General features: G+C 59.0%; 53 protein-coding genes and 1 pseudogene (1 of these 54 cut by a window edge). 34 read left to right on the forward strand and 20 right to left on the reverse strand.

The features are described 5' to 3' along the window. Positions 1 to 810 carry the 3' portion of a LysR substrate-binding domain-containing protein gene (locus AC1DVF_RS06560; protein ID WP_093432790.1) on the forward strand. 99 nt of this gene lie to the left of the window's left edge, so only the last 810 of its 909 coding nucleotides appear in the window; the start codon falls outside the window, past its left edge; it ends in the stop codon at positions 808 to 810. Then, on the forward strand, positions 807 to 1,166 hold the full coding sequence (locus AC1DVF_RS06565; RefSeq protein WP_460090825.1) for an MmcQ/YjbR family DNA-binding protein: 360 nt from the start codon (positions 807 to 809) through the stop codon (positions 1,164 to 1,166). The genes AC1DVF_RS06560 and AC1DVF_RS06565 overlap by 4 nt, the downstream gene beginning before the upstream one ends. A gap of 117 nt (positions 1,167 to 1,283) precedes the next feature. Here the strand turns inward: AC1DVF_RS06565 and AC1DVF_RS06570 are convergent, their stop codons facing one another. Both AC1DVF_RS06570 and AC1DVF_RS06575 read right to left on the reverse strand, forming a co-directional pair. Next, positions 1,284 to 1,715 carry a DUF1294 domain-containing protein gene (locus tag AC1DVF_RS06570; RefSeq protein ID WP_099759086.1) on the reverse strand — a complete coding sequence of 144 codons (432 nt, stop codon included), beginning with the start codon at positions 1,713 to 1,715 and terminating at the stop codon, positions 1,284 to 1,286. Further along, positions 1,712 to 2,542 (reverse strand): undecaprenyl-diphosphate phosphatase, encoded by an 831-nt coding sequence (locus AC1DVF_RS06575; protein ID WP_116256214.1) that lies wholly within the window; start codon positions 2,540 to 2,542, stop codon positions 1,712 to 1,714. The genes AC1DVF_RS06570 and AC1DVF_RS06575 overlap by 4 nt, the downstream gene beginning before the upstream one ends. Before the next feature lie 304 nt (positions 2,543 to 2,846). Here AC1DVF_RS06575 and AC1DVF_RS06580 point away from each other — a divergent pair, with 304 nt between their 5' ends. The 10 genes from AC1DVF_RS06580 (at position 2,847) to AC1DVF_RS06625 (ending at position 11,085) form a co-directional block, all read left to right on the forward strand. Further along, on the forward strand, positions 2,847 to 4,481 hold the full coding sequence (locus AC1DVF_RS06580) for a methyl-accepting chemotaxis protein (protein ID WP_116256215.1): 1,635 nt from the start codon (positions 2,847 to 2,849) through the stop codon (positions 4,479 to 4,481). Positions 4,482 to 4,648: 167 nt separating this feature from the next. Continuing rightward, positions 4,649 to 5,212, forward strand: a complete 564-nt coding sequence (gene pnuC / locus AC1DVF_RS06585; protein ID WP_099759084.1) for a nicotinamide riboside transporter PnuC — start codon at positions 4,649 to 4,651, stop codon at positions 5,210 to 5,212. Next, a complete protein-coding gene (locus AC1DVF_RS06590; protein ID WP_477782249.1) occupies positions 5,209 to 5,733 on the forward strand; it encodes an AAA family ATPase in 525 nt (174 codons plus the stop codon). Before pnuC ends, AC1DVF_RS06590 begins: the two co-directional genes overlap by 4 nt. A gap of 144 nt (positions 5,734 to 5,877) precedes the next feature. Then, positions 5,878 to 6,114 carry a hypothetical protein gene (locus AC1DVF_RS06595; protein WP_139213402.1) on the forward strand — a complete coding sequence of 79 codons (237 nt, stop codon included), beginning with the start codon at positions 5,878 to 5,880 and terminating at the stop codon, positions 6,112 to 6,114. Beyond that, positions 6,090 to 6,539, forward strand: a complete 450-nt coding sequence (locus AC1DVF_RS06600) for a hypothetical protein (RefSeq protein ID WP_093432807.1) — start codon at positions 6,090 to 6,092, stop codon at positions 6,537 to 6,539. Before AC1DVF_RS06595 ends, AC1DVF_RS06600 begins: the two co-directional genes overlap by 25 nt. A gap of 1 nt (position 6,540) precedes the next feature. After that, positions 6,541 to 7,116: an adhesin gene (locus AC1DVF_RS06605; protein ID WP_427120105.1), complete on the forward strand. Its 576-nt coding sequence runs from the start codon at positions 6,541 to 6,543 to the stop codon at positions 7,114 to 7,116. A 73-nt stretch (positions 7,117 to 7,189) separates the two neighbouring features. Further along, on the forward strand, positions 7,190 to 8,197 hold the full coding sequence (locus tag AC1DVF_RS06610) for a heme utilization protein (protein WP_093432813.1): 1,008 nt from the start codon (positions 7,190 to 7,192) through the stop codon (positions 8,195 to 8,197). Between the two features lie 63 nt (positions 8,198 to 8,260). Further along, on the forward strand, positions 8,261 to 8,941 hold the full coding sequence (locus AC1DVF_RS06615; RefSeq protein WP_093432815.1) for a C39 family peptidase: 681 nt from the start codon (positions 8,261 to 8,263) through the stop codon (positions 8,939 to 8,941). 44 nt (positions 8,942 to 8,985) lie between these two features. Next, entirely contained in the window at positions 8,986 to 9,732 is a 747-nt protein-coding gene (locus AC1DVF_RS06620) for a hypothetical protein (protein WP_093432818.1), read from the forward strand. A gap of 45 nt (positions 9,733 to 9,777) precedes the next feature. Continuing rightward, positions 9,778 to 11,085, forward strand: coding sequence for a transporter (locus tag AC1DVF_RS06625; protein ID WP_093432820.1), 1,308 nt, complete (start codon positions 9,778 to 9,780; stop codon positions 11,083 to 11,085). A gap of 99 nt (positions 11,086 to 11,184) precedes the next feature. Here the strand turns inward: AC1DVF_RS06625 and AC1DVF_RS06630 are convergent, their stop codons facing one another. Further along, entirely contained in the window at positions 11,185 to 12,510 is a 1,326-nt protein-coding gene (locus tag AC1DVF_RS06630; protein ID WP_186623310.1) for a sigma-54 dependent transcriptional regulator, read from the reverse strand. A gap of 355 nt (positions 12,511 to 12,865) precedes the next feature. On the opposite strand from AC1DVF_RS06630, the gene AC1DVF_RS06635 reads away from it, so the two are divergent. The 3 genes from AC1DVF_RS06635 (at position 12,866) to nhaB (ending at position 16,290) form a co-directional block, all read left to right on the forward strand. After that, positions 12,866 to 13,132: a hypothetical protein gene (locus AC1DVF_RS06635; protein ID WP_095048857.1), complete on the forward strand. Its 267-nt coding sequence runs from the start codon at positions 12,866 to 12,868 to the stop codon at positions 13,130 to 13,132. 280 nt (positions 13,133 to 13,412) lie between these two features. Further along, positions 13,413 to 14,714, forward strand: a complete 1,302-nt coding sequence (locus AC1DVF_RS06640; RefSeq protein ID WP_460128637.1) for an NHL repeat-containing protein — start codon at positions 13,413 to 13,415, stop codon at positions 14,712 to 14,714. A 73-nt stretch (positions 14,715 to 14,787) separates the two neighbouring features. Further along, entirely contained in the window at positions 14,788 to 16,290 is a 1,503-nt protein-coding gene (nhaB, locus tag AC1DVF_RS06645) for a sodium/proton antiporter NhaB (protein ID WP_093432826.1), read from the forward strand. A 124-nt stretch (positions 16,291 to 16,414) separates the two neighbouring features. Here nhaB and AC1DVF_RS06650 read toward each other — a convergent pair whose 3' ends face one another. The 3 genes from AC1DVF_RS06650 to gnd are packed head-to-tail and all read right to left on the reverse strand — an operon-like array spanning position 16,415 to position 19,733. After that, the gene (locus tag AC1DVF_RS06650) at positions 16,415 to 17,236 is read right to left on the reverse strand and encodes an HAD family hydrolase (protein WP_099759080.1); all 822 of its coding nucleotides are present in this window, start codon (positions 17,234 to 17,236) and stop codon (positions 16,415 to 16,417) included. Further along, complete coding sequence (gene zwf / locus AC1DVF_RS06655) at positions 17,233 to 18,756, reverse strand: glucose-6-phosphate dehydrogenase (RefSeq protein ID WP_093432830.1); 1,524 nt, start codon at positions 18,754 to 18,756, stop codon at positions 17,233 to 17,235. The genes AC1DVF_RS06650 and zwf overlap by 4 nt, the downstream gene beginning before the upstream one ends. After that, entirely contained in the window at positions 18,753 to 19,733 is a 981-nt protein-coding gene (gnd, locus tag AC1DVF_RS06660) for a phosphogluconate dehydrogenase (NAD(+)-dependent, decarboxylating) (RefSeq protein WP_093432832.1), read from the reverse strand. The genes zwf and gnd overlap by 4 nt, the downstream gene beginning before the upstream one ends. A gap of 273 nt (positions 19,734 to 20,006) precedes the next feature. On the opposite strand from gnd, the gene AC1DVF_RS06665 reads away from it, so the two are divergent. The 3 genes from AC1DVF_RS06665 (at position 20,007) to AC1DVF_RS06675 (ending at position 22,630) form a co-directional block, all read left to right on the forward strand. Beyond that, positions 20,007 to 20,189: a DUF6026 family protein gene (locus tag AC1DVF_RS06665; protein WP_007914840.1), complete on the forward strand. Its 183-nt coding sequence runs from the start codon at positions 20,007 to 20,009 to the stop codon at positions 20,187 to 20,189. A 209-nt stretch (positions 20,190 to 20,398) separates the two neighbouring features. Further along, positions 20,399 to 22,147: a phosphoethanolamine transferase CptA gene (locus tag AC1DVF_RS06670; protein ID WP_320336830.1), complete on the forward strand. Its 1,749-nt coding sequence runs from the start codon at positions 20,399 to 20,401 to the stop codon at positions 22,145 to 22,147. A 273-nt stretch (positions 22,148 to 22,420) separates the two neighbouring features. Further along, positions 22,421 to 22,630, forward strand: a complete 210-nt coding sequence (locus AC1DVF_RS06675; RefSeq protein ID WP_093432836.1) for a hypothetical protein — start codon at positions 22,421 to 22,423, stop codon at positions 22,628 to 22,630. A gap of 325 nt (positions 22,631 to 22,955) precedes the next feature. Here AC1DVF_RS06675 and AC1DVF_RS06680 read toward each other — a convergent pair whose 3' ends face one another. From AC1DVF_RS06680 to AC1DVF_RS06710, 7 genes are all read right to left on the reverse strand, one after another. Next, entirely contained in the window at positions 22,956 to 23,453 is a 498-nt protein-coding gene (locus tag AC1DVF_RS06680) for a GNAT family N-acetyltransferase (protein WP_093432839.1), read from the reverse strand. A gap of 121 nt (positions 23,454 to 23,574) precedes the next feature. Further along, positions 23,575 to 24,156 (reverse strand): DinB family protein, encoded by a 582-nt coding sequence (locus tag AC1DVF_RS06685; RefSeq protein WP_427120101.1) that lies wholly within the window; start codon positions 24,154 to 24,156, stop codon positions 23,575 to 23,577. 18 nt (positions 24,157 to 24,174) lie between these two features. Continuing rightward, on the reverse strand, positions 24,175 to 25,290 hold the full coding sequence (zapE, locus tag AC1DVF_RS06690; protein WP_460090819.1) for a cell division protein ZapE: 1,116 nt from the start codon (positions 25,288 to 25,290) through the stop codon (positions 24,175 to 24,177). Positions 25,291 to 25,312: 22 nt separating this feature from the next. Further along, complete coding sequence (locus AC1DVF_RS06695; RefSeq protein WP_477782250.1) at positions 25,313 to 25,654, reverse strand: nuclear transport factor 2 family protein; 342 nt, start codon at positions 25,652 to 25,654, stop codon at positions 25,313 to 25,315. 52 nt (positions 25,655 to 25,706) lie between these two features. Continuing rightward, positions 25,707 to 26,423: a helix-turn-helix transcriptional regulator gene (locus AC1DVF_RS06700; RefSeq protein ID WP_099759072.1), complete on the reverse strand. Its 717-nt coding sequence runs from the start codon at positions 26,421 to 26,423 to the stop codon at positions 25,707 to 25,709. A 190-nt stretch (positions 26,424 to 26,613) separates the two neighbouring features. After that, a complete protein-coding gene (speB, locus tag AC1DVF_RS06705; RefSeq protein WP_095126277.1) occupies positions 26,614 to 27,573 on the reverse strand; it encodes an agmatinase in 960 nt (319 codons plus the stop codon). A 16-nt stretch (positions 27,574 to 27,589) separates the two neighbouring features. Beyond that, positions 27,590 to 28,681 carry a polyamine ABC transporter substrate-binding protein gene (locus AC1DVF_RS06710; RefSeq protein ID WP_477782251.1) on the reverse strand — a complete coding sequence of 364 codons (1,092 nt, stop codon included), beginning with the start codon at positions 28,679 to 28,681 and terminating at the stop codon, positions 27,590 to 27,592. Positions 28,682 to 28,780: 99 nt separating this feature from the next. Here AC1DVF_RS06710 and AC1DVF_RS06715 point away from each other — a divergent pair, with 99 nt between their 5' ends. The 4 genes from AC1DVF_RS06715 to AC1DVF_RS06730 all read left to right on the forward strand — a co-directional run bounded on the left by AC1DVF_RS06715 (position 28,781) and on the right by AC1DVF_RS06730 (position 32,508). After that, positions 28,781 to 29,680: a LysR family transcriptional regulator gene (locus AC1DVF_RS06715; RefSeq protein WP_477782252.1), complete on the forward strand. Its 900-nt coding sequence runs from the start codon at positions 28,781 to 28,783 to the stop codon at positions 29,678 to 29,680. 215 nt (positions 29,681 to 29,895) lie between these two features. Beyond that, complete coding sequence (locus AC1DVF_RS06720; RefSeq protein ID WP_034156004.1) at positions 29,896 to 31,362, forward strand: nucleobase:cation symporter-2 family protein; 1,467 nt, start codon at positions 29,896 to 29,898, stop codon at positions 31,360 to 31,362. Between the two features lie 67 nt (positions 31,363 to 31,429). Then, entirely contained in the window at positions 31,430 to 31,903 is a 474-nt protein-coding gene (locus tag AC1DVF_RS06725) for an LEA/WHy family protein (protein ID WP_093432857.1), read from the forward strand. 53 nt (positions 31,904 to 31,956) lie between these two features. After that, complete coding sequence (locus AC1DVF_RS06730) at positions 31,957 to 32,508, forward strand: GNAT family N-acetyltransferase (protein ID WP_460090817.1); 552 nt, start codon at positions 31,957 to 31,959, stop codon at positions 32,506 to 32,508. Positions 32,509 to 32,634: 126 nt separating this feature from the next. Here the strand turns inward: AC1DVF_RS06730 and AC1DVF_RS06735 are convergent, their stop codons facing one another. Beyond that, complete coding sequence (locus AC1DVF_RS06735; RefSeq protein ID WP_477782253.1) at positions 32,635 to 33,558, reverse strand: carbon-nitrogen hydrolase family protein; 924 nt, start codon at positions 33,556 to 33,558, stop codon at positions 32,635 to 32,637. An 84-nt stretch (positions 33,559 to 33,642) separates the two neighbouring features. Here AC1DVF_RS06735 and AC1DVF_RS06740 point away from each other — a divergent pair, with 84 nt between their 5' ends. Next, positions 33,643 to 34,551 carry a LysR family transcriptional regulator gene (locus tag AC1DVF_RS06740; protein ID WP_477782254.1) on the forward strand — a complete coding sequence of 303 codons (909 nt, stop codon included), beginning with the start codon at positions 33,643 to 33,645 and terminating at the stop codon, positions 34,549 to 34,551. A 4-nt stretch (positions 34,552 to 34,555) separates the two neighbouring features. On the opposite strand, the gene AC1DVF_RS06745 is transcribed toward AC1DVF_RS06740, so the two are convergent. Then, positions 34,556 to 34,810, reverse strand: coding sequence for a hypothetical protein (locus AC1DVF_RS06745; RefSeq protein ID WP_007917411.1), 255 nt, complete (start codon positions 34,808 to 34,810; stop codon positions 34,556 to 34,558). 154 nt (positions 34,811 to 34,964) lie between these two features. On the opposite strand from AC1DVF_RS06745, the gene AC1DVF_RS06750 reads away from it, so the two are divergent. Then, positions 34,965 to 35,282, forward strand: coding sequence for an ElaB/YgaM/YqjD family protein (locus tag AC1DVF_RS06750; RefSeq protein ID WP_007917413.1), 318 nt, complete (start codon positions 34,965 to 34,967; stop codon positions 35,280 to 35,282). A 199-nt stretch (positions 35,283 to 35,481) separates the two neighbouring features. On the opposite strand, the gene AC1DVF_RS06755 is transcribed toward AC1DVF_RS06750, so the two are convergent. Next, on the reverse strand, positions 35,482 to 36,522 hold the full coding sequence (locus AC1DVF_RS06755) for an Ldh family oxidoreductase (RefSeq protein ID WP_186625567.1): 1,041 nt from the start codon (positions 36,520 to 36,522) through the stop codon (positions 35,482 to 35,484). 228 nt (positions 36,523 to 36,750) lie between these two features. On the opposite strand from AC1DVF_RS06755, the gene AC1DVF_RS06760 reads away from it, so the two are divergent. Beyond that, on the forward strand, positions 36,751 to 41,616 hold the full coding sequence (locus AC1DVF_RS06760; protein WP_477782255.1) for a dermonecrotic toxin domain-containing protein: 4,866 nt from the start codon (positions 36,751 to 36,753) through the stop codon (positions 41,614 to 41,616). Between the two features lie 73 nt (positions 41,617 to 41,689). Here AC1DVF_RS06760 and AC1DVF_RS06765 read toward each other — a convergent pair whose 3' ends face one another. Then, positions 41,690 to 41,959, reverse strand: coding sequence for a PepSY domain-containing protein (locus tag AC1DVF_RS06765; protein ID WP_093432877.1), 270 nt, complete (start codon positions 41,957 to 41,959; stop codon positions 41,690 to 41,692). A gap of 152 nt (positions 41,960 to 42,111) precedes the next feature. On the opposite strand from AC1DVF_RS06765, the gene AC1DVF_RS06770 reads away from it, so the two are divergent. After that, positions 42,112 to 43,113 (forward strand): FecR family protein, encoded by a 1,002-nt coding sequence (locus tag AC1DVF_RS06770; RefSeq protein WP_460090813.1) that lies wholly within the window; start codon positions 42,112 to 42,114, stop codon positions 43,111 to 43,113. Between the two features lie 56 nt (positions 43,114 to 43,169). Here AC1DVF_RS06770 and pvdQ read toward each other — a convergent pair whose 3' ends face one another. Then, positions 43,170 to 45,515 (reverse strand): bifunctional acylase PvdQ, encoded by a 2,346-nt coding sequence (gene pvdQ, locus AC1DVF_RS06775; protein WP_477782256.1) that lies wholly within the window; start codon positions 45,513 to 45,515, stop codon positions 43,170 to 43,172. 951 nt (positions 45,516 to 46,466) lie between these two features. Here pvdQ and AC1DVF_RS06780 point away from each other — a divergent pair. Beyond that, positions 46,467 to 46,844: a fe2+ zn2+ uptake regulation protein gene (locus AC1DVF_RS06780; protein WP_093432884.1), complete on the forward strand. Its 378-nt coding sequence runs from the start codon at positions 46,467 to 46,469 to the stop codon at positions 46,842 to 46,844. Between the two features lie 18 nt (positions 46,845 to 46,862). On the opposite strand, the gene AC1DVF_RS06785 is transcribed toward AC1DVF_RS06780, so the two are convergent. Next, entirely contained in the window at positions 46,863 to 47,051 is a 189-nt protein-coding gene (locus AC1DVF_RS06785; RefSeq protein WP_038363103.1) for a hypothetical protein, read from the reverse strand. A 158-nt stretch (positions 47,052 to 47,209) separates the two neighbouring features. Between AC1DVF_RS06785 and AC1DVF_RS06790 the strand changes: the two genes are divergently transcribed. From AC1DVF_RS06790 to AC1DVF_RS06815, 6 genes are all read left to right on the forward strand, one after another. Continuing rightward, the gene (locus AC1DVF_RS06790) at positions 47,210 to 47,350 is read left to right on the forward strand and encodes a hypothetical protein (protein WP_007918111.1); all 141 of its coding nucleotides are present in this window, start codon (positions 47,210 to 47,212) and stop codon (positions 47,348 to 47,350) included. Positions 47,351 to 47,624: 274 nt separating this feature from the next. Beyond that, positions 47,625 to 48,872 carry an MdfA family multidrug efflux MFS transporter gene (locus AC1DVF_RS06795; protein ID WP_116254676.1) on the forward strand — a complete coding sequence of 416 codons (1,248 nt, stop codon included), beginning with the start codon at positions 47,625 to 47,627 and terminating at the stop codon, positions 48,870 to 48,872. A gap of 11 nt (positions 48,873 to 48,883) precedes the next feature. Then, positions 48,884 to 50,014, forward strand: coding sequence for a LuxE/PaaK family acyltransferase (locus tag AC1DVF_RS06800; RefSeq protein ID WP_460128617.1), 1,131 nt, complete (start codon positions 48,884 to 48,886; stop codon positions 50,012 to 50,014). Between the two features lies 1 nt (position 50,015). Beyond that, positions 50,016 to 52,412 carry an acyl-CoA reductase gene (locus tag AC1DVF_RS06805; protein ID WP_477782257.1) on the forward strand — a complete coding sequence of 799 codons (2,397 nt, stop codon included), beginning with the start codon at positions 50,016 to 50,018 and terminating at the stop codon, positions 52,410 to 52,412. Between the two features lie 42 nt (positions 52,413 to 52,454). Then, a complete protein-coding gene (locus AC1DVF_RS06810; protein ID WP_477782258.1) occupies positions 52,455 to 53,756 on the forward strand; it encodes a phenylacetate--CoA ligase family protein in 1,302 nt (433 codons plus the stop codon). Further along, on the forward strand, positions 53,744 to 54,658 hold the full coding sequence (locus tag AC1DVF_RS06815) for a GNAT family N-acetyltransferase (protein ID WP_257354963.1): 915 nt from the start codon (positions 53,744 to 53,746) through the stop codon (positions 54,656 to 54,658). Before AC1DVF_RS06810 ends, AC1DVF_RS06815 begins: the two co-directional genes overlap by 13 nt. A gap of 70 nt (positions 54,659 to 54,728) precedes the next feature. On the opposite strand, the gene AC1DVF_RS06820 is transcribed toward AC1DVF_RS06815, so the two are convergent. Further along, the gene (locus AC1DVF_RS06820; protein WP_093432901.1) at positions 54,729 to 55,256 is read right to left on the reverse strand and encodes a hypothetical protein; all 528 of its coding nucleotides are present in this window, start codon (positions 55,254 to 55,256) and stop codon (positions 54,729 to 54,731) included. A gap of 381 nt (positions 55,257 to 55,637) precedes the next feature. On the opposite strand from AC1DVF_RS06820, the pseudogene AC1DVF_RS06825 reads away from it, so the two are divergent. Then, positions 55,638 to 56,768: pseudogene (locus AC1DVF_RS06825) on the forward strand (HAMP domain-containing protein); the annotation flags it as partial. Between the last annotated feature and the right edge of the window lie 235 nt (positions 56,769 to 57,003).

Below are 57,003 nucleotides of genomic sequence, written 5' to 3' on the forward strand. Positions count from 1 at the left end.
TCGCGGCGCATTGCCGAACTGGAAGAACGCCTTGGCGCGCGTTTACTGCAACGCACCACCCGGCAACTCAATCTCACTGCAGTTGGCGAACGTTACTTGCGCCACTGTCAGGCAATGCTCCTCGAAGCAGAAATGGCCGATGAAGCGGTGGCGAGCATGTCCAGCGAGCCGCGCGGGCGACTGCGCGTGTCCTGCCCTACAGGTCTGGCCCGGGAAATGTTGCCGTGGGTGATCAGCGATTTCCTTGGCAAATTCCCCCAGGTGCAACTGGAAGTCGTACTGCTCAATCGCCGTGTTGATCTGGTCGGTGAGGGCTTTGATGTCGCGTTGCGCGTGCGTGAGCACGGTGACGAGGATCCGCTGCTGGTGACCCGGCGCCTGCGTCAGGCGCAGATGGTCGTGGTGGCCAGCCCGGCGTTTTTACAGGGCAAGACGATCAACCATCCGCAAGACCTGAAGCATCTGCCCGTACTGGGTGCGCTGGAGGCCGATCGTATGGTGCATGTGCGCCTGCTCGATCAGCAGGGCCACAGTTTCGAACTGAACATGGAGGCTCGCCTGGGCATCGATGATTTTGTCGTACGCAAGGCCTGCGTCCTTGCCGGTCAGGGGTTTACCCTGTTGCCGATGATGTATTGCGAGGCCGAGCTGGAAAACGGCACGCTGGTGCAGATGTTGCCGGAGTGGTCACTGCCCGGCGGCTGGCTGCAAGCGGTGTATCCGCATCGACGCGGGGTGATGCCAGCGGTGCGCGCGTGGATCGATCATCTGGTCGAGTCGTTCAATGCCTGTGGGGAGCGGTTGTTATGAACAAGGGAAAGATGAACGAAGCCGACGTTGCGGCGTTCTGCCTGGCATTGCCGGGCGCTCGGGAAGATTACAAATGGGGCGGCGTGCGAGTGTTTTCGATTGCCGGCAACAAGATGTTTGCCTTGCAGGGGCTGCGTGGGGATTCGCTGGCGTTCAAGGTTGATAAAGATCTGTTTCTCGGTCATTGCGACCGTCCGGGGATTCACCCGGCGCCCTATCTGGCCCGGGCGCAGTGGATCATCATGCATCCGCCCTACCCGTTGGGCGCCGAGGAATTGCGCGGGTTGTTGCAACGTTCGCATCAGCTGGTGGTGAGCAAGTTGCCGAAAAAGACCCAAATCGGTTTGTTGCTGTAAACCCGATCCCTGTAGGAGTGAGCCTGCTCGCGATAGCGGAGTGTCAGTTGGAATTTCTTTGGCTGACACTCCGCTATCGCGAGCAGGCTCACTCCTACATAGGGAGTTGCGGTGTATTCAGAACAGCGTCAGCAGATTCGAGCCAAGAAACAGCTGGTCGATCCAGAACACCTGGTGCAGCAACACAATCACCCAGAACAGAATCTGAAACGACACCTTGCGCGTCTTGTGCCGGAACACCTGCTGGGCGATCAATGCACCCGGCCAGCCGCCCGCCAGTTCCACAGCATGAAGGATGTTCTCCGGTGTGCGCCAGGCGTCGGCGCGCGCCTTGCGCTTGTCTGCCCAGTACATGAAGAACGCCAACACGCTCACAACACCGTAAGCCGTCAGCGGCACCAACGAAATCCCGCGCAACCACATCGACACCGAGCCGAACAGCGGCAACGCGCAGACGATCAACAGAACCAGCAGTTTCAGCTTCAGATGCTGGATGTTGTTGCCGCCCGAAGGTCGCCCTTCGGGCCGGCGTGCGCGGGAATCACTCATGGCTTGGCCGCCGCCCAATCGATCCAGCCAAACTGCCACGTCGCCAGAATGACCAGACCAAAAACGATCCGATACCAGGCAAATGCCGCATAGCTATGGCTGGCAATGAACTTGAGCAAGCCGCGCACGGCGATCATGGCGAAGATGAACGCGGTGACAAAGCCGATGGCAAACACCGGGAAGTCCGCCGGGACAAACAGATGGCGGTACTTGTAGCCCGAGTAGACCGCCGCACCGACCATGGTCGGCATCGCGAGGAAGAAGGAAAACTCGGTGGCAGTCTTGCGCGACAGACCGAAGAGCAACCCGCCAATGATCGTCGAGCCGGAACGCGAAGTGCCGGGAATCATCGCCAGACACTGAGCGAAACCAACCTTCAAAGCATCTTTCCAAGTGATCTCGTCGACTGTTTCGGCGTGCACTGCATGCTGACGCTTTTCCGCCCACAACATGATGATGCCGCCCACCACCAACGCGGTCGCAACGGTAATCGGATTGAACAGGTATTCGTGGATCAGGTCGGCAAAGATCACGCCCAGCACCACGGCGGGCAGAAACGCGATCAGCAGGTTAGCGGTGAAACGACGGGCACTGGGCTGCGTCGGCAAACCGATGACCACATCGAAAATCTTGCGGCGAAACTCCCAGACCACCGCGAGGATCGCGCCGAGCTGGATGATGATATTGAATGCCATGGCCCGTTCGCCGCCGAAGTTCAGCAAGTCGGCAACGATGATCTGGTGTCCGGTACTGGAAATGGGCAAAAACTCCGTCAGCCCTTCTACAACTCCTAGTATCAGTGCCTGCAAGGCCGTCCAAAGATCCATCAATCCCCCAAAGAGCGATGCGCGTCGGCATGCCCCGATAGTATTTTTTTACGTTCACTGCGATCAGCGTAGCTGGTTATGGCTGTACCGATTCCGCACGCACAGGATCCACACGAAACGGTCAAAATTCCGTGAAATTTCAATTTGGATTCAGGTTTTCACGCGCGGGGCCGAAATCCTAACAGACAAGCCTTATTAGCGCTGCCGCGTTATACGACTTGGGTCGCGTATGCCCGCTCACGAAATCGTGGTTGGATGCTGGCGGTCGTTTATTACAAGAAAAAGAATCCGGAGTGACAGCGTTATGAACAGCTTGCGCAGTGTGTCGATCAGCCGACGCTTGTGGCTCATCTTGATTGTGGCGGTGGTCATGTTGCTGACCTTGGGCGTGTTGATGCTCAAGCAAATCCACGACGATCTCTACCACGCCAAGGCCCAGAAAACCCAGCACGTAGTACAGACCGCCAGCGGCCTGCTGACCTACTACCACGACCTCGAAACCGCCGGCACCCTGAGCAAAGAGGCGGCGCAGAAACAGGCGCTGACGGCGATTCGTGGCCTGCGCTACGACCAGAGCGATTATTTCTGGATCAACGACCTCACGCCCGTGATGGTCATGCACCCGACCAACCCGAAACTCGAAGGCCAGAACCTCTCGGCGATCCGTGACCCGGACGGCTTTGCGGTGTTCAACGAAATGGTCGCCATCGCCAGGTCCAAAGGCGCCGGCATGGTCGACTACCGTTGGCCGAAACCCGGGGCCAGTGAGCCGGTGGCCAAGACCTCCTACGTCAAACTGTTCGAACCGTGGGGCTGGGTGCTCGGCTCCGGGGTTTACGTCGACGACGTGCAGGCGGAATTCCAGGGCCAAGTGATCAAGGCTACGGTTATCGGCCTGGCGATTGCCGTGATCATGGCGCTGCTGGTGATCCTCATCGCGCGCAGCATCGTCCGTCCGCTGCAGGAAACCGTGAACGCCATGGCCAACATTGCCAGCGGTGAAAGCGACCTGACCCGCAGCCTCGATACCCATGGCAAAGATGAAGTCACTGAACTGGCGCATCACTTCAACGCCTTCACCGCCAAACTGCGGCGGGTGATCGGCGATTTGCAGGTGTCGGCCAGTGCACTGGGTCAGTCGTCCAGCGAACTGGGCAACGACGCCTCACAAGCGCAGCAACGCAGCCAGCAACAATCGCAGCAGATGGAACTGGTGGCCACCGCGATCAACGAGGTGACCTATGGCGTGCAGGACGTGGCGAAGAACGCCGAGCACGCCGCCGCCGAAATGCGCGATGCCGAAGCGCAGGCACAACAGGGCCAGATCAACATCGATGGCAGCTTGCAGCAGATCGACAAACTGTCCGGCACTATCGATCAAGCGGTGGAGGTGATCCGCACCCTCGCCGCCGAAAGTACGCAGATCGGCAGCGTGCTGGAAGTGATTCGCTCGATTGCCGAACAGACCAACCTGCTCGCGCTTAATGCCGCGATTGAAGCGGCGCGGGCCGGTGAGCAAGGTCGCGGGTTTGCCGTGGTGGCGGATGAAGTACGCTTGTTGGCACAACGTACGCAGAAGTCGACGGCGGAAATCCAGTCAATGATCGAGCGTCTGCAGAACCATTCCGAAGCCGCTGTGAAAGTGATCGGCGACAGCAGCAAGGCGTCGCAATTGACCATCGAACAAGCCGGGTTGGCCGGTGCGAGTCTGAATGCGATTGGCCAGGCACTGCGTAATCTCAATGGCCTGAACGCTTCGATTGCCAGCGCCACGTTGCAGCAGGCGCATGTGGTCGAGGACATTAATCAGAACGTCACTCAGGCGGCCGGCCTCTCGCACAGCACGGCGATCGCTGCCGAACAATCGAGTGCGGCCAGCCTGAAACTTGGCCAGTTGAGCGAACAACTCAACGCCCTCCTGCGCCAGTTCCGCGTCTGACCCAAAACCTGTGGGAGCGAGCTTGCTCGCGAAAGCGTCAGGTCAGTCAAAGAAGATTTCGACTGCACAGGCCCCTTCGCGAGCAAGCTCGCTCCCACAGGGTTCTTCAGTGTCTGGGCGAATGCAGTACAATCCGCCCCCTCCTCAATTTCCCCCAAGGAACCCCCATGTCTGGGCTTGAACTGTTTGCCGCCGCCCTCGGGGTGATCGCCGTGTGGCTGACGGTCAAACAGAATCCGTGGTGCTGGCCGATCGGTCTGGTCATGGTGCTGCTCTATAGCTGGATCTTCTTTGAAGTAAAGCTGTATTCGGACATGTTGCTGCAAGTGATCTACGCCGCGCTGCAAGTCTATGGCTGGTGGCAATGGACCCGCGCCGGGACGATGCATGACGGTCGTGAGGTCACGCGCCTCGATCAACGCTCGGTCCTGATCGGCTTGGGCGTTGGCGCGGTCGGCAGCCTGTTGCTCGGTGCGGCCATGGCTCACTGGACCGACGCCGCGCAACCGTGGCTCGATGCCGCGCTGACCGGTTTCAGCCTGGTCGCGCAACTGTGGATGGCGCAGAAACGCCTGCAATGCTGGGCGCTGTGGTTTGTGCTGGATGTGATCTTTGTCGGCTTGTTCATCTATAAGGGGCTGTACCTGACCGCTGCGCTGTACGGGCTGTTCACTCTGCTGGCGATCCAGGGCTTTCGTGAATGGCGTGCTGACCCGGCGTTGCGCACATGAAGGTTGTGGTCCTGACCGGCCCCGAATCCACCGGCAAGAGCTGGCTGGCGGCGGGCCTGCAACAACGCTTTAGCGGCTTGCGGGTGGATGAATACGTGCGTCGGTTTATCGAACTCAATCCCCGCGACACTTGTCTGGCTGATATCCCGGAAATCGCTCGGGGCCAGTTGCACTGGGAAGATGAAGCGCGGGCGCAACAGCCGTCATTGCTGATCCTCGACACGCACTTGCTGAGCAATATGCTCTGGAGTCAGACGCTGTTCGGCGATTGCCCGGCCTGGCTGGAATCCGAATTGTTGGCGCGGCATTACGACCTGCACCTTTTACTCTCGCCAGAGCAGATCGACTGGACCGATGACGGTCAGCGCTGCCAGCCGGATCTGGACGAGCGTCTGGCGTTTTACCAGGCCACGCAGAACTGGCTGGAAAACCACCATCAACGCTTTCAGGTCATCGAGGGCAATTGGGCCGAGCGCCAGTCGCAGGCGTTTGCCGCCGTCGAGCAACTGCTGGCTGAGTGACCCGGTCAAAGGGTTCCTTCCCACGCGATTTCCCCTGTTTTGGGGACAAAGTGTCCAATCCTGAAACACTCGCCCGCGTGCAAAGTGCCCGTTTCAGCACGGTTCACAACTTTGTCATGCCGGTTGTTACGTGGCTGAAACACCTTGGCGCAAACCCTTGTGCCAGAGCTTTATTCAGCCAATAGACAGGTCAACGCCACCCTGCGTGTATCAGCCATGAAACAGGCGGTGTATCAGGCCGGCGCATCTATTCCCCAAGCAATTGAAATTGAAAGATATTTCAAAAGCGGCACAGCTTTCGCTCTCTCCTTCACAACGCTGACTAGGGCCAGCCCACTGAAGAAGGAATTGCAGCCGTGGGGAATATCAAAAAAGGTTTGACCTGCCTTCTGCTGATCGGATCAGCAGCCAGTACGTTCATCAGCTTCAACGTGCAGGCAGAAGGCAATGGCGTGATTGTCCTCAACCGCGATGTTCAGCCTATTCCTATCGGTCGCAGCGGCGGTAAAGACCCCTATCCAACCACAGTCAATGCTAACCCTTCAGCCCGCATCAATCAGGCGATGAGCAGCACTGAGCTCAATGACGGTGAGTTTGCCAGCGTAGCCAGTGGCTCCTCGATCCGCGGCAACATCAGCACACCGACGGCGAATCTGCCCGGCATGAACACCCTGACCAATACCAACGGCCTGCCCGGTATGAGCAGCGGCCACGGCGGCGGCGCCGGCGGTTCCATCTCCAACACCGTCAACCGCGCAATGGGCGCAGGCCTTGCGCCGCTGACCCGCATGGCTGGAGGCCAATAAGATGAATCGCACCCTGCTCCTGCTCGCCCTCTTCGGTTGCGCCAACGCCATGGCCGCCGACCCCAGCTCAGTGAACAACGCGAACATTCAGGACACCGGCATTCAGTACCGCGGCAACTACAACGTCAACCAGGCCGCTGGCGATCAGATGCAACAGACCAACACCAAGGCCATTGCCATCGGCACCTCGGCCAGCGCCACCACAATCGTCCGCCAGCACATCGACACACCCGGTAACCCGTCGACGAATGCCAGCGCGACCATTGGCGGCAACTCATTCAGTAATGGCAACGGGATCCTCGGTGTGAACCAGGGCGCCGGTGCCAACAACCAGATGGCCAACGTCACGCGCGTCAGCATCAGTGCTGGCCCGCAGAGCGTTGACGACAGTGCCCTTTCGCAACAGAACGTGGCGCTTCTACCGAGCTCAGGAGCAACTGGTACCTCACCCGGCAGTCGCCAGGTCACGACAAGTGATCAGGCCTTCACCGGCAGCCGCGGGGTAATCCAGGTGAACCAGAGTGCTGGGGTGGGGAACCGTATGGCTAACACCCTGAGCATCCGGGTCGCTGACTGACCCAAACAACAAAAGCAGTGCAATTAGAAAGTACCAACACTTAACCAACTAATAAGCACGATGGAGAAACACCATGAAACCTACAATGGCTCTCAAACCACTGGTTTTCGCACTTGCAGCAGTGATGGCAATCGCAGCACAGGCAGGCGGTCGTGATGACGATCATGGTAACGGGCACGGCAATGGTCATGGCAACCATGAACCAAAAGGCCCTACCCTGGAACAACTTCTGCAAATCGGCGCCGGCGCTGGTGCTGCCGTACTCGACACGCAGAACAGCGATGGCAACCTGGTGGGCAACCAAGGCACCAAAAATGATGCCTCCGTTCGCGACTCCGCCAATGGCACCAACGGCAACGTCGGCATGAACAACACCGCCGGGGATGGCAACCAACAAGACAACGCCGCTGCACTGGCAACTGCCGACGAAAGCTTCATCTTCGGCAGTGCCGTGTCCGTTTCCAGCGCGACTCAGGTCAACAACAACAACGCGGTTGCCAACTACTCGACAACCAACAACGCCAACCTCAACAACGTGGGTAACGGCGGTTCCGGCAACATCGGTGTGAACAACAGTGCCGGCAACTTCAACCAACAGAAAAACAACCTGGCCATTGCTGTATCCGGTGGTCGTGTAGCTAACGCCGCTGCCGCTGCCAACCAAAGCTCCACTGGGTTGACTGTGTCCAACAACGGCACTCAAACCTACAAAACCGATACTCTGAGAGGCACCTTCACCGCTGCCGGCGCATTCGTGGCAGCTGGCAAAGCGACCATCGAAGGCGACAAAGGCCATGGTGGTGGCGGTTATGGCGACAACGACCGTGGTCATGGCGGCAACGGCGGCAGCAAAGATCAGAAAGCGACCTTTGAAGCTGTCGGCATCTTCGGTCTCGCCGGTGTAACCACGCAACAAGTGCTGACCCCTGATGGCTGGAAAAACCCTGTGACCAACAACGCAAGCATCTCCAACGTTGGCAACAACTTCTCCGGCAACGCTGGTTACAACAACGCCGCTGGTGTTGGTAACCAACAAAGCAACTCGCTGTCCATCGCTGCAGGTTGCAAAGCCTGCCTGTAATCGCGATCGAAACGAAAGCCCCGGAAACGGGGCTTTTCCTCAGTCCGCAAAGGCGTATCGATCATGCGTAAGACTGCCCTTTTCGCTCTGCTTTGCCTGTCCGGCCTGACCCAGGCTGCCCAGATGCCAGTCGCTGCCCTCCCAGGCGGCGTACTCGTCTACAAGAACGTGCAAAGCATTCGTGAGCGCAAGTTTTCCGACATTGTCGAACAGAAAACCGATTTCAGCTGCGGCGCTGCTGCACTGGCTACGGTGTTACGCCAGGCCTATTGGCTCGACGTCGATGAGGAGCACATCATCAAAGGCATGCTGGTCAACGCTGACCAGGACCTTGTTCGTACTCAAGGGTTTTCCATGCTGGACATGAAGCGCTACATAGAAAGCATCGGCATGCGCGCCAGGGGTTACAAGATTCCGCCGGAAAAACTCGATGCTGTAACCATCCCGGTGGTGGTACTGATGGAAATTCGCGGCTACAAGCATTTCGTGGTTCTGCAGCGTTCGGACAAGGATTGGGTTTACATCGGAGACCCGGTTTTAGGCCACAAGCGCTACAAACATGATGACTTTGTCAAAGGTTGGAACGGCATTGTCTTCGCCATCGTCGGCCCCGGTTATGACAAAACCAATGCATTGCGCAGCCCGCCGACACCGCTGACGGCGAAGAACAAGCTGGATAACTTCAACCCTGTCAGAGATGCTGAATTGATGGACTTCGGGTTCATACAGAGCGACTTCTTTTAATCGCCGATTATAAAGAATGGGGCTGGATGTCCCGGGAGCAGCAAATGAAAACCTCATACTGGCTGGCCGCCGCCTGCCTGGCAGCGAGTGCGTCAGGCTATGCCAATGCAGGATTCAAACCTATAGAAATACAAGACAAGGAGTTGTCCGAACTACGTGGTCGTTATGTCATGCCGGGGCGGATTATCAGCTTCGGCATTGTCATGAGCAGTACCTGGCGCAACGCCAGTGGCGATTTGATCGGGGCTTCGACCTCGATGCAACTTCAGGCAGCAACGGTAAAACCTGAATTCTATGTTCAAACCATCAAGGAACACGGCAACGGCAGCACCCTTTCTACGGGTACCGGCACAATCACCGGTGGCGCCGGCCTCGACAGCAGCCAGGGCGTAACACAGAGCGTACGCGCTGCGGGTGACAGCAATACCGCCTATAACAACGTTGCCATCAACGTTAAAGAAGCCAGTCAGGCGCCAGCACTGGTGCCCACCCAAGGGCAGGCGCTGATGGCCGGGCAAACCATCGGCGGCAGCAATGCCGCAGGCAGCGTGGCGGTTTCGGCCAACGGTGGCGGCGTACAAATGGCCATTCAGGCCTCCGGCAATCAAGGTACGGCCCTGCAACAGGTCGCCCAAGGCGGCTTGCTGCAGAACACCCGTTTGCTCGGCAGTGCCAACGTGGTCAATAACATGACTCAACTCAACGTCGTCCTGAACAATAACGGCATGAGTGCCGGCGCACTGGATTGCAACCTGACTCAGCTCAGGGCACTACGAAATATTGGATATTGAACTACGCTGAGTCTCGATCATTGGGCTTAAAGGGACGGCTTATTCATGTATCGATCAGTATCACTGCGTGCCGCTGTTTGCTTGAGCACCCTTCTACCTGCAGCGATGCTGCAAGCGGCACCGGACGCCGACGTAGAAGTCCTGAAACAAGAGCTTCTGGAGCTGAAACAACGTTACGAAGTACAACAAAAGGCCCTGGCGGTACTCGAACAACGGGTTCGCCAGGTCGAAGATCAACCGGCGGCGCCACCACCCAAAAGGTTGGCCAAGTCGCCGTCGGATATGAAAGGCAATCCAAAAGTGGCCACCGGTACCGGGGCCGCAGCAGCGTCGGGGGGCGCAGCCGGAGGCAGTGGGGCTTCTTACGGGCAATCGCTGGCAGATGATTCGCAACCGGCACAGAGTGTGTCCAACCTGTATGACGAGGCCAGTGGCTTCTTCGGCGGAGGCAAATTCAGCTTCGAAACCGGTATCACCTACTCGCGCTATGACACCCGCCAGTTGATCCTCAACGGCTTTCTGGCCCTCGACTCGATCTTTCTCGGCAACATCAACCTCGACCGGATCAAGGCCGACACCTGGACCCTTGACCTCACGGGCCGCTACAACTTCGACAATCGCTGGCAGTTCGACCTGAACGTGCCCGTGGTTTACCGCGATTCGACTTATCAATCCGGCGGCGGTAACGGCGGAGCGTCCAACGTCACGACCGAGCAGGACGTGACACGCGATCCAACCATTGGCGACGTCAACTTCGGCATCGCCTACAAGTTCCTCGATGAGTCAGCCAACACGCCGGATGCGGTCGTCACCTTGCGCGTCAAGGCGCCAACCGGCAAGGATCCGTTCGGGATCAAGCTGCGCCAGACCGACGCCAACTCCAACCTGTTCGTGCCTGACACCCTGCCCACGGGCAACGGCGTCTGGTCGGTCACGCCGGGGATCTCGCTGGTCAAAACGTTCGACCCGGCGGTGCTGTTCGGCAGCTTGTCCTACACCCACAACCTGGAGGAGTCGTTTGACGACATCAGTTCGACGGTCAACCAGAAAAACCCGGGCAAGGTCAAGATCGGCGACAGCTTCCAGATCGGCGCCGGTATTGCGTTTGCGCTGAACGAGAAGATGAGTATGTCGTTCTCGATGTCTGACCTGGTGCAGCGTAAAAGCAAGCTGAAGCAGGATGGCGGCGATTGGCAATCGGTGGTATCCAGTGACGCCAACGCCGGTTATTTCAACGTCGGCATGACCATTGCGGCCACCGACAACCTGACCATTGTTCCGAACTTGTCGATCGGTTTGACCGACGATGCACCGGACTTTTCCTTCAGCCTGAAATTCCCTTACTACTTCTAGGAAAAAGCAAAAGATCGCAGCCTGCGGCAGCTCCTACAGGGATTACACAAACCCAATGTAGGAACTGCCGCAGGCTGCGATCTTTTGATCTTCAGGTATCTAGCGAATCTGGTGTTTATGCAGCAGGCGATAAAACGTCGGCCGAGACACCCCGAGCACTTTGGCCGCCACACTGAGATTATCGCTGTGCCGGTTCAACACATCACACAACGCCTGGCGTTCGGCGCGGGTCTTGTAATCTTCCAGCGTGCCCATCGGTGTGGCGATCGAGTGCTGACTGATCAAGCCCAGATCCCGGGCCTCGATCTGCCGCCCTTCAGCCAACACCAAACCTCGTCGCACACGGTTGGCCAGTTCACGGACGTTACCCGGCCAGTCATGTTTGCCCATGGCAATCAGCGCGTCTTCGCTGAAGCTACGCGGGCGGCGACCGGTTTCATGGCTGTAGAAGTGGGAAAAGTGGTTGGCCAGCATCGAGAGATCACCATGGCGTTCACGCAACGGCGCGGTGACCACTTGCAGCACGTTGAGCCGGTAATACAGGTCTTCGCGAAAACGTTTCTTCTCGATGGCCGCCTCAAGATCGACGTGAGTCGCCGCCAGCACACGCACATCCACCGGGATCGGCTGGCTGCCGCCGACGCGTTCGATGTGTTTTTCCTGCAAGAACCGCAGCAGATTGGCCTGCAGTTCAAGGGGCAAATCACCGATCTCATCGAGAAACAGCGTGCCGCCATTGGCTGCCTCAATGCGCCCGACCTTGCGCTGATGCGCACCGGTAAACGCGCCTTTCTCGTGGCCGAACAGCTCGGACTGAATCAAATGTTCGGGAATCGCCCCGCAATTGATCGCCACAAATGGTTTGCTGTGACGTTGGGATTGCCGATGCAGCGTGCGCGCGACCAGTTCTTTGCCGGTACCGCTTTCACCGCGGATCAGCACCGGCGATTCGGTCGGTGCCAGTTTGCTGAGTAACTTGCGCAATTCGCGGATCGGCCTGCTGTCACCGAGCAGTTCATGTTCGGGCTGATCGACATGAATCGTGCCCTGCCCACGCAAGCGCGCCATGCCGAATGCCCGGCCAAGGGTGACCTGCACCCGCGACACGTCGAACGGCAAGGTGTGGAAATCGAAAAACCATTCACAGACGAAGTCACCGACGTTCTGTAAACGCAGGACTTCCTGATTGAGCACGGCGATCCATTCAGTGCCGCTGCGACTGATCAGCTCCTTGACCGCCTCGGGGCGTTCGAGATGAAACGGCTGTAATCGCAACAAGCCGACATCACAACTGCGGTCGGCGGCATTTTCCAGGGTGCAACTGTCAACATCCCAACCTACGGCGCGTAATCCGGGCAATAAGCGGTGGCAGTCGTCGCACGGATCGACTACCAATAAACGTCGTAACGCTGGCGCTTCGCTCATGACTGTTCCTTGGCGCCAAATTATTAGAAATGATTGTAAAAACAGTCATTTGGCAGACCCGACTGTAACATTAGCAAGATTTTGACAGCGCCTTGTATCGATTGCTTATAGGTGTACAAGCAAACGCGTTATAAGAAACCAGGTTGTTAGTTAGCTATCGACTAAATTGCTGTTTCAACCTTTCAGTGAGCTTTCAAAAACCTGGCAACAATGCAACACCCTGAAAGAAAGTTGAAATTTCTTTGTTTCATGTGTGACCTGCCTACCGGTTCGGTGCATCAGTACAAGTACCAGCCGAACGGTAAGCCCAACCGACGGCACATCATTTGATTGGGCACGACAGAGAGAAAACCCCATGACCGCCCCGCTCCGTATCAACGAAGCTCTTTTGATTGCCAACCACGCGTTCAAACCGTTCCAGTGCGTGGCCTGGGCGCCACAAGACGGCAATGGCGAGCTCAGCCTGACCGTGATCGACCGGACCAACTCGCACATCGGTCGCAAACAGATCCCGAGCAGCGCCTACTCCGATCCAGCGCAACTCGAGCAACTGTTGGAGCAGGCTCGCGCTGAACTCAGCGAAGAAGGTTACAGCTTGCAATCCTGGTCGATGCCACACTAACAGCCGGGCGATGCGGATGACGCTCAGGTCATCCGCCCTACTCGGTTAGTTCCAATCTTTTTAACGCTCCGTACTTTTGCACAACTATTTGCAACTTGTTCAGGCGTAACTGCTTGGCCGGCTTGCTATTGGTTCAAAAAGACACTGTTCTGGCACAGTGCGACCGTCCATCTGTTAGTTCTTACAGTTGTACTTCTCCCGGTTCAGGGATTGAATGTTTCGCTCATGCAGTTACCCGCCCGGTTCCCGGTACCAGGTCAACTCGCAAGGAGATGCGTGCATGTCCACTCTGAACACTTTCGCGCTGCCGGTGGCATCAACTTCTTTATTGAGCCGAGCCGGTCAACTCGACAGAACATTTGCCGCTAACGGCGTTGCTCAAGTGTATTTCGCTGGCAGTGTGTCCAGCCTGACCGAGGACATCGCCCTCGATGTGCAGGGACGGGTGCTGGTCGCAGCAAAGGTCGGCCTCGCCACCGGTAGCCGATTCGGCCTGGCACGGATGCTTGCCGATGGCTCGGCCGATCTGACCTTTGGCGATCAAGGCAGCGTGATCGAAACCTTTGCCCCGGGCTTTGAAGCCACGGCCGGTAAAGTCCGGGTACTCCCCGACGGACGCATCCTGCTCGCCGGCCTGCATTATGAAAACGCTCATCGCACCTTGCCGGCTCTGGCCATGTTTGACGCACAGGGCAAGCCGGATCTGCGCTTCGGTGACAACGGTCGTCAGGTAGTGCGCCTGCCCGGCGACTTGTCCATGGGCAGCCGTGATGCCTGGCTACCGCCGGGCGTCCCGGGTGCTGAAGCCTGCGACTTTGTAGTCCAGGACGACGGCCATATTCTGCTGATCGCCAATCACCATTTCGAACTCGCCGACCATGCCGGCATGCTGATTCGCCTCAAGCCCGACGGCAGCCTCGATGAAACCTTCAACGGCCGCGGCTTCGTGATGATTCGCCACTTACTGCTCAACACCTGGCTCAGCAGCCTGCTGTTGCAAAAGGATGGGCGAATTGTAGTGGCCGGCTCCATCGACTTTCCGCAGGAAGGTTTGTTGGCGCGCTACCTGCCCGACGGTCGCCTCGACGAACGTTTTGCCGTGGACGGCTTCATGGCGTTCAAGGCTCACGGGCAAAGCGCCCAGGTCAGTCAGGTCCTGGAATCGGCCGATGCACTGCATTGTTTCGGCAGCAGTCGCGACCCGATTCGGTGCATGGCGTACAGCCTGCACACCAACGGTCGACCGAACCTGCACCATCACGGCGTGCAACCACAGTTGCTGGAAATCGGCCCGAGCGGCTGCCAATGGAGCGCCGCCCAGCGCATGGCGGACGGCCGCATCATCGCGGTCGGTGCAACCATTGGCGGATTCGAAGCGGATTTTATTGTTGCCCGTTACCAGAGGGACGGCGGCCTGGATCACAGCTTCGGTGACGGCAAAGGCTGGCTGCGCACGCGTCTGGGGCGCAGTCTCGACACCGCCAACTCGCTGGCCGTGCAAGCGGACAATGCCATCCTCGTCGGCGGTTATTCATTGGATGGCAACTACCGAGCCATGGTGGCGCGTTACCTGAACCATTGAAAAACACGCACTGTACTTGATCTTCCGCAACGCATCCGGCAACTTGCGCGCTTCTAAAGACAAGGAGCAGCCGATGTCCGGTTCAATGGCCCAGGCGTTCGCGCAAAATTTTCTCGGGCACTCGCCACGTTGGTACAAGGCGACCATCGTCGGTTTCCTCATCCTCAACGCCGTCGTGCTGTTCAGCGTCGGCCCGGTCGCGGCCGGCTGGTTGCTGGTGATCGAATTCATCTTCACCCTGGCGATGGCGCTCAAGTGCTATCCGCTGATGCCCGGCGGTTTGTTGTTGATCGAAGCACTGCTGCTGAAGATGACCACCCCCCAAGCGCTTTACGATGAGCTGGTGCACAACTTCCCGGTGATCCTGCTGCTGATGTTCATGGTGGCCGGTATCTACTTCATGAAAGATCTGTTGCTGTTTCTATTCTCGCGCCTGCTATTGGGCGTGCGTTCAAAAGCGATACTGGCCTTGCTGTTCTGCTTTCTTTCCGCGTTCCTGTCGGCATTTCTCGATGCATTGACGGTGACTGCGGTAATCATCAGTGCGGCGGTCGGGTTCTATTCCGTTTATCACCGTGTCGCGTCGGGCAACGACCCGCGCCAGGACAGTGAGTTTGCTGACGACCGGAACCTGCCGAAACTTCACCATGACGATCTGGAACAATTCCGTGCGTTCCTGCGTAGTCTGTTGATGCACGGCGCGGTCGGTACGGCGCTGGGCGGTGTCTGCACACTGGTGGGCGAACCACAAAACCTGCTGATCGGCCACGAAATGGGTTGGCACTTCGCGGAGTTCTTCCTGAAAGTCGCGCCGGTATCGATACCGGTGCTGGCAGCGGGTCTGGTCACCTGCGTGTTGCTGGAGAAGCTGCGCTGGTTCGGCTACGGCACACTGCTGCCGGACAATGTTCGCGCCGTGCTGGCCAACTACGCCGCCGAAGACAATGCCGAGCGCACAGCGCGCCAACGCGCAGCCCTGCTGGTGCAAGGCGCGGCGGCACTGATCCTGATCGGCTGCCTGGCCTTTCACATCGCCGAAGTCGGTTTGATCGGGTTGATGGTGATTGTGTTGATCACCGCGTTTACCGGCATCACCGACGAACATCGTCTGGGCAGCGCATTCAAGGACGCCATGCCGTTCACGGCGTTGCTGGTGGTGTTTTTTGCGGTGGTCGCGGTGATTCACGATCAACAGCTGTTTGCGCCGTTGATCGAGTGGGTGCTGGCCCTGCCGGTCGAGCAACAGCCGGGCATGCTGTTTATTGCCAACGGCCTGCTGTCGGCGATCAGTGACAACGTGTTTGTCGCCACGATCTACATCACCGAAGTGAAACAGGCGTTCCTCGCCGGCCACATGAGCCGCGAGCATTTCGAGACGCTGGCGATCGCGATCAACACCGGCACCAACCTGCCAAGCGTGGCGACACCGAATGGCCAAGCCGCATTCCTGTTCCTGTTGACCTCGGCGATTGCACCGCTGGTGCGTTTGTCGTATGGGCGGATGGTGTGGATGGCGTTGCCGTACACGTTCGTCATGGGCCTGCTGGGCTGGTACGCGGTGAGCTATTGGCTCTGATCAACACCGCGTAAAAACTGTAGGAGTGAGCCTGCTCGCGATAGCGGTGTGTCAGCCCAGGAAATGGTGACTGATACATTGCTATCGCGAGCAGGCTCACTCCTACATTTGGTTTTGCGTGCTTTCAGCGAGGGAGGATGTATTTCTCGATCGCTTGCGCCACGCCGTCTTCAGTGTTCGGCGCGGTGACCACGTCGGCTTGGCGCTTTACGGCGTCCTCCGCCTGGGCCATGGCTATCGAAAAGCCTGCACAATGGAACATCGCCGGGTCGTTGCCGCCATCGCCGATGGCCGCTGTCTGCGCCAATGGAATACCGAGATGTTCGGCCAGCGTCGCCAGCGCGGTGCCTTTGTTGGCTTCCAGCGCCGTGACGTCGAGATACACCGGTTGCGAACGCGACACTTGTGCCATGCCATTGACCTTGGGCAACAGGCGCGCCTCCAGTTCGATCAACAGCTCAGTGTTGTTACTGGTCGCGACGATCTTGTCGATGCGCTCAAGATACGGCTCGAAACTCTCCACCACCACCGGCGGATAACCGAGGCCATGCTGCTCGCGCGGCACCATTGGCCCGTGCGGATCCTTGAGCAGCCAGTCGCCGCCGCTGAACACCCAGATCTCGACTTCCGGCTGATCAGCAAACGTGGCCAGCGCAATCAGCGCGGTGCTGGCCGGCAGGTAATGCGCGACCAAAAGACTGCCGTCAGGATTGACGATAGTGCCGCCATTGAACGCCGCCGTCGGCAGATCAACACCCAAGGCTTCGATCTGCTGCAACATGGCTTTCGGCGGTCGACCGGTGGCGAGGCTGAACAACACGCCCGCCTCACGCAGCGAACGCACTGCTTCGATGGTGCGCTGGCTCAGCGTGTGATCGGGCAGCAGCAGCGTGCCGTCCATGTCACTGAGCAGAAAACGGATAGGTTGTTGCGGAAAGTCACTCATCCGAGGCCATGCCAGACGCGACCATCGCGAGTCAGCAGGTCTTCAGCAGCCTGCGGGCCGTCCTCACCAGCGGCATAAGTCTGCACGCTCGCATCCTGCTGCCAGGCGTCGAGGAACGGCTGCACGGCACGCCAGCCGTTTTCGATGTTGTCGGCGCGCTGGAATAACGTCTGATCGCCGGTCAGGCAGTCATAGATCAGGGTTTCGTACCCGGTCGACGGCTGCATCTCGAAAAAGTCTTTGTAGGCAAAACCCAGCTCGATGTTGGCCATGTTCAACGCCGGCCCCGGCCGTTTGGCCAGCAGGTCGAACCACATGCCTTCGTTGGGCTGGATCTGGATGCGCAGGTAAGTCGGCTGCAATTCGTCGACTTCGGTATCACGGAACTGCGCGTACGGCGCCGGTTTGAAGCAGATGACGATCTCGGTGTCGCGCACGCTCATGCGCTTGCCGGTGCGCAGGTAGAACGGCACGCCGACCCAGCGCCAGTTGTCGATCATCACCTTCAGCGCCACGTAGGTTTCGGTGTTGCTGTCAGGCGAGACGTTGGGCTCCTGGCGATAACCGCTCAGCGGCTTGCCGTCGACCTCACCGGCGCTGTACTGACCGCGCACCGAGTTGGCCCGCGCCTCTTCAGTGGTCCACGGACGAATTGCCCCCACAACCTTGGCTTTCTCGCCGCGCACCGCGTCGGCGCCAAACGCGGCCGGCGGTTCCATGGCGACCATGGCCAGCAACTGGAACAGGTGATTGGGCACCATGTCACGCAGGGCGCCGGTGTGTTCGTAAAAACTGCCACGGGTTTCGACGCCGACGGTTTCAGCGGCAGTGATCTGCACGTGGTCGATGTAGTGATTGTTCCAGAAGGCTTCGAACAGGCTATTGGAGAACCGGCTGACCAGAATGTTCTGCACGGTTTCCTTGCCCAGATAATGGTCGATCCGATAGATCTGCTTCTCGGACATCACCTTGAGCAAACAGGCGTTCAACGCTTCGGCGGTTTGCAGATCGGAGCCGAACGGCTTCTCGATCACCACCCTTCTGAACGCTTCGGGAGTTTCCTCCAGTAATTTGGCAGCGCCCAGTCGGCGCACCACTTCACTGAAGAAACGCGGCGCGGTGGCCAGGTAGAACACCGCATTGCCGGTGCCGCTGTCGGCGATTTTCGCCGCCAGCGCGGAATAAGTGCTGTCGTCCAGGAAGTCGCCCTGGACGTAGCTGATACCTTTGGCGAGCTTGGCCCACAAGGCCGGATCAAGCATCTGATCGCCCTTGCCGACCTTCGCCGCCACTTCGGTGCGGATGAAATCTTCGAGCTTCTGCGCGAAGGCTTCATCGGTAATGGCGTTGTGGTCAACGCCGACGATCCGCAGATTGTCGTCAAGCAAGCCGTCGCGACTGAGGTTGTACAGCGCCGGCATCAGCAAGCGCTTGACCAGGTCGCCGTGGGCACCGAACAAAAACAGCGTGGTCGGTGGTGCGGGTTCTGCCTTGGATTTTCTGCGGATCGTATGGGTCATTTCTTCGGTGTCTCCACGTGGCCGCCGAAGCCGAAGCGCTGGGCCGAAAGAATCTTGTCGCCAAAGGTGCCCTGACCGCGCGAGCGGTAGCGCGAGAACAGCGAGTTCGACAGCACCGGTACCGGCACTGCTTGTTCCATGGCCGCTTCGATGGTCCATTGACCTTCACCGCTGTCGGCAACCGAACCGGAGAAACCGTCGAGCTTCGGATCGCTGGCCAGTGCATCGGCAGTCAGGTCGAGCAACCACGACGACACCACGCTGCCACGGCGCCACACTTCAGCGATGTCGGCCACGTTGAGGTCGAAACGCTGATCTTCCGGCAGGCGCTCACTGGACTTGGTCTTGAGGATGTCGAAGCCCTCGGCGAACGCGGCCATCATGCCGTACTCGATACCGTTGTGAATCATCTTCACGAAGTGCCCGGCACCGGCGGGACCGGCGTGGATGTAGCCGTGTTCGGCGCGGTGGTCGTCGGACTGGCGATCCTTGGTGCGCGGGATATCACCCATGCCCGGCGCCAGAGCAGCGAACAGCGGGTCGAGGCGCTGCACGGTTTCGGCGTCACCGCCGATCATCATGCAATAGCCACGTTCCAGGCCCCAGACGCCGCCGGAGGTACCGACGTCGATGTAGTGCAGGCCTTTCTCGGCCAGAGTTTTGGCCCGGCGGATGTCATCCTTATAGTTGGTGTTGCCGCCGTCGATGATGGTATCGCCGGCTTCGAGCAAAGTGCTCAGGGTGTTGATGGTGTCTTCGGTCGGCGCGCCGGCCGGCAACATGACCCAGACCGCACGCGGTTTGGCCAGGCCGGCAACCATTGCCGGCAAGTCGGCGACGCCGGTGGAGCCCTCGGCGACCAGGTTCTCGATGAAAGCGGTATTGCGGTCGTAAACAACGGTGGTGTGACCGTTGAGCATCAGACGTCGCGCAATATTGCCGCCCATGCGGCCCAGTCCAATAATCCCGAGTTGCATGTGCTGATGCTCCTTACTACAAATAAATGTGTGTCATTGGTTATAGCCCAACGCGACTGATGGAGGTTAGTCCAGAGCGTTGCGATGAAGTTTCCGGGCATTGTGCCCGATCCAGACTGATAACGCCCCGAATCCTGCCGAAGACACACCGACCATGAAAAATAAAAAAGTTCCATTCACAGGCAAAAGAAATCAAAATCGGCGCCGATAGTAAGTCAGTACCCCAAAGCGGGGACGACCTACAGTTGATGCACGCCATTTGCGAGGTGAGCAATGGGCACAGTACACACAGCAATGCCGCCACAAACCCTGTACGTGACAATCCGTCGCGATGAATTGCGCCAGTTGAAAGACGAACGCGACCAGTTGAAACAGGAGCTGGCGCAGCTGCGCCTGTTGACCCAAGGTGTGCAGCCGCAACCTTTGCCGGTCGTTCAGCGTCACCCCCACGCCTGATCCCCGCCTGTTTCGGGAACGGCCACCGCTGTTCCCGACATGATCCATCGCTGCCCGCCTCTCTATAGAGCAAAGCGGCAACTCACAAACTTTTCACATTCTCTTCGTAATACTCCGCCCCATTCTGGCCGTACCTGCGCGTACGGCCTCCGTTCGTCGGCTTCATGGATGTTCCGGCGGTGGTTGTAACGAGTGAGCTGGAGCGCCGAATGGCATTGTTCAAACGCAGCAAAACGACTGCGACAGGTTTCGACTGGGCCGGTTTTATCTGGCTGTTTGTATTCTTCTGGTACTTCTCGGGTATCACCCAACTGCTGATCCAGCTGACCGGCACCTCCGGCTTCAGCGGATTCCGTCAGGCGTTCTTCATGAGCGCGCTGTGGCTGGCGCCCATGCTGCTCTTCCCCAAACGCACCAAACTGCTCGCTGCCGTGATCGGCGTGGTGTTGTGGGCCTGCTCGATGGCCAGTCTTGGCTATTTCTTCATTTATCAGCAGGAATTCTCGCAAAGCGTCATCTTCATCATGTTCGAGTCGAACATCTCTGAAGCCGGCGAGTACATGACCCAGTACTTTGCCTGGTGGATGGTGGTGGCGTTCCTTGCCCATACCGCATTCGCGTATTTCCTGTGGACCCGCCTGCGCCCGGTGTACATGCCCCGTGGCCGTGCGCTGGTCGCGGCGACGGCGATCGTGATCGCGGTGGTCGGCTACCCACTGGTCAAGCAAACCCTGCGCATGGGCACCTTCGCCCAAGGCTTCGAGAAATTCGAAACCCGTATCGAACCGGCGGTGCCATGGCAGATGGCCGTGGCCTACCACCGTTATCTGGATACCCTTGCCGACATGCAGGGCATGTTGCATAACGTGAGCAAGATCCCGCCGCTGAAAAACCTCAAGGATGCCTCGGCCGACCAGCCGAAGACCCTGGTGCTGGTGATCGGTGAATCGACCAACCGTCAGCGCATGAGCCTTTATGGCTATCAGCGCAACACCACGCCGGAACTGGACAAGCTCAAGGATCAACTGGCGATCTTCGATAACGTCGTCACCCCGCGTCCGTATACCATCGAAGCGTTGCAGCAAGTGCTGACCTTCGCTGACGAAGAGCATCCGGATCTGTACCTGTCGACGCCGTCGCTGGTCAGCATGATGAAACAGGCTGGCTACAAGACCTTCTGGATCACCAATCAGCAGACCATGACCAAGCGCAACACCATGCTCACCACGTTCTCCGAACAGGCCGACGAGCAGGTGTACCTGAACAACAACCGCAACCAGAACGCCGCGCAGTACGATGGTGATGTGATCGAGCCGTTCAACAAGGCGTTGGCTGACGCCGCGCCACGCAAGCTGATCGTTGTGCATTTGCTCGGCACGCACATGAGCTATCAGTACCGCTATCCGCCGACGTTCGACAAGTTCCAGGACCGCACCGGCGTACCAGCCGGCGTGCGTGACGACCAGGTCCCGACCTACAACAGCTACGACAATGCCGTGCTGTACAACGACTTCGTGGTGTCGAGCCTGATCAAGGATTACGCCAAATCCGATCCGAACGGCTTCCTGCTGTACCTCTCGGACCACGGTGAAGACGTGTTCGACTCAGTGGGCCACAAGACTCTGGGCCGCAACGAAAACAAACCGACCGCGCCGATGTACACCATCCCGTTCATGGCCTGGGCGTCGCCGAAGTGGAAAGCCAACCACGACTGGAACTTCGCCGCCGACCTCGATCGTCCGTACAGCAGCTCGCATCTGATCCACACCTGGGCTGACCTGGCCGGTTTGAGCTTCGATGAACTCGACCACAGCAAGAGCCTGGTCAGCGACAGCTTCAAGGCTCGCCCCCTGCTGATCGGCGACCCGTACCAGACCGAGCAGCGTGCGCTGATCGACTTCAGCTTGATGAAGCCGAAGAAACCCGACGCCGCGCCGGCGGATGTCGCGCAGAAGTAACACCAGAAGGGGCCGAAACCGGCCCCTTTTTCATGTCCGCAGAAAACTCATCCAGCCGGCCTCGAATTTCGATTGTTACCTCTGCCCCATCCAATGCGTCGCCACGGTCAGCTCTGACAGGTGCCCCCCGTTCCCGACTATCAAATGTTCTGCAACATGCTGCAAAAACTCCACTGAACGGGCGTTAACCCCGAGTTAATTCAGGCCTCCCAGACTCTCTTTCGAGATCTGCTTCATGGACGAACGGCTCCCACTTGTTCAGTAGGAGGCACCATGAAAATCACTACCGCAATCCTTGCCGGGCTATTTGCCTTGGGTTCTGCCAGCGTTTTTGCCGAGGGCGGCGCTGAGCGTATGCGTTATTACTACGACAATTTCCCGGTTCACCAGGCCCAGAGCGAGCAGAAGAGCGACGCCAACGCGAAGGAAATTCGCGTTCCCGCCGATCAGACGGCGCAAGTGACCGAGTCGTATCGCGACTGAGATTGACCGAGCAACCGATGGACCTTCCGTGGCTCCGCTCTGGCCTGGAAGAAGACAGTTTGGCGCCCTGATTGGGGCGCCTTTTTTTGGGGTTCATTCAGTCGATTAGTCAGGATTGGATGTCCGGCTTTTGATTTGTGGTGAATTCGCCCCTCACCCCAGCCCTCTCCCGAGGGAGAGGGAGCAGTTTTGTGGGCTGTTCAGAACCTGAGTTCGGCTCGATGTTTCAGGTCGGCGTACGTTGCCCAAACACCTCGGTCAGTCCCCTCTCCCTCTGGGCGGTCCGACGTTTCGGGAGGGTTAGGGTGAGGGGCATTTCAGGCTTTCAGGCCTGCAGATTCTTGATCCAGAACAGCATACGCCCGTGATCCGGGTCGAACATGCCCGGCGCAAAGCCGAATTTGCTGTAGGCATTCTGCGCCACGGCGTTGCCTTCCAGCACTTCGAGGGTGATTTTGCAGCAACCGCGCTGGCGAGAAATTTCCTCGACTTTCTGCAGCATCTTCTGGCTCAGGCCGAGACCGCGAAAGCGGCCCACCACCGCCACGTCATGGACGTTGACCAGCGGCTTGCAGGCAAACGTGGAAAACCCTTCAAAGCAGTTCACCAGCCCCGCCGGTTCACCACCGACAAAGGCCAGCACACTGAACGCATGCGGGCGCCGGGCCAGTTCTTCGGGCAGCCGACGCAGCAGCTCAGGGTCGAGCGAATGACCGCCGCCCATTGGGTCTTCTGCATAGTGGTTGAGCACGATACCGATGGCCTCGGCGTGCGTTGGATTGCTGTAGCTGGCCTGAAGTACAAGAATTTCTGCGGAATCCATTTCCATCCCCGAACACAAAAGCCCCGGCGCGCAAAGTGCGTACTGAAAGGCTGCCTGACATTAGCGCGGGGGTGATCGGGCGGGCAACCGACAAATGCAAAAGACTTTTGCTGTTTACCCGTCAGTGCCCCCAGATCAACTCTTCGGTCCAGCCCAGTTCGGCAAAGTCCTCGGCGCGTAGACTGCTCTCGCCGACGCAGAAAAACTCATCCAGTTGCGGCGGTTTCACCACGGTATCGCTGAGCATCGCATGCACCTGCCCCCGGTGATGAAGCTGATGCTCGAACAGGTGCGAAAGCATGCGCAAGCGGCTGTCGTGCTGCGGCGTATCACGGGCGATAGTGACGATGCGGGTAAGATCGGCATCGCGCAATTGTTCGCAATAGGCGATCAGCCGCCGATCAACATGAGCCTGCTCTTCGCGCAGTTGCGGGCCGTCGGCAAACGGCTCGTCCACGTTGAAAAACACGTAGCAATCGGGGTGCGGTTCAGCTCCGCGCAGCTCGCGCTCCAATGCATCGACGTAGAACCAGTCGCAGGTGAGGATGTGATTGAGGGTCAGACGAATGCTCGGAAAAAAACTCACCCGAGGCGCCGCCAGATCCGTCGCACTCAACTGCGTCCAGGCCTTGGCCAGACGATGATTGGCCCAGGCATTCTGGTATGCCATGGTCAGCAAATGATGGGATAACGCTTGGCTCATGTCGGCGCCCTCTTCCATTCAAGCTTCGGCAAAACGCTGCAGCTGCATCTCCTGCAAGCGACTGAGGGTGCGGCGGAACGGAAATTCCAGATAACCCTCGGTGTACAGCGCATCCATGGGTACTTGCGCTTCGATGTACAGCGGCACCTTACGGTCGTAGCACTCGTCGACCAGCGCAATGAAACGCCGCACGCCGTCGTCGTGAACCGACAATTGCGGTAACTCACGGTCGCCCGCAACTACCCGCTGCGCGGCGTCTTCAGTGCCGCGCGCGATTCGCCCTTCGCGTTTCTGCGCACTGAGATTGGGTACTTCGCTCAACAGAATAGCCGTGTAGCGGTCGCACAACGCGATGAAATCCATGGCGGCGAACGGCTGCTCGCAGAGATCGGCGTAGCGGCACCACAACACCGTTTCACTGGCCTGGACTACGTTCAACTGGCGATGACCGACCGCCACCGGTTCGGCGCTGGCTGCTTGGCCGGCGGTCAATGCCTGAAAGACTTCCTCTAGCGCACTCACCGCAGACGTGGCGACAAAGTAGCGTTGCAGACCTGCCCCCGGATGCAAGCGATGATCCTCGGCGCCATTCACCGCAACCACCTGCATATGCGCCTTGATCGCGGCAATCGCCGGCACAAACCGGTCGCGATTGAAGCCATCGGCGTAAAGATCATCCGGCGGCAGATTGGACGTACAGACGATCACCACGCCTTCGTCGAACATCACTTGAAACAACCGACCAAGAATGATCGCGTCACCGATGTCGTTGACGAACAACTCATCGAAACACAGCACCCGCACCTCGGCCGCCAGCTCCCTGGCCAGCGCACGCAACGGATCGGCAATCCCGGTCAACTGGAATGAACGCTGATGGACCCAGCCCATGAAGTGATGAAAGTGTTGGCGTCGCGCCGGCACCCGCAGGCTCTGATAGAACTGATCCATCAGCCAGGTCTTGCCGCGCCCGACCGGCCCCCACAAATAAACGCCGCTGACCGAGGCGGCCCCGGCGTGCAGCGCTTCATGGCATTTTTGCAGTGCCCAGACCGCGTGTTCCTGGGCTTCATCCTGGATGAAACCCTTGTGTTGAACGGCGTGTTGCCAGGCGCTGAGAGGAGAGTCGAAAGTCATGCGCGGCAGTATGCCACGATGGTTACAGGGAAATATCCAGTCGGGCGATTTTCCCCTGCTCGTTCAAGCGAAACGTGTAGCGCAGCTGCGCCGGGCTGCCGGGGAAAGTTCCGGAAATCAGCCCGTTTACCAGCACTTTGCCGGTGCGCTGCTGCACGTCCAGCACTTCGACCCGTGGCTGATAGCGCTGCCCGGTGTCGTGCATCCATTGCGCGATGGCTTGCGGGCCGAACTGATGTTGGCCCTCGTCGAACACGTTGGCATCCTCGGCAAAAAAACTGGCGACCCTGGAAGTATCGCGTGCGTTGGCCGCATCGATATACGCAGCAATCGCCGGGGCCAGTGCAGAGACGGGATGAGACATGGTTGCAGCTCCTTTTTGTTTGGTTCTGCGACCATCCTAAAACAGCGTTGCGTCAGTTTTTGTCAGGAGTGAAACGTCCGCTTTCATCCAGTTGCATCTGCTCGCGCCATGTGCGCAACAGATCGCTGCGCCGTCCCGGATAACCCTCGCCCTGGCGGCTGGCTGCGCTGATGCGGTCGGTACGAAACGTACGATAGGCGCTGCGCAACTCGCACCACGCAACGATGATTCGCACCTCATTGAGGAAGCCCAGCGCCAAGGGCCAGATCAACCGCTGGCTGGCCACCTGTTGCGCGTCGGCGTAATCGATGTGCAGTTTGGCCTGGTCGCGGATGGCATGGCGAAACACGTTCAACGGCACGGCGTTTTGCGGAAAACCATAACCCGGCGGGCCCGCCATCACGGTGGGATTGCGCAGCGCTTCCTGGGCCTGCGGATCGAGCACGGCAGCAATTTTCGCCAGCGCATCCGCTGCGGCTTTGCCGAGGACTTCGTCACCGCGCTGATCGACGTAACGCAAACCGAGGACGATGGCTTCGGTTTCGTCGGCATTGAGCATCAGCGGCGGCAGAAACAAGCCGCTGCGCAACACATAACCGATCCCCGCTTCGCCATGGATCGGCGCGCCGAGGGCGGTCAGTTCCGCGATATCGCGATAAAGCGTGCGCTCGGACACTTCCAGCTCGGCAGCCAGGGTCGCCGCCGTCACCGGGCGCTTCTTGCCGCGCAGCACTTGCAGCAAAGTCAAAAGACGAGTGGTACGCGACACGTTGGGGCAGGCTCTGGAGGGCAAAGATGTTCGAGCTTAGCAGAGGCTGGTGTCAGAAACTGGCAGGAGCCTTGGCTGAAAATGTGGGAGCGAGCCTGCTCGCGAAAGCGGCGGGTCAGTCAACAAAGATGTTGGTTGAGCTGACGCCTTCGCGAGCAGGCTCGCTCCCACAGGGGTTATCGTGTGCGGGTTAAATATCAACCTTGTGGCGGGCGGCGTAGAGGCAGAGCATTTCCATCGCCAGTGTGGCAGCGGCCAGTGAGGTGACGTCGGCGTGATCGTAAGCCGGGGCGACTTCCACCACGTCCATCCCGACCAGATTGATGCCGCGTAAACCGCCAAGAATCTCCAGCGCTTGCGCGGTGCTCAAGCCGCCGCACACCGGCGTGCCGGTGCCAGGTGCAAACGCCGGATCGAGGCAATCAATATCGAACGTCAGGTACACCGGGTTATCGCCAACCCGCGCGCGGATCGCTTCGACAATGGCGTCGCAACCACGTCGATGCACCTGCCGGGCATCGAGTACCTGAAACCCCATGTGATCGTCATTGGTCGTGCGCAAGCCGATCTGCACCGAGCTTGCCGGATCCACCAGCCCTTCCCGAGCGGCGTGCCAGAACATCGTGCCATGATCGACCCGCTTGCCCTCTTCGTCCGGCCAGGTGTCGCTGTGCGCATCGAAGTGAATCAGCGACAACGTCCCATGTTTGCGCGCGTGAGCCTTGAGCAGCGGGTAGCTGATGAAGTGGTCACCGCCAAACGTCAGCATCGCGCTGCCAGCGGTCAGAATGTGCTCGGCGTGAGCTTCGATGCTTTGCGGAATGCTGTGTGGCGCGCCGAAATCGAAATCGCAGTCGCCATAATCGATGACCGCCAGATGATCGAACGGGTCAAACGTCCACGGCCAGTGGCGTTCCCAGGCAATTCCGGTGGAAGCGGCGCGAATCCCGCGTGGTCCGAAGCGGGCGCCGGGACGGTTGCTGGTGGCGGTGTCGAACGGCACGCCGCTGACCGCGACATCGACGCCGCGCAAGTCACGGCTGTAGCGCCGACGCATGAAACTGGTAATGCCGGCGTAAGTACTTTCGGCGGCGGTGCCATAGAGGCTGTCGCGGGTCATGGCCTGGTCGTTTTGCATAGGCACATCCATCGTGGGGCTCCTGTTGTTATTGATGACTACGGAAAGTGGTCCACAAGCGCGTGCGCTGGCGCATGTCCTTGAGGCTCATGCTGCGATCGGCATACAGCCGCGCGCGAACTTCGCTCGGCGGATAGATGTCGGGATCGTTACGCACGGCCTCATCCACCAACGGCGTGGCGGCCTGGTTGGCGGTGGCAAAAAACAGTGTGTTGGTCAGTTCGGCCACGGAATCGGGGCGCAGCATGAACTCGATGAACGCCCGCGCGGCTTCGGGGTGCGGCGCGTCTTTGGGAATGGCCAGATTGTCCTGCCACACCAGCGTGCCTTCCTTGGGAATGCGGTAGGCCACTTCGTACGGTTTATTGGCCTTGTGCGCCTGATCAGCGGCCATGCTCGCGTCGCCGTTGTAGGTCAGCGCGAGACACACGTTACCGCTGGCCAGGTCATTGATCTGCCGGCCGCTGGCGACATAGAGCACCGACGGCTGGAGTTTCTGCAACAACGCCTCGGCGGCGGCCAGGTCGTTTTTGTCGGTGCTGTAGGGATCCWTGCCCAAGTAATGCAGGGCCAGACCGATGACCTCCTGCGGCGAATCGAGGATCGCGATACCGCAGTCCTTGAGCTTGCTGGCGTTCTCCGGTTTGAACAGCAGATCGAGGCTGTTCAGCGGCACATCAGGCAGCCGCTGCTTCACGGCCTCGACGTTCATGCCCAGACCCAGCGTGCCCCAGGTGTACGGCACGCCATAGCGATTGCCGGGGTCGACAGCGGCCATTTTCTCCAGCAAATCCGGATCAAGATTGGCGTAGCCCTTGAGGCCCTCATGAGGGATTTCTTTCAAGGCGCCGGCCGCGAGTCCCCGCGCCAGAACGCTGGACGACGGCACCACCACGTCGTAACCACTGCCGCCGGTGAGCAACTTGGTTTCCAGCACCTCGGAAGTATCGAAGGTGTCGTAACGCACATGAATACCGGTTTCCTGCTCGAACCGTTGCAGGGTTTGCGGTGGCACGTAATCGGCCCAGCTGTAGAGATTGAGTGTCTTGTCCTCGGCCTGAGCCTGAACAGCCACCGACAACAAAAGCGCGGGGAAACACAGCTTGAACACGGGAGCCATGACGAACACCTGACCAGAGGAAGTGGTTGCAGGATGCGCCGTCGGATACATTAGAAAAATTTTCTAATAATTATCCTGACTTTATCCAGGAGTAATGTGATGTTGGGTCAACTCCACGACGTGGACTTGCAACTGTTGCGCCTGTTTGTGCGGGTGGTCGAGTGCGGTGGCTTCAGCGCAGCCCAGGGTGATCTGGGCCTGAGCCAGTCGAGCATCAGCCAGCAAATGGCTAAACTCGAAACTCGCCTCGGCTATCGTCTGTGCAGCCGTGGCAAGGGCGGTTTCAGTGTCACGCCCAAGGGCGAGCAGTTACTGATCGCGGTGCGCACGCTGTTTGAATCGATTGAAACGTTCCGCCATCAATCCAACGGCGTCGCCGRGCGCTTGATCGGTGAAGTGCGCCTGGGGATTTCCGAGTCGGTGGATCAATCGGTGCTGCAGCGGGTGGCGGCGGCGATCCGGCGTTTTCGCGAGCGTGATGAGTCGGTGCGCATCGAACTGATCAGCGCCATGCCTGGCGAGATGGAGCGGCTGCTGTTGCAACAGCGGTTGGACTTGGCGATCGGCTATTTTTCGCAGGTGCAAAGTGCCTTCGACTATCGCCAGTTGTTCAGCGAAACCCAGCATTTGTACTGCGCTGCCGGCCATCCCTTGTTCACTGATGACGCACCCAGCGATGCCGCGTTGCAGGCCTGCGACCGGGTCGATCACCCCTATCGGTTTTTTCGCAGTGACGAGCCGTTTCAGGGCAAGGTCTGCTCGGCGCGCTCGGAGCAGGTTGAAGGCACGCTGACCTTCATTTTGTCGGGTAAACACGTGGGGTATCTTCCGGATCACTATGCGCGGAGCTGGCAAGCGAAGGGCCTACTGAAGCCGATCCGTGAGGGCGAGTTGAGTTTCGAAGTCGACTTTCATCTGGCCCGGCATCGGGCGCAGGTGCCGGGGGATGCGCAAAAAGCTTTTGAACAGGATTTACTGGGCGCATTCAATCTCGTGTAGGAGCTGCCGCAGGCTCGGGCCGCGATCGGACGATCTTTTGATCTTAAAAGATCGCAGCCTCGTTTCACTCGACAGCTCCTACACGGGCGTTTGCCGTAGCGACCCATAAAACCTGACCTTTCAGGCAGTTATTGCTCGTTGCCCTTACCGCCCTCTTCCGGCATTCTGCGCCTCCATTTTCTGACCCGGCCCCGCCTCGCGGCGCGCAAAACACCATGACCGCCTCTGAAAAAGCCCCGCGCAACAACGACCTGATTTACGGCCTCAACGATCGTCCGCACCTGACCGCCACAGTGTTTGCCGCGCTGCAACACGTGCTGGCCAGCTTCGTCGGCATCATCACCCCGACCCTGATCATGGGCGGCGCCCTCGGTCTGCAAAGTGAAATTCCCTACCTGATCAGCATGGCGCTGTTCGTTTCCGGGCTTGGCACCTTTGTGCAAGCCAAGCGTTTCGGCCCGGTCGGTTCGGGGTTGTTGTGTCTGCAAGGCACCAGTTTTTCCTTTATCAGCGTGATTCTCAGCGCCGGGTTCATGGTCAAGGCGCGCGGTGGCGGCACCGATGAAATCCTCTCGACGATCTTCGGCGTGTGCTTTTTTGCCGCGTTCATTGAGGTGGTGCTGAGCCAGTTCATCGGCAAACTGCGCATGCTGATTACCCCGGTGGTCACCGGCACCATCATCACGCTGATGGGGCTGTCGTTGATCAAAGTGGCGATGACCGACATTGCCGGCGGTTTCGGCGCGCCGGATCTGGGCGCAGCCAGCCATGTGTTTCTGGCGGCGCTGGTGATAGGCACCATCGTTGTGTTGAACCGCGTCGACGTGCCGTTTCTGCGCTTGGGCGCGATCGTTATCGGCCTGACCCTTGGCTACGTAGTCGCATGGCTGATGGGTACCGTGGATTTCGCCTCGATGCCAGAGGTGCCGCTGGTCAGCGTGCCAGTGCCGTTCAAGTACGGTTTCAACTTCGACTGGGTGGCGTTCGTGCCAGTGGCGGTGATTTTCCTCGTGTCGCCGCTGGAGGCCGCGGGTGACCTGACCGCCAACTCGATGATTTCCCGGCAACCGGTCAAAGGCCCGCTGTACATCCGGCGGATCAAGTCCGGCCTGCTCGCCGACGGCCTCAACTCGGCCATGGCCGCCGTGTTCAACAGCATGCCAATGGTGACCTTCGCGCAGAACAACGGCGTGATTCAGCTCACCGGCGTGGCCAGCCGTTACGTGGCCTTCTTCATTGCCGGTTTGCTGGTGCTGCTGGGACTGTTCCCGATGATCGGCGCGGTGTTGCAACTGATGCCGAAACCGGTACTCGGCGGCGCCGAACTGGTGATGTTTGGCACTGTGGCGGTGGCCGGGATCAAGATCCTCGCCGAAGCCGGTCTGCATCGACGCAACATGCTGATCGTGGCGATTTCGCTGGGCATGGGCCTCGGTATCGCGGCGGTGCCGGAAGTGTTGCGCGAACTGCCGCAAGCGCTGCGCAACATCTTCGAATCACCGATCACTGTCGGCGCGTTGTGCGCTATCGTGCTGAACATCTTCCTGCCGGAAGAATTCATTGAGCTGGAAGAAGACGATTTCGACCCGGAAGCTTCTATTCTTCAGGTCATGGAAAATCCGGATATGCCGGCCAAAGGTGAACCTGCCCCAGCGGCGGCTGTCGCACAGTTGAACCGCTAACGTCTGGCCTTCAATAGAAAGGGCTGAGCCGGCGACGGTTCAGCCCTTTTTTGTTGAGAGACCGTTTATGCGCCGTTTTCAAGCCGTCATTCTGTCACTGCTTCTGCTGTCCCTCAGCGCCTGTGCGCTATTCCCCAACCGTGATCCGGTGAACATCAACGTAGTCGGCCTCGAACCGTTGCCGAGCCAGGATCTGGAAGTGCGCTTCGCCATCAAGATTCGCGTACAGAACCCCAATGAGACGGCCATCGACTACAACGGCATCGCGCTGGATCTGGAGGTCAACGGTCATTCACTGGCCTCGGGTGTCAGCGATCAGAGCGGTTCGATCCCACGCTTCTCCGAAACCATTGTCAGCGTGCCGGTCAGCATCTCGGCGTTCTCGGTACTGCGCCAGACCTTGGGCCTGAGCCAGACGCAAACCCTCGACAATCTGCCCTATGTGCTGCGCGGCAAGCTTGCCGGCGGCCTGTTTGGCACCATGCGTTTTGTCGACAGCGGCAAGCTCAGCCTGCCCAAGGCCACTGCCGCGACCTGGTAAAAATGCGTTAGCCTGCTTCTTTCCCCAAAGACATTCAGGGAGGCTGCAGGTTTATGGAAGACACACCGACGCTGTACACCGAACGACTGATCCTGCACCCGTTGCAACTGGCCGATGCCGACGCCGTGCAGCAACTGTTTCCCCACTGGGATGTGGTGCGTTATCTGAACGCGGCGGTGCCATGGCCGTATCCCGAAGACGGCGCCCTCACCTATTTGCGCGATGTTGCCTTGCCGGCCGTGGCGGCGGGCAACGAATGGCACTGGTCGATTCGCCGCAAGTCCGCGCCCGAACAGTTGATCGGCAACATCAGCCTGATGGATCAAACTGACAACCACCGTGGATTCTGGCTGACACCGGCGTGGCAAGGTCAGGGCTTTATGACCGAAGCGAGCGCAGCGGTGACCGATTACTGGTTCAACGTACTTCAACGCCCGCTGATGCGCGTGCCGAAAGCGGCGCCGAATACCGGCTCGCGCAAACTCTCGGAGCGCGCCGGGATGCGCTTGATCCGGACCGATGAAGATGATTTCGTCGGTGGGCGTTTTCCACGAGAAATCTGGGAAATTTCCCGGGAAGAATGGCTGCAACAACACAAAACTTAAGCTTGTAACTAACTCCTGTGGGAGCGAGCTTGCTCGCGAAAGCGGAATATCCGTCAACCAAAATGTTGAATGTGATGACGCATTCGCGAGCAAGCTCGCTCCCACAGGTTCTCAATAAGACTGGGGTTATGTGTTGAATCGCACACCCGGTTTGGCGCGCTCATCCACACTCAACTCAAACACATCCGGCCGCGCGTAGTGCCCGACCACATCGTAGTCATACCGCGCCCGCACCAGTTCATCGGTGTCAATTTGCGCCGTGAGCAACCCCGCCTCGCCCCGCAACGGCCCGGCCAGCACGTCGCCCATCGGCCCGACAATCACGCTCCCCCCGGCAATCAACGGGCGATCCGCCGGCCAGTTGGCAATCTCCATGCCCAGTTCATTCGGTGACGCCTGCACCTGACAGGCGCTGACCACAAAGCAACGGCCTTCATGAGCGATGTGGCGCATGCTGACCTGCCACATCTCGCGCTCGTCGACGGTCGGCGCGCACCAGACTTCGATGCCTTTGGCGTACATCGCCGTGCGTAGCAGAGGCATCATGTTTTCCCAGCACACCACCGCGCCGAGCTTGCCAACCTGACTGTCGAACACGGGCAAGGTCGAGCCGTCGCCCTTGCCCCAGATCAGCCGCTCGGTGCCGGTGGGCATCAGTTTGCGGTGTTTGCCGACAAGTCCGGCCTGCGGGTCGAAATACAGCGCCGTGCAATACAACGTGCTGCCAGCCCGTTCAATCACGCCGATCACCAGGTTGGCCCCGGTGCGCGCCGACAGACCGGCCAGCGCTTGCGTTTCGGCACCCGGCACATCGATCGCATTGGCAAAATATCGGGCATAGGCTTCGCGCCCCTCGGGCAGGCGATAACCCAATTGCGTGCCGAAGCCCTCGCCTTTCGGATAACCACCCAACAGCGCTTCCGGCATCACCACCAATGCCGCGCCAGCCTCGATGATCGCGCCCTCCCAACTCAGAATCTGTTCCAGGGTCGCGCTTTTGCCTTCGGGCAAAGCGCCGATTTGCAGCGCAGCAACAATTGATTTGGCCATCGCGATAACTCCATGAGGTTCAGTGGTTGCCGATTCTGCGGCGCCACGCGATCATGAATAAAGCCCCATTCACTGCTGAATGATATGAGCCAAATGAATATCGCCACGGTCGACCTCAACCTGCTGAAAGTCTTGGAAGCCCTGCATGAAGAGTCAAGCGCCAGCCGCGCAGCATTGCGACTGGGGGTGACACAATCGGCGGTCAGTGCGGCGCTGCGCCGCTTGCGCGAGGTCTACGGCGATCAATTGTTCGTGCGTACCGGGCGCGGCCTGGCACCAACGCTCAAGGCCAATCAATTGAAACCGGTGGTCAGCGAAGCGCTGAACAAGTGCCGGCAAAGCCTGGCGATGGTCGACCCGGCGGCCAACCAGTACGACGGTCGCTCGGTCACCGTAGGACTGTCGGATGATTTCGAAATTGCCTACGGTCGCCGCCTGATCGAGGAAATTGCCCGCAGCGCTCCGAAGTTGCGCCTGATCTTTCGTCAGACCCATAGCCAGATCGTCGCCCGCGCGCTGATGGAGCGCAGCATCGATCTGGCGATTACCGCCGGAGGCTTTGCCAAGCGCTTGCTCAGCCGTCAGGTGTTGGGCGAAGGCGGTTATGCATGTCTGGTCGATCCGGCGAGCCTTGCGCCCGGTCAGCAGCAGATCGATCTTGAGGAGTTTGTCGACCGCCAGCACATTCTGGTGTCGTCCGGCGGCTTTATCGGGATCACCGATGAGGGTTTGGCGGCGCTGGGCCTGAGTCGACGGGTGTGCGCGTCGACCACGCATTTCGCCGCGCTGCCGTATTTGCTCAAGGGCAGTCGGGCGGTGGCGACGATTCCGACGCATGCCGCCGAAAGTATTGCTGAGCTCAGCGGCCTGGCGCTGCTGCCCTGCCCGCTGAAACTGCCGCGTTATCCGATCGAACTGGGCTGGCGTACCACCACGCAGATCGATCCGGTGGTGGTCAAAGTCCGCGAAGCGATTGCCGCGACGTTCACCTGAAGCGTTACTTGTTCGCGGCCATCAAGCGATTGACTTCACTGCGCACCATGTTGGCGAACTCCGGCGGCGACATGCCGTCCAGTTCCGCGCGGACCCACTCGGCCCATTTGCCTTTGCGCTTGCCGCGCTCGCCAAACAAACGCGCGGCTTCGCCTTTGGCTTTGCCCAGATTGTTTTGCCAGAGTTCGAACAGACGGGATTTCTCATCTTCCAGCGCAGCGCGCTCTGCGAGTGATTTGTCGGCCAGATTGAAACTCATGGGGAATTATCCTGCTGCGTAAAATGGCGACATCTTACACGCTCGACGGAAATCTCCCGCGCAGGTTTTTATTTCTGACCTAAATTCAGTGCAACTTTTCAGCAAGCGCCACACTCCATTGATCACTGTCCATTCAACTGCAAGGAGTCACCCAATGGCCCGCAAATCCGCCGTGCAAGCCGCCGAAGATCAAATCAAGGATCAGGCCTTCAGCGAACTTCAGGCTCTGATCCAAGAGTCCGACAAACTGCTCAAGAGCAGTGCCTCACTGGTCGGCGAAGAAGCGGAAACGCTGCGCGGACAAATCGCCCTGAAACTGCAACAGGCGCTGGATTCGGTGTCGAGCGTACGTGATCGCACCAAACCGGCGGTTGATGCCACCGAAAGCTACATCGGCGGTCATCCGTGGCAGACCGTGGCGATCTCCGCCGGTTTCGGTCTGGTGGTTGGCTTGCTGCTCGGCCGTCGCTGAGTCAAGGCACACAAAAAAGGCGAACCCACTGGGTTCGCCTTTTTTATGCCTGCGTGTTTTTACCGGCTTTGAACCAGTTCCGGGCTTTCAGAACCTGAGCTCAACTCGATCTTTCACGTCGGCGCACATCCGCCATTCACCGCGGTCAGTCCCCTATCCCCCGGGGAGAGGGCTAGGGTGAGGGGCTTTTGATCTTTGATCACGCCCCCGCCAGCTCACGCAACTGCGCCAGCGTCTGCGCATCCAGCACAATGCCCTCAGCCAGCGACTTGCTGCGCTGCCAATGCCTGCGATCGCCCGGCAACCGCTTGAGGCCGACACTGTGCATCTGCCGCACCAGCTCACCACTGCGCTCGGCAAAACTCTGCCCGGCGGCTTTGCTCGGGTCGATGACGATCAACAATTGCCCGGTCCACGGCGTCTTCGCCCCGGGATGATTGGCCCAATCGAACTCGAAAGAAAAATTCCCTCCGGTTAATGCGGCCGCCAGCAGCTCAACCATCATCGACAGCGCCGAACCTTTATGCCCACCAAACGGCAGCAACGCCCCGCCCTCGAGAATCGCCTTGGGATCCTGAGTCGGCTGACCGAGGCTGTCCACGCCCATTCCGGCGGGCAACCGCTCGCCTTTGCGCGCAGCGATCTGCACGTCGCCATGGGCGATTGCGCTGGTGGCCAGGTCGAAGACAATTGGCGCGGCGCCGGCCCGTGGCGCGGCGAACGCAATCGGATTGGTGCCGAACAGCGGCCGGTCGGCGCCGTGCGGCACCACGCAGGTCATGCTGTTGACCACGCTCAGTGCTACCAGCCCCTCGTCGGCAAATGGCTCGACGTCCGGCCACAGCGCGGCGAAGTGATGCGAGTTGCGAATCGCCAACACGGCAATCCCGGCACTACGCGCCTTCTCCACCAGCAACGACCGGGCGGCGGCCAGTGCCGGTTGGGCGAAACCGTTGCCGGCATCGACACGCACAAAACCGGAAGCGACATCTTCGACTTGCGGCACCGCGTGGCCGTTGACCCAGCCGCTGTTCAGGGTCGAGACATACCCGGGTATGCGGAACACGCCATGGCTGTGGGCACCATCGCGCTCGGCGCCGGCGCAGTTGGCGGCCAGCACTCGGGCGACTTCGGCGGAGGTGCCGTGGCGCAGAAAAATCGTTTCAAGCAGTTGCGTCAGCGCTTCAAGAGACAACGAGGACGAGACAGCAGAGGACACATGATCGTGTGGCGCAGACATCTGAAGCTCCAGAATGATTATTGGAGGGAACAACAGCGTACGGACGACTTGCCCGCCGATTAACCATGCCACAGCTGTCGGCTGTCAACCCTTGGATTGGCGATGACGGGCGTTGGCTCATGGCACATTTCAACTCGACGTGTGCGGTAACTATGTACCGCCTGCACAGCGACCTGCGTACCTACTCTTGAACTCCCCGCCCAAGGCGCCCCGTTCAGAGTTCCAATGATGTCCAGCCTCCTGCTATTCCCCGAGATACTCAAATCCCCGGGCCGGCATGCCAGCCTGGGTCCGACCCACGGCCTCAACAGCAAAGATTTCAGCTGGCTCGCGCATGTGCAACTGGCGACCCACACCCTGCGCAGCGAACAAACCCCACCCATGCTGGCCGAACGCATTCTGCTAAACGCCGACAAGCAACTCGCCATCCCCCTGCCCGGCAGTTTTATTCTCGGCACCGGGCCGGATGACCATGGCGTGTTTTTGTACACACCTTACGACGGTCTGAAAAAATACAGCGATTACCAGACGCTGATGGACGCGCTGCAAACACGCCTCGATAACGCTGAAGAAACCGATGATCTGTTGGCCTTTCTCAGTGTCTTGCTGCGCAAGGAACTGGTAGAGAAACGCGGCATCACCCTCACCCGCGAAACCATCGAAGGTGATGTGTTTGACGATCAAAAAACGGCGATCAGCCAGTCTCAGGACACCTGCGCCCGCGATGTGCTGGATGAGCTGAAACGTCTGCCGTCGTTCGCCACCTTGCTGGAGAACATTCTCGACGAACTACTCGAGCCGCATTTTGCCGATTTACCGCAGTCGCGCACCCGCGTCGGTTTTTACCTCGACAGCGCCCCGATGTCCGCGGAGATGAGACAATGGGTCAGTTCGCTGTCATTGAGTGAAGCACTGCTGCTGCACTTTCGCCGTCAGGGCTGGCCGCGCGGCCAGACAGCGGAATTCTCCCACCCGGCCCGCGCAAGCCAGGCGGCTGACCAGACCGCCTGGGGCGATGCGATCAAGTCCGCATCGGGACGACTGACCATGCTGCTGTTTCGACAGCTGGAGGCCTACTGGAATGCCGCTGCATTCGATGGCTCGCCCAGGCGCACGTACTTCAGCCAGTCGTTAAAGGATCAAATGCGTGCAGATCTGATGCTCAAGCGCGAAGCGGAAATCCTGTCTGCCACTGAATTCGACGCCCTGCACAGCGTGATCCGCGAACCGAATGTAGCGTCCCGGCGGCCCCACTTCGAAACCGTGTGCTTGCGTGAGGACACCGCCTACATCGAACTGGCCGGGTCGCTGATGATCAACCATGACAAGGCTTATCTCTACACCCCTACCCAAGGCTTGCAAGTCCTCACCAACTACGCCGATCTCAAACAGACGCTGACCGCCAAACTCAATGCCGCCGGCCATGAAGACGAGCTGTACGGACTGATGAACCTGGAGGAGCGCAATCGCTATCTGGGATTTGCCCACGCGCAAGTGTCCGGGGAAAACATCGGCGGCGACATCATCAGCACGCTGTTTGAAGCGATCCTCACCAAACAACGGCAAAACATTGAATTCGTCTTGCAGCTCTTCCGCCAGAGTGAACGCACAACCGACATCCATGCGCTTTTCGACAAAGCGCTGGATATCCGTTCGATGATTCATGAGCGTCTGCTCAAGCTCGACGTCAACGAGCGCTGGAGTACCCGACCGTTGTTTTCCAGTGCACCGCTGTCGTCACGGGTGCAGACCGACAAGGCCAGGCAACTGGCGATACAGCTTGAACGCGCCGAGGAGAATCTTGGCAGTCACTTCAAGGATCAGCCGACCACCAGCAACGCCGAACAACGCGTGTTTCTCGAAGGTATTCGATGGAAACTGGCACAGGCCTTTGAGGATGGCGTGCGCGCTGAGGCACACATAAGGAATCTCAGCGGTTCCTGGCTGACGGCCGAACGAAAGATTGTCGACGCCGTGTTCGATGCAAAACACGCCAAACGCAGGGATCGTCAGTCGCTCAATGGCTTCCGGCCGGATGCCTGGTCGCTCAGCGTTACCTGCGCAGGCAAAGCCGATGCACTGTCGCTTGCGCATTGCGTACTGTTGACCGAGCGCGGAGGCATGGACGTCGAGCATTCCGGGCGTGCGATCCTGTGGACGCCGGCCATGGGTCTGGAATCGTTCGACGACATCGCCATCGCGCAGAAGCAACTGCAACAGCGCCTGGACGACAATAACCAGTCTCAGACACTGCTGGAAAATCTGTCAACGGCGCACTATCAACTGGACCAACAATACACACTGGGCCCGTTCCAGTTGATTGAAGGCAACGTGTTGAACGATCGCATGCAATCGGCCATTGAACACTTCCTGGCCCATTGTGAGGCGTTACGCGTTTGCATCACGGACAAGGATGTACTCGCCAGTTTCCTTACTCGAATAACAAACACCGCCATCGATACCAACTTGCGCCGGGCCATCGACCTGGCCCAGGCTTTCGTCCGCCAGCAGGATTTCCCTGACTGGTTACGCATGGCGCCGGTAACGGAACAACGCACACAACTGGCACTGCTGGATGAAGTGCGGCGCAGCGTTATCGATGGCAAGGATTTTCTCCACGACGTCCCCGCGTTAGCCAGCCATGTGGAGCAGACGCTGAAAACACTGCTCGACGCCCGATTCCCTGGCACCGATCTCAAACCAAAGCAGATCCAGATCACCCCGAATCTCACGCTGGCAGGCCCGCCCTGCAACCTGCTCGATTTTGCCTTGCATCACTACAACATCGTGCAGGACACCGGGTTCAAGGTCGCCTCGACCATCGCCAGCGCTTTGCCAGCAACGCTCAATCAGTCTGCGGTTCAGCAACTGCTGCAATCCCTCGACATCACTACCGCCTACACCCGGAAAGTCACCGAGGCGCTCTCATCCGACACTGAGCCGGCACGCACCAGCAAAGCACGGTTCCTTCGTCAGTTGCCCTGGCAGTTGATGCAGCACGCGCACGCCTTGAAGTTGCAACAACAGTTGTCGCAAAGCGGTTTCGACTACGTTTGCCAGGTTCTGGACATGCCCGACGGGGTAGCGCGCGCCACCGTAGAGGGTGCTCACGCCAGTGCTTGCCCGCTGTCATTGATCAAGACCCCCGGTAGCGATTTCGTCGACGCCCTCGGACTTTATGTCATTGGCCCCGGGGCGGAACATACAGGGCCACGCGTGCTCTACGCACCCTACTCGCGGTTCGTGTTTCGCGAATTCGAGGACGAAGCGCAATTGATCGAGGCCTTGAATACACCGGGGCATTTTCAGGACCTGATCATCCGGCGCCTGCCTTCCGGGCAACAAGCCGTCTTCAAGAATCTGCTGAACACGACGATTGGCAAGACCAGTGAAATCAAACTTCACCGCACGCCCATCACCGGCAATCTGCTGGAGCATTTGCACAAGGACACGCTCAGCCTTCTACCGCAACTGCTCGCGTGCCAGCCGCAGATCAACGCACAAGCCGATTGGGAAACCGCGAAGTCTCTGTTCAGTCACGGTGTGCGCCTGGTTCCCCATCTCTTGTCGGGGAAAATCGCCTCGTTGTTTTTTCTCTGGAAAAGCTACAACGACTTCAAGGAGTCCGCCGAAGACCTTCAGGATCATCATTGGGCCAACGCTCTGAAAGGCTTTATCGCCGGGGCGTTATCCCTGTTTAGTCTGGGTCGGCTGTCCTGGGAAACAGAGGCAGAGGCGCAAACAGCTGAATTTTCCTCCGAGGCGCAGGCCACTGGAGCAAAGGTTGCCGAAACCGGCGCGAACACCACGGAAAAAACCGCCGCTCGCTGGTCAAAAGTCCCACCGGTTAGCACCTCGCGCGCGAACTTGCAGTCTTATGAAACGACCACCGCACTCGACAGCCTCACACTTGATAGCAATAAACTGGTTTACGGGGATTCATCCAGCAAGCACAAATATGCAGCGATTGCCGGCAAGGTATATCCGGTGGTCCAGGCCGAAAAAGCCTGGTACTTGCGCAAAAAAAACGGGAGCCGTGGGCCGGCGCTTGAACAGAAAAACTCACGACTGGTGCTTGCCCGCGCCAGTCAGGCCGTGCATCGCTGTCGATCGAGGAGGCCCCTGGCTCTGCAAACCAAAGTGGAGCAGCACTGTTCAATTCTGATGCTGATCCAGGCGCGAGGGATGGCAGAGATCAACCGCCGATACCCCGCCAGAGCCTTCGTGATTCAGCAAGCGGTTACCCGGGCAAGAAACTACGCGTTGTATTGCCTGTATAACTTCGTCGAACATCGCGACAACCTCGGGGGCACTCGTGTGGAAACGGTCCTCAGGGATTTTTTCGACGTGCGACAGATCACGCCGATGCTGCTGAAGAAAATCGAGAAGGTGATCCTGCCGATTTGCCGCGAACTGACGGACCCAAAGGATGACTTGCTCTACACAGAGCGCTTTTTCGCTGGCCTCAATGCGCGCTACGACGATGACACGGTTGCCTTTGTCTTCAAGGAAGACCGGCGAAAAGTCGTGCACTTCACCGAGCATTTTTTCAATCCGAAACTGGATGTCTACACCGCCTTTTTGCCACCCAGGTTCAATGTTGATTCCCATGCTCGCGCGATCACGCTGCTGCACGAACTTTCGCACCTGATCAACGATAGCGAAGATTTCGTCTCCGTAGAGGCGATGAGTCCCTACCCCGACCTTATCGATACCACCACCGCGGACGGGCAACAGCTCAAAACGGGTCTGGAACGTTATCGTAAATCCTTGTCACGCTCCGCTGCGCCCGAACAGTTATTCGCGACCAGGAATGAGCAAGGGCTGTGGGTAGATCTGGATAAGTTGCCGGAGCAGGCCGATGTCTACAAAAAAGTCCTCAGTCTGACCAAAACCAGAAACCTTGCAGAGGCACGTAAAGCCTTTCGCAATCCGCTCGCTGATGAAGCGCGCATCGAAGTGCTGATGGCCAACGCCGACTCGATCGCCTTACTCATCAGCGAAATGGGCAGACAACTGGATCCGCCAACGACGCCGATACCGTTGCCGGCGCCGACTTCAAGCCAGGCGGATTCCGTGCAAGCGTCACCGTGACCACGGGACAAAAAAATGCGCCGGTCTGAGGCCGGCGCATTTTTCAGGAACACACTGAGTATTTACCGGGTGATCAATCCTTCTGGTCGCGCAAGATATTGCCCGATGCGCCGTCGATGCGGAACTCGTAAACCACGCCGTCAGCCTTGCGTCCTTCACCTTTCCAGTAGCCGTCGTTGTCGGCTTCGATCTCATAGACTTCGACGTAACCGGCCTTGGTCTTGACGATCTCGATGGCTTTTTCGATGGTGACCCAGCCAGCGCCGGGGCGATCGGCCAACGCTGCGCCAGCACTGAGCAAACCGGCCGTGGCGATCAACGCTGCGAATGTCTTCTTGATCATTTGTTTTCTCCATTTGTGGATAGTGGTCTTGGTCGTCCTGCTTTTTGGGTGTCTGAGGGAAAAATAAGTTCCACTTTGATGGGTAAATGCCATGACGGTTGTTCTCGGTCACTTCCCGACAAGGTTAGAATGGGCGAAATCAGGACGAGTCAATGACCCAAGACACTCTCTCGGAAGCCGAATACGATGCGATCACCGATGCCGCCGCGCATTGGTGCATGCGGGTGCACGCCGATGACTGCACGGACGAAGAACGTCGCGCATTCAAGCAATGGCACGACGCTCATCCCCTGCATGCATTCGAGTACGAGGCCATGCTGGAAGTCTGGGAGGTGGCCGAACATTTGCCACGCCCGCAATCCGTTCCGGTCATGCCGGCCCGTCAGGCACCGCGCTCGTGGCGTCAACTCGTCGTAGCGGCCGGCGTCTGTGCGCTCGCCCTGCCGCTGGCGGCTTACACCGGCTGGAATCTGGGCTGGCTGCCCAACAGCTATCAGCATTTCGCCGCTACCGATACTGTCCGCCAGGTCACGCTGAGTGACGGCAGCCAACTCGAACTGAACCTGAACACTGATCTGACCTTCAGCAATTACAAGGACGAACGCCGCGTCACCCTGAAAAAAGGTGAAGCGTTCTTTACGGTCAGCCACGACATGGCCCACCCGTTTGTCGTCCGCGCAGGCGAAGGCAAGATTCGCGTCACCGGGACGCGTTTCAATGTCTGGATGTATCAGGACCAAGTGCGTGTGAACCTGATCGAAGGTTCGGTGCTGGTCACCAGCAATCGCTCGTTGCCGGGCGATGGTTTGCGCCTCGGCCCGTCGATGCAGGCGCGCTACAAACAGGGCGATTACATGCCCCAGATCAGCCAGACTTACCCTGGTGACACCTCGCTGGCCTGGCGCAATGGCAAACTGGTGCTGGATAACCTCGCGTTGAGCGAAGCGCTGCCACTGATCAACCGCTATCTGAGCAATCCATTGGAGCTGGCGGACAACAGCACCGGTACGATTCGCGTGGGTGGCATCTACAACATCAAAGAGCTGAACAATCTCGCCAACAGCCTGCCCAAGGCGCTGCCGGTCTACCTCACCCGTAACAAGGAAGGTAACCCGGTGATCAACTCGATACCGCAACAACCGCCAAAAAACTGAAGGCCGCACCCCTTGCAGGATGCGGCCCTCTGGCTCAACGCAATTGACGCTCGGGATTACTGAGCGGCGACCTTCCCCGCTTTGTCCAGTGTCTGGCGCACAGTCTGCACCTGATACTGCGGGTCAGCCTGAATCTGCTGTTCGGTAAACGGCAGGACACTCCACTGTTTCTTCGAGAACGCCTCGGTCTGATCCCGCGAATACTTCGACGCCGGATCGCTCGACAGCGAGAACGCCAGCAGCCCTTGGGCGTGCGGGCCCTTTTCGTCGAAGGTCACGACTTGCAGGTAGCTGGTGCCGCTGACCACTTCGAGTTTGCCGTCTTCACGCGGCACGCTCTGGATAGCGTTGTAGATGCCCAGCGTGCCCGGCCCACCGTGAATTGGCGTCTGTTGCCCGCCGCTGCTGACGACCTGGATATCCCCCCAGCGGGTCTGCGGCTTGAGGCCCATTTTTGTGCTCGACTCGACCGATGCCAACATGGCCTCACGCAGTGCCTTGGCCACGATTGGCTGCTCTACCGCCAGACCGCGCGGCGTGTGTTGCGCATCTTTGGGATCGAACGCGACACGCCATACACCCGGCGAAGCCTGCAAGGTCTGCATGATGTTGTGGAAATGCATCAGGCCCATACCCGAATCAAGGTTGGCGCGGCCATCCCATGCCTTGAGACTGGTGCAAACCGGCTTCAGCGCTGGCGCATCGACACCGAGGTCAGAAGCACAGAACTTCAACAGATCCGGCACCACCTGAGTCGCCAGGTACACCTGATCGTCCATCACCATTTGCTGCAGATCCTTCACTGCCAGCGGGCCTTTTTTACTCAGCGTGCTCAAGCGATCCAAAGCAAACCGGGAGCGCAAGCCCAGTGGTTGGCCATCCTGACTGATCAGCGGCGAGAAACCGGTCAGCGGTTGCGCCGGGTTGACCAGCCACGCCGAGTCGTTGGAGTGCTGAACGAAGTCCTTGCGCAGCAGTTGCGGCAATTGGCTGGAAGCATAAATACCCTGCTGCGCCGCTTGCGGATCAATGTCCCATGCGCACGCGCTGTTGGAGCCATCCAGCACGATCATCTGCGTGCCGATACGCGGATCACTGCACTTGGCCAGTTTCTCGGCATTGACGTTCGGCACCACTGACAGGTTCATGTACAGCGTCTGGCCTTTGTCATCCACGGCCAGGGTGTTGACCCACGGAATGCCCTGAATCTTATGTACCGAATTCTGCAGTTCCTGAAGCGTGGACGCCTGATTCATCGCGTACCACTGGTTCAGCACGCGATCATTGTCGATATTGGCATCGCGCAGGCTGTAGGCGAACTGATTATCCCAGTCGAGCTTGCCCGGCCACTGCACGATCGGGCCAAACTGCGAGCTGTAGACATCACGCGAAACCGGCACCACCTGGCCGTCGGCCTGTTTGACCTGCACGGTCACGGTCTGCTTGTTCAGCGGCAAGGATTGGCCATCGAGCATATAGCGTGTGGAATCCTTTGGATCGAGTTGCAGACGATACAAGGTGAAGTGTTTCGACGAATCGACCGTGTGCGTCCACGCCAGATGCTGATTGAAGCCGATATTGATCATCGGCAAGCCTGGCAAGGCAGCGCCCATGACGTCGAGCTTGCCGGGGATGGTCAGATGCATTTGATAGAAGCGCATGCCACCGACCCACGGGAAATGCGGGTTGGCGAGCAGCATCCCACGCCCGTTGAACGAGCGCTCGCTACCCACCGCGACAGCGTTACTGCCACGGTCCAGAGCGAAGCGTTGCTGACGCGCATCGGCCAACTGATAGGCCTGCACATCGTGTTCGATCACCGCGCTCGCCTGCGGCGGCGTAGCCCCGGCCAGCGCCTCGGCGAACTGCCCGACGCCACCCTCGACCAGCAGACGGCGGGTCAGCTTCACCAGATCTTGCGGTGCAATTTCACGCACCCACTCGCCCTGACACTGTGGCGACAAGCCTTGCTGACGGCGCTCGCCCAGATAGCGGTTATAGCCCGCAGCATAGCCTTCGACCAGATCACGCACCTGCGCAGGTTGCGCCTGCCAGAACGCCTTGACCGCTTCCGGCGTGTTGAGCCAGGTAAAGAACACATCGCTGACACGGTTTTCACGCTGCTCGACGGTGAACTGGTCCGGGCCGAAGTAGCGTGAACGCTGACCATTGACCGTCACGATCTCATTGGCCAGCAGACAGAGGTTGTCCTGCGCATAGGCATACCCGATGCCGAAACCAAGCCCGCGCTCGTCCTGCGCACGAATATGCGGCACACCAAAGGCGGTACGGCGAATATCGGCGCTGACATCCGTGGTCGGACTGAACGCATAGGCCGAACAACTCAGCCCGAAAGCCACGCCGGCCAAGGTCAGTCCCGTTAACTGTCTGGAAATTATCACGCTCGCTCCTGATCGACATGCCAAAGAGCGAACCCGGCGCTGGCACGGATCCGCTCTGGAAACACCCACGCGTCCACGCGCAATGAGCCTGTCCAAGAAACGAAGTCAGAGGAAAAAATTTAGGCTCTCCACGCAATCCCCGAAGCAGAATCAAAAGCCCCTCACCCTAGCCCTCTCCCGGAGGGAGAGGGAACTGATCGAGGTGACTGCCAGAGTCACGCCGACGTGAAATACCGAGCCGAACGCAAATTCAGAGCAGATCAAAAGCCCCTCACCCTGGCCCTCTCCCGGAGGGAGAGGGAACTGATCGAGGTGATTGCCAGAGCTACGCCGACGTGTAATACCGAGCCGAACGCAAATCCAGAAGCAGATCAAAAACCCCTCACTGGCCCTCTCCCGGAAGGAGAGGGAACTGATCGAGGTGACCAAACCCAACCCCCCCGCCCCTCACCACTCCACAGGATGAGCGTTAGCTCGGCTGCAGCTCTTGATCTTGCCGTGCCGGCCCCTTCGGCAGGCTGAGTGAAGGGATTGATCCGGGTGTGGGAGCGCAGCGACCGTTTGGCGAAGCCAAACACAGCGAGAGGAGGTGCAGCGAAGCAAACCGTAGGCGCTGCGCCCGGATCGATCCCGGAGCGAAGGAACCCCGAGCCCCAGCGAGCGGGCCGAACGCCGGGGCCCAGCCTTTTGCTTACTTTTCGGCGTCTGGAAAAGTGAGTCGCTGTAAGAGCGAAACCGCCAGCCGCAACCCCAAAAAAACGGATATACACCCAAAACCCAAAGAACCTGGTCGGCCCAAAGGCCGCCAAGGCCACCCCCCAATCACAAGGAAAAGACAAATCCCCGACAAAATTTCTACATTTTTTCTTTCATGATTTGTCGTGCTGATACGTCTTGTTCTAGAGAGCGCAAAAAAACCACCCCGATCAGACTCTGAAAAGGAGTAATCGCATGTACAACTCGCAACTACCAACGGACGGTAGCCAGGCACCCAAAGGAGTTTCCATGAGCCCTCACGCGAGCGATTTCGGGCAACGCGTCGAGCGTCACGGTAACGAACGCATCCGCTTGCTGCTGAAAAGTTTCGGGCTGCGCACCAGCCTGATTCGTCTGAAAGTCATCGACGCCTTACTGGTCGCCGCACAAAGCGAACGGCGCCTGGGCGTTCGCGGTGTCCACAGCCAATTGCTCGACCTGGATATTCCGCTGTCCTTCCTCAGTGTGCGTGAGGTGCTCAAGCGCCTGTGCGCCGAAGGTGTGATCACCTTCAATGACGACAAGAGCTACAGCCTGCATCCACAGGCTGCAGCTGTCCTCAACCACGATTGAAGCGTGCAGCCATCGCCGTCAAGGCTTGACCTTGCGGCGCATCACGCCGTTGATCACCACCACGATCACCGCCACACCGATGGCGACGAACTGAAACGTCTTCTCCGAAATCATGCCGGCATTTTGCAGCCAGGACAGGCCGAGCATGATGGCCAGGACCGACACGGCGATCAGAATCGAATAAATCAAGCGTTGCTTGTGGGTCATTGCGGCTTCCTGAAACTTTGAAATGTATCCGGTTTGTATCCGTTTGCATGCCATGCACTTACCGTTCTACGGGGATGCGCCGCTGCAATCGGGGTCTCATGTTACAGCCGATGAAGAGTTTTGGCTTCATGACGGCGTAACCATGAGGAATTTTCAAAATGCTGCGTCGAATCACCTGGCTGATTCCCGTTCTTGCCCTGCTGACCCTGAGTGGCTGCATCATCTTCCCCCACGGCGGCTGGCATGACGATCACCACCGTTACTACCAGGGTGGCCCTGGTTATTACCAACATCGCTAGAACAGGATTGTTCGCCCTGCCCGCTTGCCAATGAACAGACCGTGGCAGGAAATCAACAAGTCCGATCAACTTCAAACAAAGCCCGCCCCGTTGCGGGCTTTTCTGTTTTTGCCAAATGCTTCCATAAATCGCTCTAACTCGTGCTCTGCGCAAAACCCGATCACTAAATAAGTTGCAAGCATTTGAAATCTAATGTCGCAGCAAAACAATAGGCCGGGCGCACCTCTGCAACTAGTCTCTGGCAACTTCCTTTCACTCACTAACAGGAACGTTTATGCAGAGAACTCTTATACAGATCCAGCCGCAAAAAGCGCTCGGATTTTGTTTGGTGATCAGCGCGTTTGAACTTCTGACGTATATGGCCAGCGACTTGATCATGCCTGCGATGTTAAGCGTTACCACCGAACTTGATGCCGATGTGCGGCATGTACCGAACGCTTTCAATCTTTATCTGCTTGGCGGTGTCTGCCTGCAATGGCTGATTGGCCCGCTGTCCGATCAATGGGGTCGAAGGCGGGTATTGTTGATCGGCTGCGCGTTATTTGCGGCCGCCTGCGCGGGCGCCTACAGCACCGAAAGCATTGAAGCCTTCAATCTACTGCGACTGCTGCAGGGCATGGGCCTGGGTTTTGTTGTGGCGGTCAGTTATCCGGCCCTCCAGGAAGTGTTCTGTGAAGCGGATGCGGTGCGTTTGATGGCGCTGCTCGGCAATATCGCCCTGCTTTCCCCCTTGATGGGGCCGCTGCTGGGCATTCTGCTGTTGCAATGGCTGTCGTGGCGCGAAGTGTTTCTGGGCTTGGGCCTTGCCGCGTCTATGGTCTGGCTGGGGCTATTCGCATGGATGCCGGAAACGGTTGGCGTCGCCCGTCGAGACGGACAGATGCAACCTGCCGTGCGCTTTTCCTGGGAGCAAACCTGCCGACGTTACCGCGCCCTGTTGGGTAATTGCCGATTCCTCGCCGCCAGCCTGGCGCTGGGGCTGATGAGCCTGCCGCTGATCGCCTGGATCGGCCTGGCGCCGTTGCTGCTGATCGAGTTGCTCGGGCTGACGCCGCTTGAATATGGCGTCTGGCAAATCCCGATTTTCTCTGCGGTGATTGTCGGCAATCTGATCCTTGACCGGTTGCTGATCACGCACGCCTTGCCGCAACTGATCCGCTTGGCGCTCTGGCCGTTTTGCCTGGGGCTTCTGGCCCTGATCGTCTGCGCACTGGCTGGCGCCGGACTCGGGCCGGTGGTCGCCAGTCTGGCGTTGTACGCAGTCGGATTGGGCATGAGCAATGCCGCGCTGTATCGATTGGCGCTGTTTGCCAGTGATGACAGTAAAGGTCTGGTATCGGCATTGGTCGGGATGATTTCGATTGCCGTGATGGGCCTCGGCGGCTTGCTGATTGCTGCCATCGGCGGTGGCGCAAGGCTCGAGCTTTTCGCGCTTTGCGCCGCTTTCAGCGGTTTGATGTGTCTCCCTCTGTTGCAGGGTTTGTTGCAACGCACCCCTCCCGACTCCGCCTCTGCTCAGTAAAGGAATATTGAATGCATCACTTCCCCGCCAGCGATGCGCTTTGCGCGTTGCCACACCCCTATTGCCCGGATTCCGTGCCGGTGGGCCTGTTCGATCAGGCCATGACCGAGATCAGTCGGTTTCATTGCCGGCATACCCCCGGCTACGCCCATTGGCTGAACGCCAACGGCCTCGACGAACAGGACCTGGACAGTCTTGATGACTGGGCCCGTCTGCCGCCGATTCTGGCGAACTTCTTCAAACAGCAATTGCTGCTCAGTCCGACCGGAGCGCGCGCCCTGGAACTGACATCGTCCGGCACCAGCGGCCAGAAAAGCCGTATGCGCTATGACCCGCGCAGCCTCGCGGGCGCTCAGTTCATGGTCGAGCGGATCTTCAGTCATTACGGCTGGTACTCACCAGATACGCCTTGCAATTACCTGCTGCTGAGCTACGAACCGCAAGGTGCGATCACCTTGGGAACGTCGTATACCGATCAGTTCCTGTGCCGCTTTGCTCCCGTCAACCGCGTCGCCTACGCGTTACGCAGTAACGGCGACGGCCATCAATTCGATGTGTTCGGCGTCATCACGGCCCTGCAATCGTTCGCCGAAGAAGGCCTGCCCGTGCGCATTTTCGGTTTCCCGGCCTTCCTTTGGCAGACCCTGCAACACATGCAGGCCACCGGCGTGCCTGAGCTGAAACTGCCGGCAGGTTCGCTGGCATTTTTTGGCGGTGGCTGGAAAACCCGGGCCAGCGAGGAAATTCCCAAACAGCAATTGTATGGACGCATCGCCCGGCAACTGGGCATCGAAACCGCACGGTGCCGCGACGGTTACGGTGCAGTCGAGCACGCGGTGCCGTACATCGAATGTGACCGGCATCATTTTCATGTGCCGGTTTACGCCAAGGCGTACGTGCGCAATCCGCAGGATTTTTCCATCCAGCCCTACGGCCAGCAAGGCTTGCTGGGATTCGTCTCGCCCTACATTTCGTCCAGCCCGGCGCATGCGGTGGTGATGAGCGATCTGGCGACGCTGCACCCGGGCTCAAGTTGCGGCTGCGGCCTCGCCAGCGACTGGTTCGAACTGCATGGCCGTGCGGGCACCACCGCCGGCAGGAGCTGCGCGATGGCCGCCTCCGAATTATTGGGGAGGCACTGACATGTACCTGCTCAACGGAGAGCTTTTCGCCGAAATCGACCTCGACAACGCACTGGCGCAACTGCATCAGACCTTGCCGCACCACCTCAGCACACCGCTGGATAGCGCCGTTGTTCTGACCGCCGCGGGCAACTTTGCGCAGCATCTGCACAGCGCCGAACTGCCGCTGGATGACGAACAACGCCTGGCGCTGATTGACTTCTGTCAGCCTCACGCCCTGCAAACCAAACTTGAACGCGAACTGGGTGATCAGGCCGAGTCACTGCGGCGCGTTGATTATCAGCAGTCGCGCTTTGAACGCTGGAGTCCCTTGGGCCTGGTGGTTCACGTCACCCCGGCCAACGCGCCGCTGTTGGCCTACTGCGCCATGCTCGAAAGCCTGTTGGCCGGCAACCTTAACTGGCTACGCCCCAGCCGCAGCGACCAAGGCCTGACCGCACGCCTGCTGCACGCATTGGTGCAATGCGACCCCAGCGGTCAACTCTGCCATTACGTCGCGGTGTTACCCGTAGCGACGGAGCAGATCGGCCGCTTGTGCAAAATGGCCAATGGCGTATCGGCGTGGGGAGGCGAAACCGCGCTGCAAGCCATCCGCCAACAGTTGCCACCCGGATGCCGCTGGATCGACTGGGGGCACCGCATCAGTTTCGCCTACCTGACGCCAGACGCGGCCTCGCCGCCAGCGCTGGACGCGATTGTCGATGAAGTCTGCCGACTGGACCAACAAGCTTGCTCCAGCCCGCAATGGTTGCTGGTCGACAGCGACGATCCCGCCGTTGTGCAAGGCATCGGCAGCGCATTGGCCAAGGCATTCGAGCGTCGCGTCGGGCAATGGCCGGCGCTGACTCCGACGGTTCAGGAAGCCAGCGAGATCACCAGCCACACCCTGATGGCGCGTCTGGGCCAGAGCTTTTCCGGTAACACCGGGCAGGTCTGGCGCGCGCCGGGCTGGCGGGTGATCTGGAGCCATGATCAGTCGCTGGCGCCTTCGCCGCTGTTTCGCACGTTGCTGCTCAAACCACTGCCACGGGCGCGACTGACGCAAACACTGCTGCCTTGGCGCAACGTGTTACAGAGTTGCGCGCTGGTCTGCGGTGAGGCGCAGCTCAATGAGCTCGCACGCACATTGATTGCAGCGGGCGTCAGCCGAATTACGCCGATCAACGCGATCCACGACGGCTACGACGGCGAGCCCCACGACGGCGTTTACGCACTGCAACGCCTGAGCCGCCGCGTGTCGGTCAGCCTCGCGCCAACGCAGTTGCCCACCCACATGAACCTCGACCAGCCACCTTGCGCACTGACACTGACAGGTCTGCCGATCACCGACAAAGCAGCGTTTATCGCGCGACCGACGACAGCGGCGGCGCAGCTGTTTTTCCGCTCCGGCGGCAGCAGCGGCACACCGGCGCTGTCGGGCTTCAGTTACCGCGATTTTCAACGGCAAATGCGCGCGACGGCCGATGGGTTGTTCGCGGCGGGCCTTGATCCGCGGCGCGACAAGGTGATGAACCTGTTCTTCAGTGGCGGCTTGTACGGCGGCTTCTTCAGTTTTGCCAAAGTCCTGGAATTGCTCGGTGCGACGCACCTGCCCATGGGCGCGCCGGCCGACGATGATTACCGCGATATTGCGCAAGTGATCATCGAGCAGCGCGTCACCGTGCTGATCGGCATGCCCAGCACCCTGCATCGACTGTTCCTCAACGAGGGGCCGCGCCTGAGTCGTTATGGGGTGATTGAAAAGGTTTTCCTCGGCGGAGAGCACATCAGCGATCAGTGCCGCGAATTACTGCATCGCTGCGGCGTCGCCAGTATCCGTTCGGCGGTGTACGGCAGTGTCGATGCGGGGCCATTCGGGCATGCCTGCGCCGCCACTGGCGACGGTGTGTTCCATTTGATGGAGGCTATCCAGCATCTGGAAATCGTCGCACTGGAGCAGGACAAGCCGGTCGTTGGCGCTGAAGTCGGCCGTTTGCTGTTCACCTCCAAAGCACGTGAAGGCCAACAGGTGCAGCGCTATGAAGTCGGCGACACCGGCCGCTGGCTGGCCGGCGACTGCCCGTGCGGGCTGAGTTCGCCACGTTTCGAATTGCTGCAACGACACGGCCGACTGCTGCGCATCGGCAGCGACTTCATTTGTCTGAACGAACTCGCCCGGCACCTGCAGGCGCCGTTTCAGTTACACCTCGATCACGCACCCGATGGCCTTGAGCGCCTGCTGATTCACAGCCCTGGCGAACCCGCAGACATTCTCTGCCGACTCGAGGGCTACGCGACGCTGGCGACACTCGTGCGCACCGGGCTTCTCACCGTGCAGGCGCAAACCTGCGAGCCGCAACATTTCGACAGAAACAAACACAGCGGAAAGATTCCGCCCGTAATCGACTCGCGCCGTTAACAGCGATCGTCAGCCATGGCCAAAACAATTAACGAGAACACCATGAATACAACAACAGAACTTGGCAAGTTGTTCGCTTTTGCCCGCGAACATTCGGCGTATTACGCCAGACACTTGCAAAACGTCGCGCCGCAGACAAATACCCTGGATGAACTTCCGGTAATCGATCCTCAACAATACTGGGCAAGTAGCGAGCATCTGGAACAATGGCCGGTACTGACCTCAACGGTCGAACGCGCCCTGGTATTCAAGACCGGTGGAACAACCAGCGCCGGTAAACTTTCAGTATTTACCCGCGAAGAATGGCAGACACTTGTGCGGGACTTCGGCAGCCATCTCGCTGGTCAACTCAATCCCGGCGACCGGGTGGCGAACCTGTTTTTCGTCGGCGACCTGTATGCCAGTTTCATTTTTATCCACGACGCCCTGGCGCACGAACCGGCGGGTGTTACCGAATACCCGTTTACCGGCGACGTCGACCCTGCGGTGCTGGTCGACTCGATCCGCCAACACCGGATCAATGTGCTGGCCGGCGTGCCCGCGCAATTGCTGGCGTTCGCCGCCGGGCTGGAGCGCCAGGCGCGAACCCTGGCCGAAGTGGAAACAATCCTTTACGGCGGCGAAAGCCTGTTCACCGGACAATTGCAGGCGTTGCACCGGGTGTTTCCCAACGCGCGGATTGCCTCGATCGGTTACGCCAGTGTCGATGCCGGTTTCATCGGCGCCGCAAGCCGCGATTGCGCACTCGGCGAGCACCGGATGCTGGCCAGCCACAGCGTGCTGGAAATCGTCGATGAACACACCGGTGAAGTGATCGAAGAATGCGACCGAACCGGACGACTGCTGATCACCAACCTCACCCGCCGACTGATGCCGCTGATCCGCTACCCTGTGGGTGATCTCGCTTGCTGGCGAGAGCCGGCTACTGCGTCGATGCGCAAGTTCGCCTTGATGGGCCGCAGCACCAGCAGTCAGCGGGTGCGCGTGAGCAGCCTGACTCTGTTGATCGAAGACATTGCCGCAATCGTCGCACGCATCACCGCCAGCGACGACTGGCAACTGGTCATCAGCCAATCGGCCAACGTCGATATCGTGTGCCTGAAATGGCTACCCAACGCGCTGACGGCCGAGACCGCAGACGCCAACACGACCTTGCAGCGCGCACTGATCGAGCAATACCCGCTGATCAAGCAACTCTGCGCTGAGCGCTTGATCGAGTTGCAGATTACCCATTGCACTCCCGATGAACTCGCGCGCCATCCGCGTTCCGGCAAGCGCCAACGCGTCGTCGATCTGCGTGTCTACGCCACGCCCGGACCGGAGCAACGTCCATGGACAACTTGACGCTGCGCAGTTATCGCCGATCCGACGCCAGGGCCATCAGCCATCTGTTTCGGGAAATCTATGGTGACCACTACGTGCAGCCGCACGTGTATTTGCCGTTGATGATCAATCAGAACCATGGCGAGGGTCGCTGGCATTCGCTGGTGGCGGAATCCGGGAAAAAAATCCTCGGCCACGCCACGTTGTGCAGAAACGCGGGATCGTCTACGGCGGAACTGGCGTTGAGCGTGGTCCATCCGTCAACACGCGGGCAGAACATCGCGACGCAGTTGGGCATGCGGTTGTTGATCCATGCCCAGGCACTCGGTTGCCACGGCGTGACCATCAAACAGGTGACGCAGCATCTCTACACCCAACGCATGGCTGACCGACTCGGTTTTTGCAGCACCGGGTTGTTGCTCGACTACGTCCCCTCACCGTTTGGCGAGCCACTGCCGGAGTCCATCGTCATCGGCTACACCCCTGTCGAAGGCTATCGCCGCCCGCTCCCGGCATTGTCCTGGCCGCAAAGCTGTCACGATTTCATGGCGCATTTGTGCGGCGTATACGGAACACAAGACAAAGAAGCGCGTTGGGTGGGAGAGCCGATGCAGGTTGAACAATACTCAGGGCGTTATGACGTGGTGCTGAAAAAACTCGACGCCGGCTTGCTTCAACAGCTACGACGACTGCCCGAACACTGGTTGATCTCGATCAGGCTAAGACTGGCAACAGGCTTCGCCAATGCCGTGGATAGCCTGTCGGCAATGGGCTTCGTCTTCACCGGGATTGCCCCGAATGAACGGGGCGCTGGATGGTTGGCTTTGTTTCATCGGGGCTATCGCGCGCGATCGCTGGAGCTGCGCTGCCCACACCTGCAACGACTGCATGATCAGGCTCAACAACGCGTCGCGGCACGCTGAAGCGAGGCGTTGCCGGGTTCTTGCACATCAACCAGCCCGTTCAAGCGTTGAGCGGGCTAAACGGTCAGCCTCAAGCTTTGGCTTTGACACCTTCATCGACCGGTTTCGCGGCGTTGCCTTCACCGTAGGTCTTGAGGTTCTGCAGGACATAGATCGCTTTCTTGAACTCGGGAATCAGACTCTGGCCGTAAGCGTTGCCATTGAGGCCATTGTTCTGAATGGCGTCGAGCTGGGTCGCGAAATACTCCAGGGCGTTGAATTTGGCATCGATATCTTTGGTCACGCCAAAACGGTCGAACTTGTCACCGGCGTTCTTCAAGGTAAACGACGTGATCTCGGAGATCAGGCCACGGCTGCGCAGCATCTCGCTCAGATTTCCCAATTGTTTTACTGAAACATTCGCAGGATCAAAGCCCTTGATGGCCTTGCGCAGGCCCTGCTTGTCCATTTCAGCGGTATTCAGCGCGGTGGGATTGGTACCGACCTTGGTCAGCATCTGCTGCACTTTGATGCTCTGGGCCACTTGTTTTTTCGCGCCGGTGTTACGAACCATAACGCCTGCTTTGCTCTCCCAGCCGCCGACAATACCGATCGTCATGAGAAGACTCCCTGTGAAATGAACAAAAAAATATCCGTGTTGAACGGCAATAATGGCCGCGAGTATCGGCGGGCGAATTGATGGCACCAACCTATTTCTGCACTTTTTTACAATTCTTGTACATTCTCGATACAAAAGCCCAACGGCCCGCGTTCACTGACCCGAAGTTGTCATGACAAGGCAACGAAAATCACTTTTTTGCTTATCGACGCGCGCTGATCAGCACCTGTGTATCGATCTCGATACCGGCCGGTCATCGGTATTGCTGCTTTTTAGGACGCGAGTACCTAAAGCTTCCGGGCACCACGACGATACGCTGGAGATACCCGCACTGTTTTACCCCTGCCCCTAATAAGAAACGCTGCTCAAGGACCGGACTCCATGCCCGCATTCCGCACTATTCAGGCTCGCTACACGCTGTTTCTGGTTCTGTTCATCCTGCTGTTGTCGGTGTTGACCGTGGTTGGCATCAGCCAACTGGTCGCCCCGAAACTGCGCCATACCGAAGAACAGGTGGTACTCAACCGCATCGCCGAAGTCGCCGAGCAGATTCAGGGCGAGTTGAACAAAGTGCAGGCGCAACAGCGCAGCATCACCCAGACCATCCCGCTGCTCGACAGCGCCGCCATCGACGCGGTGCTGCCAGGTCTGGTCGATCAGTACGGCGAGCTGAAAGTATTCGGCGGCGGGATCTGGCCTCTGCCGGGGCAACGTGAAGCCGGGCGCAACAAATACAGTACGTTCTGGCACCGCGACGCCTCGGGCAAACTCGCCGTCAACACCTTCTGGAACAGCGACGCGGCGCCCAACTACTACGACCAGAGCTGGTACAAGGGCGGCATGGCCACTCCGCGCGGTCAATGCGCCTGGGCGGCGGCCTATAAAGATGACGCCAGCGCCGAGCCGCGCACCAACTGCGCCATGGCCATCCAGAAAAACGGCAATGCCTGGGGCGTGTCGACCATTGACGTCACCCTTGGCTTCTTTAACGACCTGGTGGCGCGCAAGGAAAAAGACCTTAACGCTGAGATGCTGATTGTTGAAGCCGACGGCAAGGTCATCAGTAACAGCTCGCGCATCAGTGGCCCGATCGTGCTGAAGAACATCAGCGAACTGGCCGGCACGTCGACCTTCGCCAGCCAGGTCAAAGCCGGGTTGCAGAACCGCGATCAGGCGCAGCGCATCGAATTCGATAACAACGGTGAAGCCAGCACTTTCTTCATGCGTCCTATCGAAGGCACGCCGTGGTTCCTCGCCACGGCGCTGCCGACGAAAATGCTCACCGCCCAGCGTGATGACGTCCTCAGCACCTTGAGCCTGTTGCAGATTCCGCTGGTGATCCTGCTGGTGCTGTTGCAGGTCTACGCGATTCGTCAGTTGGTGCAACGCATGAAAGCCTTGAAAGCCAACATCGATTTGCTGTCCAGCGGCGATGCCGACCTGACCCGGCGCATCACCATTCGCGCCGAAGATGAACTCGGCGCCATCGGTCACTCGGTGAACACCTTTATTGCCTACTTGCAAAACATGATCGGCGAAGTCACCCAGGCCACCGGCGCCATGGCCTCCAGCCTGGATAACCTGCAACGCACCTCGGCGCAGACCAGCCAGATTCTGTTGCGTCATGCTTCGGAAACCGATCAGACCGTTACCGCCATCACCGAAATGAGTTCGACGGCAGAAAGCGTTGCGCAGAACGCCGCCGAAACCGCCGCGTTTACCCAGCGCGCCAATGAAAATGCCGACC

It is taken from the genome of Pseudomonas sp. P4_D7 (genome assembly GCF_056401755.1).

Coding starts and splice junctions, on each gene's coding strand:
- AC1DVF_RS06790 (WP_007918111.1), top strand. CDS start 47,210: ATGCTGCGTCGAATCACCTGGCTGATTCCCGTTCTTGCCCTGCTGACC.
- AC1DVF_RS06800 (WP_460128617.1), top strand. CDS start 48,884: ATGCATCACTTCCCCGCCAGCGATGCGCTTTGCGCGTTGCCACACCCC.
- AC1DVF_RS06810 (WP_477782258.1), top strand. CDS start 52,455: ATGAATACAACAACAGAACTTGGCAAGTTGTTCGCTTTTGCCCGCGAA.
- AC1DVF_RS06730 (WP_460090817.1), top strand. CDS start 31,957: ATGGAAGACACACCGACGCTGTACACCGAACGACTGATCCTGCACCCG.
- gnd (WP_093432832.1), bottom strand. CDS start 19,733: ATGCAACTCGGGATTATTGGACTGGGCCGCATGGGCGGCAATATTGCG.
- AC1DVF_RS06695 (WP_477782250.1), bottom strand. CDS start 25,654: ATGTCTCATCCCGTCTCTGCACTGGCCCCGGCGATTGCTGCGTATATC.
- AC1DVF_RS06745 (WP_007917411.1), bottom strand. CDS start 34,810: ATGAGTTTCAATCTGGCCGACAAATCACTCGCAGAGCGCGCTGCGCTG.
- AC1DVF_RS06680 (WP_093432839.1), bottom strand. CDS start 23,453: ATGGATTCCGCAGAAATTCTTGTACTTCAGGCCAGCTACAGCAATCCA.
- AC1DVF_RS06785 (WP_038363103.1), bottom strand. CDS start 47,051: ATGACCCACAAGCAACGCTTGATTTATTCGATTCTGATCGCCGTGTCG.
- AC1DVF_RS06605 (WP_427120105.1), top strand. CDS start 6,541: ATGAATCGCACCCTGCTCCTGCTCGCCCTCTTCGGTTGCGCCAACGCC.
- nhaB (WP_093432826.1), top strand. CDS start 14,788: ATGTCCGGTTCAATGGCCCAGGCGTTCGCGCAAAATTTTCTCGGGCAC.
- AC1DVF_RS06620 (WP_093432818.1), top strand. CDS start 8,986: ATGAAAACCTCATACTGGCTGGCCGCCGCCTGCCTGGCAGCGAGTGCG.
- AC1DVF_RS06625 (WP_093432820.1), top strand. CDS start 9,778: ATGTATCGATCAGTATCACTGCGTGCCGCTGTTTGCTTGAGCACCCTT.
- AC1DVF_RS06815 (WP_257354963.1), top strand. CDS start 53,744: ATGGACAACTTGACGCTGCGCAGTTATCGCCGATCCGACGCCAGGGCC.
- AC1DVF_RS06630 (WP_186623310.1), bottom strand. CDS start 12,510: ATGAGCGAAGCGCCAGCGTTACGACGTTTATTGGTAGTCGATCCGTGC.
- AC1DVF_RS06610 (WP_093432813.1), top strand. CDS start 7,190: ATGAAACCTACAATGGCTCTCAAACCACTGGTTTTCGCACTTGCAGCA.
- AC1DVF_RS06685 (WP_427120101.1), bottom strand. CDS start 24,156: ATGAGCCAAGCGTTATCCCATCATTTGCTGACCATGGCATACCAGAAT.
- zwf (WP_093432830.1), bottom strand. CDS start 18,756: ATGACCCATACGATCCGCAGAAAATCCAAGGCAGAACCCGCACCACCG.
- zapE (WP_460090819.1), bottom strand. CDS start 25,290: ATGACTTTCGACTCTCCTCTCAGCGCCTGGCAACACGCCGTTCAACAC.
- AC1DVF_RS06780 (WP_093432884.1), top strand. CDS start 46,467: ATGTACAACTCGCAACTACCAACGGACGGTAGCCAGGCACCCAAAGGA.
- AC1DVF_RS06565 (WP_460090825.1), top strand. CDS start 807: ATGAACAAGGGAAAGATGAACGAAGCCGACGTTGCGGCGTTCTGCCTG.
- speB (WP_095126277.1), bottom strand. CDS start 27,573: ATGGATGTGCCTATGCAAAACGACCAGGCCATGACCCGCGACAGCCTC.
- AC1DVF_RS06720 (WP_034156004.1), top strand. CDS start 29,896: ATGACCGCCTCTGAAAAAGCCCCGCGCAACAACGACCTGATTTACGGC.
- AC1DVF_RS06575 (WP_116256214.1), bottom strand. CDS start 2,542: ATGGATCTTTGGACGGCCTTGCAGGCACTGATACTAGGAGTTGTAGAA.
- AC1DVF_RS06590 (WP_477782249.1), top strand. CDS start 5,209: ATGAAGGTTGTGGTCCTGACCGGCCCCGAATCCACCGGCAAGAGCTGG.
- AC1DVF_RS06770 (WP_460090813.1), top strand. CDS start 42,112: ATGACCCAAGACACTCTCTCGGAAGCCGAATACGATGCGATCACCGAT.
- AC1DVF_RS06570 (WP_099759086.1), bottom strand. CDS start 1,715: ATGAGTGATTCCCGCGCACGCCGGCCCGAAGGGCGACCTTCGGGCGGC.
- AC1DVF_RS06760 (WP_477782255.1), top strand. CDS start 36,751: ATGTCCAGCCTCCTGCTATTCCCCGAGATACTCAAATCCCCGGGCCGG.
- AC1DVF_RS06740 (WP_477782254.1), top strand. CDS start 33,643: ATGAGCCAAATGAATATCGCCACGGTCGACCTCAACCTGCTGAAAGTC.
- AC1DVF_RS06725 (WP_093432857.1), top strand. CDS start 31,430: ATGCGCCGTTTTCAAGCCGTCATTCTGTCACTGCTTCTGCTGTCCCTC.
- AC1DVF_RS06765 (WP_093432877.1), bottom strand. CDS start 41,959: ATGATCAAGAAGACATTCGCAGCGTTGATCGCCACGGCCGGTTTGCTC.
- AC1DVF_RS06820 (WP_093432901.1), bottom strand. CDS start 55,256: ATGACGATCGGTATTGTCGGCGGCTGGGAGAGCAAAGCAGGCGTTATG.
- AC1DVF_RS06750 (WP_007917413.1), top strand. CDS start 34,965: ATGGCCCGCAAATCCGCCGTGCAAGCCGCCGAAGATCAAATCAAGGAT.
- AC1DVF_RS06675 (WP_093432836.1), top strand. CDS start 22,421: ATGAAAATCACTACCGCAATCCTTGCCGGGCTATTTGCCTTGGGTTCT.
- AC1DVF_RS06580 (WP_116256215.1), top strand. CDS start 2,847: ATGAACAGCTTGCGCAGTGTGTCGATCAGCCGACGCTTGTGGCTCATC.
- AC1DVF_RS06735 (WP_477782253.1), bottom strand. CDS start 33,558: ATGGCCAAATCAATTGTTGCTGCGCTGCAAATCGGCGCTTTGCCCGAA.
- AC1DVF_RS06755 (WP_186625567.1), bottom strand. CDS start 36,522: ATGTCTGCGCCACACGATCATGTGTCCTCTGCTGTCTCGTCCTCGTTG.
- AC1DVF_RS06615 (WP_093432815.1), top strand. CDS start 8,261: ATGCGTAAGACTGCCCTTTTCGCTCTGCTTTGCCTGTCCGGCCTGACC.
- AC1DVF_RS06670 (WP_320336830.1), top strand. CDS start 20,399: ATGGCATTGTTCAAACGCAGCAAAACGACTGCGACAGGTTTCGACTGG.
- AC1DVF_RS06665 (WP_007914840.1), top strand. CDS start 20,007: ATGGGCACAGTACACACAGCAATGCCGCCACAAACCCTGTACGTGACA.
- AC1DVF_RS06650 (WP_099759080.1), bottom strand. CDS start 17,236: ATGAGTGACTTTCCGCAACAACCTATCCGTTTTCTGCTCAGTGACATG.
- AC1DVF_RS06805 (WP_477782257.1), top strand. CDS start 50,016: ATGTACCTGCTCAACGGAGAGCTTTTCGCCGAAATCGACCTCGACAAC.
- AC1DVF_RS06795 (WP_116254676.1), top strand. CDS start 47,625: ATGCAGAGAACTCTTATACAGATCCAGCCGCAAAAAGCGCTCGGATTT.
- AC1DVF_RS06640 (WP_460128637.1), top strand. CDS start 13,413: ATGTCCACTCTGAACACTTTCGCGCTGCCGGTGGCATCAACTTCTTTA.
- AC1DVF_RS06635 (WP_095048857.1), top strand. CDS start 12,866: ATGACCGCCCCGCTCCGTATCAACGAAGCTCTTTTGATTGCCAACCAC.
- pnuC (WP_099759084.1), top strand. CDS start 4,649: ATGTCTGGGCTTGAACTGTTTGCCGCCGCCCTCGGGGTGATCGCCGTG.